The sequence below is a fragment of the Nonomuraea jiangxiensis genome (assembly GCF_900099965.1).
In the GTDB taxonomy this organism is placed as follows: Bacteria; Actinomycetota; Actinomycetes; order Streptosporangiales; family Streptosporangiaceae; genus Nonomuraea; species Nonomuraea jiangxiensis.
In genome coordinates this window covers 54,855-98,097 of the sequence record NZ_FNDJ01000038.1, presented here as the reverse complement: position 1 = coordinate 98,097, position 43,243 = coordinate 54,855, and the positions used below count along the sequence as shown (strand labels likewise).

Annotated in this window: 43 protein-coding genes and 3 tRNA genes (1 of these 46 running past the window's edge); 21 read left to right on the top strand and 25 right to left on the bottom strand. The window is 70.8% G+C overall.

Going from position 1 to position 43,243, the window contains the following annotated elements:
• A partial coding sequence (locus tag BLS95_RS48390) for a CHAT domain-containing protein (protein ID WP_143044218.1) occupies nt 1–1,185 on the top strand: 1,185 nt, incomplete at its 5' end.
• Between the two features lie 113 nt (nt 1,186–1,298).
• On the opposite strand, the gene BLS95_RS48385 is transcribed toward BLS95_RS48390, so the two are convergent.
• The 4 genes from BLS95_RS48385 to BLS95_RS48370 all read right to left on the bottom strand — a co-directional run bounded on the left by BLS95_RS48385 (nt 1,299) and on the right by BLS95_RS48370 (nt 3,624).
• On the bottom strand, nt 1,299–1,619 hold the full coding sequence (locus BLS95_RS48385; protein ID WP_090946377.1) for a hypothetical protein: 321 nt from the start codon (nt 1,617–1,619) through the stop codon (nt 1,299–1,301).
• Nucleotides 1,620–1,694: 75 nt separating this feature from the next.
• Nucleotides 1,695–2,150 carry a hypothetical protein gene (locus BLS95_RS48380; protein ID WP_090946376.1) on the bottom strand — a complete coding sequence of 152 codons (456 nt, stop codon included), beginning with the start codon at nt 2,148–2,150 and terminating at the stop codon, nt 1,695–1,697.
• 114 nt (nt 2,151–2,264) lie between these two features.
• The gene (locus tag BLS95_RS48375; protein WP_090946375.1) at nt 2,265–2,813 is read right to left on the bottom strand and encodes a GNAT family N-acetyltransferase; all 549 of its coding nucleotides are present in this window, start codon (nt 2,811–2,813) and stop codon (nt 2,265–2,267) included.
• 43 nt (nt 2,814–2,856) lie between these two features.
• Complete coding sequence (locus tag BLS95_RS48370) at nt 2,857–3,624, bottom strand: sirohydrochlorin chelatase (RefSeq protein WP_245765733.1); 768 nt, start codon at nt 3,622–3,624, stop codon at nt 2,857–2,859.
• Between the two features lie 198 nt (nt 3,625–3,822).
• Between BLS95_RS48370 and BLS95_RS48365 the strand changes: the two genes are divergently transcribed.
• A complete protein-coding gene (locus BLS95_RS48365; protein ID WP_176993798.1) occupies nt 3,823–5,118 on the top strand; it encodes an MFS transporter in 1,296 nt (431 codons plus the stop codon).
• 13 nt (nt 5,119–5,131) lie between these two features.
• Here the strand turns inward: BLS95_RS48365 and BLS95_RS48360 are convergent, their stop codons facing one another.
• Together BLS95_RS48360 and BLS95_RS48355 are read right to left on the bottom strand one after the other, a co-directional pair.
• Nucleotides 5,132–6,076 (bottom strand): SPFH domain-containing protein, encoded by a 945-nt coding sequence (locus BLS95_RS48360; RefSeq protein WP_090946373.1) that lies wholly within the window; start codon nt 6,074–6,076, stop codon nt 5,132–5,134.
• A 58-nt stretch (nt 6,077–6,134) separates the two neighbouring features.
• The gene (locus BLS95_RS48355; protein WP_176993797.1) at nt 6,135–7,460 is read right to left on the bottom strand and encodes an MFS transporter; all 1,326 of its coding nucleotides are present in this window, start codon (nt 7,458–7,460) and stop codon (nt 6,135–6,137) included.
• Between the two features lie 101 nt (nt 7,461–7,561).
• On the opposite strand from BLS95_RS48355, the gene BLS95_RS48350 reads away from it, so the two are divergent.
• The 6 genes from BLS95_RS48350 to BLS95_RS48325 all read left to right on the top strand — a co-directional run bounded on the left by BLS95_RS48350 (nt 7,562) and on the right by BLS95_RS48325 (nt 10,956).
• Nucleotides 7,562–8,233, top strand: coding sequence for a GntR family transcriptional regulator (locus BLS95_RS48350; RefSeq protein WP_245765732.1), 672 nt, complete (start codon nt 7,562–7,564; stop codon nt 8,231–8,233).
• Nucleotides 8,234–8,242: 9 nt separating this feature from the next.
• Nucleotides 8,243–8,605: a DUF2203 domain-containing protein gene (locus tag BLS95_RS48345; protein ID WP_090946370.1), complete on the top strand. Its 363-nt coding sequence runs from the start codon at nt 8,243–8,245 to the stop codon at nt 8,603–8,605.
• A gap of 77 nt (nt 8,606–8,682) precedes the next feature.
• Complete coding sequence (locus BLS95_RS48340) at nt 8,683–9,435, top strand: SDR family NAD(P)-dependent oxidoreductase (protein WP_090946369.1); 753 nt, start codon at nt 8,683–8,685, stop codon at nt 9,433–9,435.
• 27 nt (nt 9,436–9,462) lie between these two features.
• The gene (locus tag BLS95_RS48335) at nt 9,463–9,810 is read left to right on the top strand and encodes an ArsR/SmtB family transcription factor (protein ID WP_090946368.1); all 348 of its coding nucleotides are present in this window, start codon (nt 9,463–9,465) and stop codon (nt 9,808–9,810) included.
• Complete coding sequence (locus tag BLS95_RS48330; protein WP_090946367.1) at nt 9,803–10,282, top strand: SRPBCC domain-containing protein; 480 nt, start codon at nt 9,803–9,805, stop codon at nt 10,280–10,282. Before BLS95_RS48335 ends, BLS95_RS48330 begins: the two co-directional genes overlap by 8 nt.
• Before the next feature lie 128 nt (nt 10,283–10,410).
• Nucleotides 10,411–10,956: a CGNR zinc finger domain-containing protein gene (locus BLS95_RS48325; protein ID WP_245765731.1), complete on the top strand. Its 546-nt coding sequence runs from the start codon at nt 10,411–10,413 to the stop codon at nt 10,954–10,956.
• A gap of 6 nt (nt 10,957–10,962) precedes the next feature.
• Here the strand turns inward: BLS95_RS48325 and BLS95_RS48320 are convergent, their stop codons facing one another.
• Together BLS95_RS48320 and BLS95_RS48315 are read right to left on the bottom strand one after the other, a co-directional pair.
• Nucleotides 10,963–12,147 carry an MFS transporter gene (locus BLS95_RS48320; protein WP_218136361.1) on the bottom strand — a complete coding sequence of 395 codons (1,185 nt, stop codon included), beginning with the start codon at nt 12,145–12,147 and terminating at the stop codon, nt 10,963–10,965.
• A 191-nt stretch (nt 12,148–12,338) separates the two neighbouring features.
• Nucleotides 12,339–13,106, bottom strand: coding sequence for a VOC family protein (locus BLS95_RS48315; RefSeq protein ID WP_090946364.1), 768 nt, complete (start codon nt 13,104–13,106; stop codon nt 12,339–12,341).
• A gap of 172 nt (nt 13,107–13,278) precedes the next feature.
• Here BLS95_RS48315 and BLS95_RS48310 point away from each other — a divergent pair, with 172 nt between their 5' ends.
• Nucleotides 13,279–13,908 carry an alpha-ketoglutarate-dependent dioxygenase AlkB gene (locus tag BLS95_RS48310; RefSeq protein WP_090946363.1) on the top strand — a complete coding sequence of 210 codons (630 nt, stop codon included), beginning with the start codon at nt 13,279–13,281 and terminating at the stop codon, nt 13,906–13,908.
• A gap of 99 nt (nt 13,909–14,007) precedes the next feature.
• On the opposite strand, the gene BLS95_RS48305 is transcribed toward BLS95_RS48310, so the two are convergent.
• The 3 genes from BLS95_RS48305 to BLS95_RS48295 all read right to left on the bottom strand — a co-directional run bounded on the left by BLS95_RS48305 (nt 14,008) and on the right by BLS95_RS48295 (nt 17,920).
• A complete protein-coding gene (locus tag BLS95_RS48305) occupies nt 14,008–15,063 on the bottom strand; it encodes a WD40/YVTN/BNR-like repeat-containing protein (RefSeq protein WP_090946362.1) in 1,056 nt (351 codons plus the stop codon).
• A 645-nt stretch (nt 15,064–15,708) separates the two neighbouring features.
• Nucleotides 15,709–16,566, bottom strand: coding sequence for a D-alanyl-D-alanine carboxypeptidase family protein (locus BLS95_RS48300; protein ID WP_245765730.1), 858 nt, complete (start codon nt 16,564–16,566; stop codon nt 15,709–15,711).
• A 187-nt stretch (nt 16,567–16,753) separates the two neighbouring features.
• A complete protein-coding gene (locus tag BLS95_RS48295; RefSeq protein ID WP_090946360.1) occupies nt 16,754–17,920 on the bottom strand; it encodes a glycosyltransferase family 4 protein in 1,167 nt (388 codons plus the stop codon).
• 310 nt (nt 17,921–18,230) lie between these two features.
• Between BLS95_RS48295 and BLS95_RS48290 the strand changes: the two genes are divergently transcribed.
• Nucleotides 18,231–18,923, top strand: coding sequence for a DUF6348 family protein (locus BLS95_RS48290; RefSeq protein WP_090946359.1), 693 nt, complete (start codon nt 18,231–18,233; stop codon nt 18,921–18,923).
• 1 nt (nt 18,924) lies between these two features.
• Here the strand turns inward: BLS95_RS48290 and BLS95_RS48285 are convergent, their stop codons facing one another.
• The 3 genes from BLS95_RS48285 to BLS95_RS48275 are packed head-to-tail and all read right to left on the bottom strand — an operon-like array spanning nt 18,925 to nt 22,006.
• Entirely contained in the window at nt 18,925–19,758 is an 834-nt protein-coding gene (locus BLS95_RS48285; protein WP_090946358.1) for a carbohydrate ABC transporter permease, read from the bottom strand.
• Entirely contained in the window at nt 19,755–20,675 is a 921-nt protein-coding gene (locus tag BLS95_RS48280) for a carbohydrate ABC transporter permease (protein WP_090946357.1), read from the bottom strand. Before BLS95_RS48280 ends, BLS95_RS48285 begins: the two co-directional genes overlap by 4 nt.
• The gene (locus BLS95_RS48275) at nt 20,675–22,006 is read right to left on the bottom strand and encodes an extracellular solute-binding protein (RefSeq protein ID WP_090946356.1); all 1,332 of its coding nucleotides are present in this window, start codon (nt 22,004–22,006) and stop codon (nt 20,675–20,677) included. Before BLS95_RS48275 ends, BLS95_RS48280 begins: the two co-directional genes overlap by 1 nt.
• A 291-nt stretch (nt 22,007–22,297) precedes the next feature.
• On the opposite strand from BLS95_RS48275, the gene arfA reads away from it, so the two are divergent.
• Nucleotides 22,298–23,791, top strand: a complete 1,494-nt coding sequence (gene arfA, locus BLS95_RS48270; protein ID WP_090946355.1) for an arabinosylfuranosidase ArfA — start codon at nt 22,298–22,300, stop codon at nt 23,789–23,791.
• Between the two features lie 153 nt (nt 23,792–23,944).
• Here arfA and BLS95_RS48265 read toward each other — a convergent pair whose 3' ends face one another.
• From BLS95_RS48265 to BLS95_RS57325, 4 genes are all read right to left on the bottom strand, one after another.
• Complete coding sequence (locus BLS95_RS48265; protein ID WP_425434798.1) at nt 23,945–24,964, bottom strand: LacI family DNA-binding transcriptional regulator; 1,020 nt, start codon at nt 24,962–24,964, stop codon at nt 23,945–23,947.
• A 64-nt stretch (nt 24,965–25,028) separates the two neighbouring features.
• Nucleotides 25,029–25,985 (bottom strand): arabinan endo-1,5-alpha-L-arabinosidase, encoded by a 957-nt coding sequence (locus tag BLS95_RS48260; protein ID WP_090946354.1) that lies wholly within the window; start codon nt 25,983–25,985, stop codon nt 25,029–25,031.
• A gap of 11 nt (nt 25,986–25,996) precedes the next feature.
• Nucleotides 25,997–26,497 carry an RICIN domain-containing protein gene (locus BLS95_RS59425; RefSeq protein WP_218136360.1) on the bottom strand — a complete coding sequence of 167 codons (501 nt, stop codon included), beginning with the start codon at nt 26,495–26,497 and terminating at the stop codon, nt 25,997–25,999.
• On the bottom strand, nt 26,464–27,039 hold the full coding sequence (locus BLS95_RS57325) for a family 43 glycosylhydrolase (RefSeq protein ID WP_281250132.1): 576 nt from the start codon (nt 27,037–27,039) through the stop codon (nt 26,464–26,466). The genes BLS95_RS59425 and BLS95_RS57325 overlap by 34 nt, the downstream gene beginning before the upstream one ends.
• A 324-nt stretch (nt 27,040–27,363) precedes the next feature.
• Between BLS95_RS57325 and BLS95_RS55080 the strand changes: the two genes are divergently transcribed.
• Nucleotides 27,364–28,128 (top strand): hypothetical protein, encoded by a 765-nt coding sequence (locus BLS95_RS55080; RefSeq protein WP_143044217.1) that lies wholly within the window; start codon nt 27,364–27,366, stop codon nt 28,126–28,128.
• A 229-nt stretch (nt 28,129–28,357) separates the two neighbouring features.
• Here the strand turns inward: BLS95_RS55080 and BLS95_RS48245 are convergent, their stop codons facing one another.
• The 5 genes from BLS95_RS48245 to BLS95_RS48225 all read right to left on the bottom strand — a co-directional run bounded on the left by BLS95_RS48245 (nt 28,358) and on the right by BLS95_RS48225 (nt 30,078).
• Nucleotides 28,358–28,795 carry a pyridoxamine 5'-phosphate oxidase family protein gene (locus tag BLS95_RS48245; RefSeq protein ID WP_090946352.1) on the bottom strand — a complete coding sequence of 146 codons (438 nt, stop codon included), beginning with the start codon at nt 28,793–28,795 and terminating at the stop codon, nt 28,358–28,360.
• 359 nt (nt 28,796–29,154) lie between these two features.
• Nucleotides 29,155–29,229 (bottom strand) — tRNA-Val (locus tag BLS95_RS48240).
• Nucleotide 29,230: 1 nt separating this feature from the next.
• Nucleotides 29,231–29,304, bottom strand: a tRNA-Cys gene (locus BLS95_RS48235).
• Between the two features lie 18 nt (nt 29,305–29,322).
• Nucleotides 29,323–29,394: transfer RNA gene (locus BLS95_RS48230), tRNA-Gly, on the bottom strand.
• A gap of 48 nt (nt 29,395–29,442) precedes the next feature.
• On the bottom strand, nt 29,443–30,078 hold the full coding sequence (locus BLS95_RS48225) for an ACT domain-containing protein (protein WP_218136359.1): 636 nt from the start codon (nt 30,076–30,078) through the stop codon (nt 29,443–29,445).
• An 80-nt stretch (nt 30,079–30,158) separates the two neighbouring features.
• On the opposite strand from BLS95_RS48225, the gene dusB reads away from it, so the two are divergent.
• On the top strand, nt 30,159–31,268 hold the full coding sequence (gene dusB / locus BLS95_RS48220) for a tRNA dihydrouridine synthase DusB (RefSeq protein WP_245765729.1): 1,110 nt from the start codon (nt 30,159–30,161) through the stop codon (nt 31,266–31,268).
• An 87-nt stretch (nt 31,269–31,355) separates the two neighbouring features.
• Here the strand turns inward: dusB and BLS95_RS48215 are convergent, their stop codons facing one another.
• The gene (locus tag BLS95_RS48215) at nt 31,356–32,135 is read right to left on the bottom strand and encodes a phytanoyl-CoA dioxygenase family protein (RefSeq protein ID WP_090946350.1); all 780 of its coding nucleotides are present in this window, start codon (nt 32,133–32,135) and stop codon (nt 31,356–31,358) included.
• Between the two features lie 41 nt (nt 32,136–32,176).
• Between BLS95_RS48215 and BLS95_RS48210 the strand changes: the two genes are divergently transcribed.
• Nucleotides 32,177–33,178 (top strand): helix-turn-helix domain-containing protein, encoded by a 1,002-nt coding sequence (locus BLS95_RS48210; protein ID WP_218136358.1) that lies wholly within the window; start codon nt 32,177–32,179, stop codon nt 33,176–33,178.
• Between the two features lie 7 nt (nt 33,179–33,185).
• Here the strand turns inward: BLS95_RS48210 and BLS95_RS48205 are convergent, their stop codons facing one another.
• Nucleotides 33,186–34,340: an ROK family transcriptional regulator gene (locus BLS95_RS48205; protein ID WP_090946349.1), complete on the bottom strand. Its 1,155-nt coding sequence runs from the start codon at nt 34,338–34,340 to the stop codon at nt 33,186–33,188.
• A gap of 172 nt (nt 34,341–34,512) precedes the next feature.
• Between BLS95_RS48205 and BLS95_RS48200 the strand changes: the two genes are divergently transcribed.
• The 7 genes in view from BLS95_RS48200 to BLS95_RS48170 are tightly spaced (at most 14 nt apart) and all read left to right on the top strand, a layout consistent with a single transcriptional unit that may run on beyond the window.
• Nucleotides 34,513–35,826 (top strand): glycoside hydrolase family 36 protein, encoded by a 1,314-nt coding sequence (locus BLS95_RS48200; RefSeq protein ID WP_090946348.1) that lies wholly within the window; start codon nt 34,513–34,515, stop codon nt 35,824–35,826.
• On the top strand, nt 35,823–36,833 hold the full coding sequence (locus tag BLS95_RS48195) for a carbohydrate ABC transporter permease (protein ID WP_218136357.1): 1,011 nt from the start codon (nt 35,823–35,825) through the stop codon (nt 36,831–36,833). The genes BLS95_RS48200 and BLS95_RS48195 overlap by 4 nt, the downstream gene beginning before the upstream one ends.
• A gap of 9 nt (nt 36,834–36,842) precedes the next feature.
• Entirely contained in the window at nt 36,843–37,652 is an 810-nt protein-coding gene (locus BLS95_RS48190) for a carbohydrate ABC transporter permease (protein WP_090946347.1), read from the top strand.
• A gap of 14 nt (nt 37,653–37,666) precedes the next feature.
• Nucleotides 37,667–38,974, top strand: a complete 1,308-nt coding sequence (locus tag BLS95_RS48185) for an ABC transporter substrate-binding protein (RefSeq protein WP_218136356.1) — start codon at nt 37,667–37,669, stop codon at nt 38,972–38,974.
• A gap of 9 nt (nt 38,975–38,983) precedes the next feature.
• On the top strand, nt 38,984–40,528 hold the full coding sequence (locus BLS95_RS48180) for an alkaline phosphatase D family protein (protein ID WP_090946346.1): 1,545 nt from the start codon (nt 38,984–38,986) through the stop codon (nt 40,526–40,528).
• Between the two features lie 10 nt (nt 40,529–40,538).
• Nucleotides 40,539–42,482, top strand: coding sequence for an NPCBM/NEW2 domain-containing protein (locus tag BLS95_RS48175; RefSeq protein WP_090946345.1), 1,944 nt, complete (start codon nt 40,539–40,541; stop codon nt 42,480–42,482).
• A 12-nt stretch (nt 42,483–42,494) separates the two neighbouring features.
• Nucleotides 42,495–43,243 carry the beginning of a beta-N-acetylhexosaminidase gene (locus BLS95_RS48170; protein ID WP_090946344.1) on the top strand. It continues 865 nt past the right edge of the window, so the window shows 749 of its 1,614 coding nt (coding positions 1–749); the start codon lies at nt 42,495–42,497; its stop codon lies off the right edge, out of view.

Sequence of the window (43,243 nt, the reverse complement as noted above, 5' to 3'; positions counted from 1 at the left end):
CCCGCTCCGGACGCCCTGCTCACCCCCGCACCCGCTCCGGACCCCCCGCTCACCCCCGCACCCGCTCCGGACGTTCTGATCACTCCCGGCACCTCACCCGCCCCGGACGCGCCGGACACCCCCACAGGCACCCCATCCCACCGGGACGAGCTGGACACCCCCACCGGTACCGGTCCCGTCGGGTTGTTGGGCTTTCACGTCGGTGCGGATGCCGTGACCGTGCTCCTCCATCGCACCGGCTGGGCCGAGCCCCGCGCCTTACCCACCTCCGTCGGTCCCGACCTGCTGGCCGAGTTCGCCGCGGCCACCACCGGACGCCGCCCGGGGCTGCTGGACCTGGAGACCCGCCGCCACCGCGTGGGCCTCTGGCGCCGCCTGGCCGACCTGCTGCTGGCGCCGGCCCTCGACGCCCTGGGCGACGACCTCTGCCGGCTCCACCTGCTGCCGCACGCGGGCCTGCACCGCCTCCCGTTGCACGCGCTGGCCCCCGGCGGCCGCCCACTCCTGGAACGCTTCCCCGTCACCTTCGCCCCGTCCGCCGCCACCCTCACCCACCTGACCAGGCGCGCCCCCGTCGAAGCCGGCCGGTCGCTGGTGCTCGGCTTCACCCCGAACCCCGGCGACCGGCCGGCATCCGAGGGCACGGTACGGGACGCCGCCGACCTGCTCGGCGCCCGGCCCCACACCGGCTCCGAAGCCACCGCCGCGCTCCTGCCCGGCTCCTGGGACGTGGTGCACCTGTCCTGCCCGGCCGCGTTCAACCCGGCGGACCCGTACGGCTCGGGCATCCGGCTCGCCGACGGCCTCCTCACCGCCAGGCAGCTCATGAGCATGACCGTGGACGCCGGACTGGTGATCCTGGCCGCCCACGAGCCCGCCTCCCCCCGGGGGAACGGCTCACCGGCGGCCGGCATCGCGGCCCTCGCCCAAGCGCTGCTCCACGCCGGTGCCAGGGCCGTACTGCTCACCCTCTGGCCGACGGTCGCCGAGCTCACCCGCGCCCTGCTACGCGACTTCCACGGCAGGCTCGCCGACGGCATGGGCCCGGCGCGGGCGCTGCGCGGCTCCGTACTGGAGTTACGCGACCTGTACGGCTCCGCCGAGCCGGAGCTGTGGGCCCCGTACGTGCTGGTCGGCCTGCCGGACCGCACGGATGGGAGAGCTCCGCGCCCACCTATGTCTTGACAGTCCCCACCACGACGCCCAGCAGCCGCTCACCGGGCTGGTACCCGCAGCGGCAAGCACGCCGGCCAGGGCCGGGCGGGCGACACCCGGGCACCCGCGTACGGTCGGCTGTCCTAAGGATCGTTGCGGCGCTCAGGCGCTCCGAGCGCCTGGTCCGGCGCCGGGCTCACCCGTGATGCCGGGACGCCCAGCCACTTGGAGTCCGGCACGAGCGTGGTCAGGACCAGGCAGCCGGCGAAGCCCACCGCCAGCCCCACCGCGTAGCCGCCGAACGCGTCTGGCAGGCCCAGCAACGCCGTCACCGCGCCCCCTCCAACGGCCGCCAGCACCGCGGTCAGCTCGGTCAGCCCCGCCGCATCCCGCCCGCGCCGCAGCGTCCCGTACGTGATCCAGCCGAGCACGAGCCCGAAGCAGACGGCGCCGACCACGGCCATGCGGGAACCTCCTCGCCGGAAGGGATCATCGTTCACGATCGCACGATGCCCGAGCCCTGGCTAGGGGCCGGAGCGCTAGAGGTAGGACTTGGCCGCCGTCACCAGCTCGGCCTGCGCGTCGCGCGTGCCGACGTAGAGGGCCGCGTCGGGGGTGCGCTCGCGCACGTCCTGGTCGCGGATCGCGAACACGGCCGGGGGCACCCCCACGTCGCCGTAACGCCCGGTGACGGCCGCGCCGATCGCCCGGCGCACGTCGCCCACCACCTCCCGCGAGGTGTGCCCGAGCCCCGCCGCGGCGAGGTAGCCCAGCATCCCGGCGAAGCGCGGCTCCAGCTCGGCCGCGGGACGCTGCGCGGGCAGCACCGGCCGGTCCAGCCAGAACACCTTGCCCGCCAGGAAACCCGCGTAGCCGGCGCCGTCGTGGCCGAGCTCGCGCGCCGTCTCGGCGAGCAACTCCCCGAACTCGCCCAGCTCCGCCTCGGGCGGCAGGTCCGTGGTGACGAACAGCGGCACGATCAGCGCGTCGAGCATGATGACATCCCTCCGTGAGGAGGCTCATCGTAGGACCCGCCACCGACAATCTTCACGCCCGCCACTCCGGCCCCCCGCTCCTGGCCGATCCCGGCGGCGAACCTTCTGGCGCGGTCAGCGGTCGGTCCACTCGCCTTCGAGGGCTGAGTGGACGATCGAGTCGCGCCACCCGTGCGGCGTGTGTACGTGGTGCCGGATGCGTCCCTCCTCCACCATGCCCGCCGTCAGCATCGCGAGCTGGGCGGGCAGGTTGGCGGGGGAGCGGGCGCCCCAGATCCGGTGCAGCCCGAGGTCCTTGAACCCGAACGCCAGCAGCAGCCGTACGAGATCCGTGCCGATGCCGCGCCCCCAGTGGTCGGGATGCAGGCCGAACCCGATCTCGGCGCTGTGCGGATGCCGCTCGGAGATGTACAGCCGGGCCACTCCGATCACGGCGCGGCTCGCGGCGTCCACCACGGCCAGCACGTAGAGGCGGCGCGGCTCCGCGGCGGCCGCCTCCATGGCCTGGCGGGTGAGGCCGGCCACCTCCGCCAGGCTGCGCGGCTGGAACGGCATGTACTGGGTCGCCACCGAATCCCCGTAGATGGCGTGAAGGGCGGTCACGTCGGCCTCCGCGATCTCACGGAGGCCGAGCCGCTCGCCCTGGCAGGCCACGTGCCGCATGCGCAGAACGTAACGCGACTTCAGGGATCTTCACAAGCCTTTGTCAAGTCGCGAGTTGACTGCCGTAAGCTCTGGCGACAAGTTCGGCGACAGCGCTGTGCGAGCCGAGCGGCAGCGCGTATCCGGCCTCGATCGAGGTGGCGGCCTGCTCGACGATCGACGGCGGGGCCTCGTGGCCGATCAGGCAGGGCGCGACGGCCAGCCGCTGTGCGCCCGCCGCGCGCAGCCGCTGCGCCGCGACGCCGACCCCGGGCTCGCTGTCGAGGGAGGCGGCGACCACCGGCAGCGTGAGCCTGGAGGCCAGGAGCACCGCGGTGGCCTGGACGGCGTGCACGGCGCGCTCGCCGCCCACGGTGCCCAGGATGACGGCGTCGACGGGGCTGGAGACGTTCAGCAGGCGTACCCGGTCTGCCCTGGCCAGCCCGCGCTCCGCCAGCCTGATGTGCAGCGCCTCGGCCAGCAGCGGGTGCGGTCCCAGCGCCTCGGTGGCGACGGCGCCGGAGCCGCTGGCCGCGATGGCCTTGCCGATCTCCGCGAGGACGACCGGATCGTCCCAGGTGAGCAGGGGAACGACCACGGAGTCACGACCGGACGGCAGGGAGTCGGCCAGGTCGGCGAGGCTCGTCAGGCGTACCTCGATCTGCGGGTTGTCGACGCGTACCACGGCCGCGATCTCCTCGGCCACTCCGGTGGTGTCGCCGGGAGTGGCGAGCACGAGGAGTGGGGCGTCCGGCGGCAGGGACGCGGGCACGGGACGGCGGTGGCGACCGCCGCCCGGCCGCGGGGAACGTTCACGTACAGGCAGGCTCACAGGCGCGCAGTTTATGCGTATTCGGAGGTGGTTGTTCGGTGAATCGATGGCGATTGCGTCACAACCGGGCCCCCTGTGATCGAGATGACCTTGTTATCCCGTTATACGTTGACTTATCCGTACAAAACGGAGAACTTGGAGCAACTAGAAACGCGTTCTAGAGCGACAGTTTGCAGGACCGTCCCCCGGAGGATGGGAATGAAGCCGTTCTATGTCCGCGAGCTGAGTGTCTATCCGGTCGGCAGCCGCCGGATCTTCCTGCTGGCCATCGCCGTCCTGGCGAGCCTGGTGGCCAACTTCGAGACCACGCTGGCCACCATCCTGCCCCTCCTCATGGACGACCTCAGCATGTCGCTCACCGTCTACGGCCAGCTCGCCGCGCTGTCGGTGCTGGTGGGCGGGCTCTCGGCCGGGTTCGGCGGCATCCTGTCCGACCGGTGGGGGCGGGTCACCATCCTGGTGCCGACCCTGACCATCACGGCGGCCTGCAACTTCCTGCTCGCCACCGTGGACAGCGTGGCGGAGCTGTTCTGGATCCGGTGCCTGATGCTGTTCATCGAAGGGGCGGGCATCACGATCACCGCCTCGCTGGTACGGGACTTCTCGCCGCGCATGGGGCGGGCGCAGGCGTTCGCCTTCTGGACCTGGGGGCCGGTCGGGGCGTCGTTCCTGGCCTCCTTCATCGCGGGGTTCACGCTGCCGCTGTTCGGCTACGCGTGGCAGTCGCAGGCGATCATCATGGGCGTGGTGTCGCTCGCGATGTGCGCGGTCATCGTCTGGAAGATCGCCGAGCCCTCGGCGGCGCTGCGGGCCCAGGTGCTCCAGGCCGAGCAGGCCGTGACGGCCGTGGGGCGGCCCGCGCACGGCCAGGTGCGGGAGCTGTTCCGGCATCCGCACCTGTGGGCGCACGTCTTCGGCAACACCGCTTGGCAGGTGCTCTACTGGACGTTCGCGATCTTCGGGCAGACCATCCTGTCCGACGGCTTCGGCATGGACGCGGCCGTCGCGAACCAGGTGGTGGCGCTGGGCATCGTGCTCAACGCCCTGGCCGTGGTGGTGGTCGGCCGCCTGTCCGACCGCCTGCAGCTGCGCAAGCCGTTCATCGCCGCAGGGACGGTGCTGACCGCGGTGACGCTGGCCCACTTCATCTCCCTGGTCGGCCCCGAGGTCTCCACCATGCGGGTCACGGTCGTGTACGCGCTGCTCTTCCTGTTCATGGGCGTCGCGTACGTGCCCTGGATGGCGAGCTTCTCCGAGGACGCCGAGGACGTCGAATCCCGGCTGCAGGGCTCCGCGCTGGGCATCTGGGGCATGGTCGTCCGCGTCATGATCGTGGTGCTGCTGCTGGTCTCACCGCCGGTCGTGGAGGCCGGTGGATGGGGGGCCTGGCTGACCGTGGCACTGGCCGGCCAGGTCGTGTTCCTCCTGTCCATGATCGCCTTCAGGGGCCGGTGGCGCACCCGGAAGGCCGAGCCCCCGAAGGTCCCGGCCTAGCGGCGTCACGGGCTCAGCGGGACGGCACGACGACCGACTGCGGATTCCCCGGGGCGTACACGGTGATGCCCTGGGGCAGCGACTTCAGCTTCTCGATCTCGGCACAGGCGGGGCACTTGTCGTAGCCGTCCTGCCTGGCCTGATCGGCCTCCGCCTCCGCCCTGGCCTGGGAGACCTTCGCCTGGGCCTCGGCCACGGCCGCGGCGGCGGCCAGCGACCGGTTGACCGCCTGCTGCACGTCGCCCGGCAACGTCACCTTGACCAGCGTGAACCGCAGCCCGGTGAAGAAGTCCCCGCCCAGCGTCGCGGGCAGGTCGCGGGCCAGCGCGCCGTTGACCGCGTCCTGGACCCTGGCGATGGTGGCGTTGCTGTCCTGCGGCTTGAGGTCGGTGGCCGCCCCGGGGCTCTGCAGCAGCGAGCACGAGGGGACCAGCTCGGCGCAGCGCATGGCGCCGAGCCGGCTGCGCAGGGCGTTGTCGATCACCGGCCGGACCGCCTGGCCGAAGAACGCCGTCCAGCCGTCGTCGCCGTCCCACGCGTAGAGCGAGCGGTCGTCCTGGGCGCGGAAGGTACGGGTGCCGTACATGTCGTCGAACTTCTTCAGCGTCTCGTGGTCGAGGTTGAGCGTGAAGTACAGGGTGCCCTCGATGCCGAGGTTCACCCCGTCGCTGCTCGGCACCGTGACCACGTCCACCCCCAGCGTGGTGGCCCGCTTGGCGTCGGCGGTGATCGTGTAGAAGCGCTGCTGCGCCGGGTAGAGATGGGTGGCGGACCACATGCCGGTCCAGGTCAGGCCCGAGCCCGGATCGATCACCTGGCGCACCTTGTTGTCGTCGAGCGGCCCGCCGTCGCGGATGACGGCCACCTCGCCGCCGCTCGTGCTCTCCATGCCTCCCAGGGCCCCGATGAGCACGGGGATCGCGATCAGGGCGGCGACGACGATGAGGGCGGTTCTCATGCGTACCCCTTTCGCACGGGCGGCGTTGGCAGCCGCCGCCCGCGGCTTTCGCGGCGTCTCAGGCGAACGGCCCCACCGGGCCGGGCTGCTTGCTCGCGGGCGCGGTCTCGGTCAGGTCGAGGTCGCGGGTCTCGGGGGCGATGGCCAGGCCCACGGCCGTGATCGCGAGGGCGATGACCACGTAGACCGATACCGCCACCGTGCTCTGGTAGGTCTGGAAGAGCTGGACCGCGATGATGGGCGCCAGCGCGCCGCCCACGATGCCGGCCACCTGATAGCCCATCGAGGCGCCGCTGTAGCGCAGCCGGGTGCTGAACAGCTCGGCGATGAACGCCGCCTGCGGCCCGTACATCAGGGCGTGCGTGATCAACGCGACCACGGCGGCCAGCGCGATCAGCGGGAACGACTTGGTGTCGAGCAGCGGGAAGAACGCGAACACCCAGACCGCCGCGGCCACCACGCCGGCGAAGTAGACCGGCCGCCGGCCGATCCGGTCCGACAGCGAGCCGAACAGCGGGATCAGCACCAGCTGCAGCGCCGAGCCGATCAGCACCGCGTTCAGCGCCACCGAGCGGTCCAGCTTCAGCTGCCCGGTGATGTAGACGATGATGTACGCGGTGAAGGTGTAGAAGGCCACGTCCACCCCGATGCGCGCGGTGAAGGCGGACAACAGCGCCCGCGGGTGCGTGCGCAGCACCTCCAGCAGCGGCAACCGCGACTTGCCGCCCTGCTGCTCGACCTCGGCGAAGAGCGGCGACTCCGAGACCTTCAGCCGCACCCACAGGCCCACGAACACCAGCGCGCCCGACAGCAGGAACGGCACCCGCCAGCCCCACGACAGGAACGCCTCGTCGGACTGCACGAGCGACAGGATGGTGAGCAGGCCCGTGGCCAGGACGTAGCCCGCGGGCACGCCCACCTGCGGCCAGCTGGCGTTGAAGCCGCGCCGGCGGCCGTCGCCGTGCTCCAGCGACATGATCACCGCGCCGCCCCACTCGCCGCCGAGCCCCAGGCCCTGGACGAACCTGAGCAACGCCAGCAGAATCGGCGCGGCCACGCCCACGCTCGCGTAGCCGGGCAAGACGCCGATGAGGAACGTCGAGATGCCCATGACCAGGAGTGTCACCACGAGCACGGTCTTGCGGCCGGCCCGGTCGCCGAAGTGGCCGAACACGATGCCGCCGAGCGGCCTGGCGACGAAGGCCACGGCATTGGTGGTCAGCGACGCCAGCGTGGCGTTGAACGGGTCCAGAGAGGGGAAGAAGAGCTGGGGGAAGACCAGAGTGGCAGCCGTGGTGTACAAGAAGAAGTCGTACCACTCCAGCGACGTGCCTATCAGGCTGGCGAGGATCACTCGCCGGGTCTGTTGCGTGGAGCCTGACATGTCGATTGCTCCTTGAGTTGAGGGGGTTCCTCTCAACGTAAGGATCGTTGAACAATTCGACAAGAGGTTTGCTCCATGATTCCCTGTTAAATGTGGATAACGTGGCAGCCGATCTCTCCCAGGACCGGCCTCGGCTGGGCCGCAGCAGCACGGCGGAGCGCGTGGCCGACATCCTGCGCGACCGTATCAGCGCGGGGTTCTTCCAGCCCGGTCAGCGGTTGTCGGAGGAGACGATCTCCGAAGGGCTCGGCGTGTCGCGCAACACGCTGCGCGAGGCGTTCCGGCTGCTCGGCCACGAGCGGCTGCTGGACCACAAGCTCAACCGGGGCGTCTTCGTCCGCCTGCCGTCCGCCGAGGACGTGGCCGACCTCTACCGGGTGCGGCGCGTGCTCGAAGGGGCGGCGGTCCGCCGCAAGCCGGACAAGCAGGCCCTGAAGGGGCTCAAGGAGGCCGTGCTCGACGCCGAGCGGGCCGCGGCACAGGACGACTGGCAGGGGGTCGGCACCGCCAACATCCGCTTCCACCAGGCGCTCGTCTCGCTGAACGACAGCCCCAGGATCGACGAGTCCATGCGCCAGCTGCTGGCCGAGCTCCGCCTGGTCTTCCACGTGATGGAAAATCCGCGTGCCTTCCACGAGCCGTTCGTCGACCGCAACCGCACGCTGCTGGGGCTGATCGAGGCCGGGGAGCCGGAGCAGGCCGCCGCCTACCTGGATGACTACCTCGACCACGCCGAACGGCTTCTCATCCACGCGTACGAGCCGAACCGCTAACGTTTGGGCATGGACCGGATCTTCACCCTCGACGAGGCGCGCTCGCTCCTGCCCGGCATCATGGAGGAGGCCCGCGAGGTGATCGCGGCCCGGGCCGACCTCACCGAGATCGCCTTCGACCGGGAGACCAGAGGCGCCTCCGAGCTGGGCGGCATCCCCGAGCTCAAGGCGCACGAGGCCCGCATCCAGGAGATCCTCGGCGCGTGGACCGAGCGGGGGATCGAGGTCAAGGGCCTCGCGCCGGTGCTGATCGACTTCCCCGCCGAGCTCCAGGGGCAGTCCGTACGGTTGTGCTGGATCGAGGGCGAGCCGGCACTCGGCTGGTACCACCGCACGGAGCTGGGCTTCGCCGGCCGCCGCCGCCTGCCCTGATTTCCTCCTGCTCTTGACTTGGCCGACGCATGGCCTATATTCAACCTATCAGTTGATAAACCGAGAGGTTGAATACAATGCTCCTCCAGGACAAGGTGGCCATCGTCTACGGCGCGGGCGGTCCGATCGGCGGCGCGGCGGCGCGGGCCTTCGCCCGCGAGGGCGCCCGGGTCTTCCTGACCGGCCGCACCCCCGCCACCCTCGACAAGGTCGCCGACGAGATCCGCGCGGCCGGCGGCACGGCGGACACCGCGCGGGTGGACGCGCTCGACGAGCAGGCCGTCGACGCCTTCGCCGACTCGGTGGCCGAGCGGGCGGGCGGCATCGACATCTCGTTCAACGCCATCGCGGTCCAGGACGTGCAGAAGCCGCTGGCCGAGATCTCCCCCGAGGAGTTCGTCCAGCCGATCGCGGTGGCCGCGCGCACGCAGTTCCTGACCATCAGGGCGGCGGTCAGGCACATGATCCCGCGTGGGTCCGGGGTGATCCTCATGTTCGGCGGCGGCGGTCCCCAGACCCTGCCCGGCCTCGGCGGCTTCAAGGTCGCGCTCGACGCCATGGAGGGCATCCGGCGGCAGTGGGCGTGCGAGTTCGGCGCGCACGGCATCCGCGTCGTCACCATGATCAGCGGCGGGGTGCCGGAGAGCATGCCGGACAGCTTCGGCCCCAAGGAGGAGATCGCCGCGGGGCTGCGCGAGTCGACCCTGCTGGGCCGGACGGCGACGCTGGCCGACGTGGGGGACGTGGCCGCGTTCGTGGCCTCCGACCGGGCCAGGACCATGACCTCCGCGACCGTCAACATCTCCTGTGGTGCGATCGTGGATCATTGACCGACCACCGAGAGAAAGCCGGCCCGGATGCCCGACGACCAGCTCAGCCTCACCTTCGCCGCACTGGCGGACCCGACGCGGCGGGCCATCCTGGCCCGGCTGGCCGCCGGCGAGGCCACGGTCAACGAACTGGCCGAGCCGTTCGACATGAGCCTCCAGGCAGTGTCCAAGCATCTCAAGGTGCTGGAACGGGCCGGGCTCATCAGCAGGGGCCGCGACGCGCAGTGGCGGCCGTGCCGCCTGGAGACGGCCCCGCTGGAGACCGCGTCGGAATGGATCGACCGCTATCGTGAGCGCTGGACGGACCGGTTCGACCGCCTCGACGAGGAGATCAGGAAGCTCCGGCGCACGCAGGAGGAACACGACCATGGGTGACACCGAATTCATCATCGAACCGGGCAGGCAGGACGTCGTCATGATCCGGACGTTCGACGCGCCCCGGGAGGTGGTGTTCCAGGTGGTGACGGACCCGGAGCTCATCCCGCGCTGGTGGGGGCCGCACGTCCTCGCCACCAGGGTCGATCGCATGGAGGTCAGGCCGGGCGGCCAGTGGCGCTACGCCAACATCGACTCCGACGGCGGGGAACACTTCTTCCGGGGCGTCTACCACGACATCGTCGCGCCGGAGCGGTACGTCCGCACCTGGCAGTTCGAGGGCACGCCCGAGGACGTGGCGCTGGAGACGGTCACCCTGGAGGCGGTGGACGGCGGCACCCGCTACGTGGCCCAGTCCGTGCACCGGTCGGTGGAGGCGCGCGACGCCATCATCAGGGCCGACGGCCCGAGGGGCGGCCGCGAGTCCATGGACCGCCTCGCCGAGCTCCTGGCCTCCCACCCGAACCCCTGATCCCGGCCGCGCGTCCTGCCGGGCCCCGGGCCCCGGGCCCCGGTAGCGGCCCGGCAGCGGTGGCCGGTGGTATGCCGGACTGCGGAAGTCGGCGTCGCGGCTCCCGCGTCCGGGCATACGCTTCTCGCGTGGAGGCTCACTCGACCAAGGCGATGGCGGCCAGGGCGGTCGCCCTGTGCGTGGTGCTGCTGCACGAGCAGCCGTCGATCGAGTCGGTGACGCGTGTCCTGCGCGAGCACGGCGAGGTCGGAAAGATCGAGCTCGGCGCGGCGGACGTGACCGCCATGCGGGCGGCGGCGGCGCGGCTGCGCGAGGTGCTCGGCGCGGCGACCCCCGACGAAGCCGCGGCCCTGCTCAACCAGTTGCTCTCCGGCACGGCCAAGGCACCCAGACTGACCAGCCACGAGGGCACGACGAGCTGGCACCTGCACGTCGACAGCGGGGACGACGCGCCGTGGGGCGAGTGGTTCCTGGTGTCGTCGGCGCTGGCGCTGGCCGTGCTGCTCGCCGACTATCAGCGGGTCCCCGGCGGGTTGTGCGCCTCGGGGAGTTGCGGGCGGCCATACCTGGACTTCGGCGGCGGCAGCCCGCGCCGCTACTGCAGCACGCGCTGCGCCACCCGCGAACGCGTCGCCGCCCACCGCTCACGCACCTCCTCCGGCCTGGCGGGCTGACCACGCTCATCGCCGCCACGGCGCCAGCACCGCCAGCGCCGCGGCCTGCAGTGCCGCGCCGGCCAGCAGGGCCCACCCGGCCGAGTACGCCGCCAGCGGACCGCTCACCGCGGACCCGAGGGCGAACGAGGTGATCTTCAGGCTGGCTCCCGTGGTGAACACCTGGCTGCGAAGGCGGGCGGGCGCTTCGCGGTGGCGTACCGCGAACAGGGCAGTGAGCTGCGGCCCCTCGCCGGCCCCCGCCACGGCGGCCGCGACCACGGCGATCCAGAAGCTCCCCGCGAGGGCCGCCAGCGCCATCCCCACCCCGAGCACCGCCGTCGCCCACCCGAGCACCACGTCCCAGGGCCGGTCCCGCCGTGCCATCAGCGCGTTGGCCGCCAGGCCGCACGCGGCGGTGACGGCCAGGAGCAGCGCGCCGTGGCCGGCCTCGCCGGTGAGCTCGGCGGCGAGGACGGGCGCCGACACGACCAGCATGGCCAGCCCGCAACACGACACCATGGACCCGGCCGTCGCCCGCCGCAACGCCCGATTCCGCACAATCGCCCCGAACCCCTCGGCCAACTCCCCCCGGATGGACGTCCCGCGACCACCGCTGTCGAGCACGGATGCGCCAAGCCGAGGGGTGCCACGCTCGGGGCGTTCGTGTGCGGGCAGGGTCCAGGCGATCGGCAGGGCGGCGGTCAGCAGCGCGACGCACACCAGCGTCGCCGTCATGCCGCCGCTCATGGCCGCGACCACGCCCACCACGGCGGGACCGGCCAGCCCCGCCACGTTGTAGCTCATCGAGTCGAGCGCGTTGGCCCTGGCCAGCCGCTCGGGACCACCGGCGGCCAGGGGCAGTTGCGCGGTCCAGCCCCCGGTGAGCGCGGGACCCAGCAGGCCCGTCGCGACGGCCACCGCGATCACGGCCCCCGCGGGCACCCTCCCCAGCGCGTGGACGACCAGGAGCAGCCCGCCCGCGTAGCCGGCCAGGCACCAGGCGAGGGCCCGCCCCGGCCGCCGGACGCGGTCCAGCAGCACCCCGAGCAGCGGCCCGCCGACGGCGGCCGAGACGGTCAGGCCGGCCAGCAGCCACGACGCCGTCACAGGGGACCCGGTGACGGCCAGCCCGGTCACCAGGAGGGCGGGACCGGACATCTCGTCGCCGGTACGGGCGGCGACGGCGCCCACCATGTAACGGGATAACACCACTGAGACGTTACAGGAGAACGCGGCCCGATGTTAGGGGCCCTCGGCCGGGGGAATGAGGAACTCGCAGGTAGCCCCTGAGCTGGGAAAGCGCTCTGGGCTCGGGATGACGGTCGGTCTGTGCGGACTGCGTGCCGCGCAGGCCGACCGTCTTCCGTTCGCACGGGACGAGCCCGTACGAGAACGTCGCCCTAGGTCGAGCTGGTGAGGACCGCGAACCGGGCGCCGAAGGGGTCGACGAGGACGCCCATGCGGCCGACCTCTTCCACCGCCATCGCCGGAGACTGCACGGTGCCGCCGAGACGTTGCGCCTGGGTCATCGTGGCGTCGCAGTCGGACACCTCGAAGTACGGCAGCCAGTGTGCGCCGTCCCCGGTCTCGGCCTGGCAGATCCCGCCCATGGCCGACGACTCGCCGCCCTCGGCGGGAGAGATGACGGGGTAGGGCATGTCACCCATCGGCATCTCCTCGACACGCCAGCCGAAGACCGCTCCGTAGAAGGAGCGGATGCCGGCGGGGTCGGGGGAGTAGAGCTCGACCCAGCTCAGCGAGCCCGGGTCCGTGACCAGGCCGAGCCCTTGGGTCGCCCCCGGCTGCCACACCGCGAACATGGCCCCTGCCGGATCGGCGAACATGGCCATCCGGCCCTGCCCCACGATGTCGAACGGCGCCGCCAGGACCTTGCCGCCCGCCTGCTCGATCGTCTTGGTGATGGCGTCGGCGTCGGGCGTGTGGAAGTAGATCGTCCAGGGCCGGGCCGGGTTGTTCCCGGTGGCCTTGCCGATGCCGGCGACCGTTCTCCCGCCGACCTGGCAGAAGCGGTAGTCGTTGTTCGCGGGGCCCAGCGAGACGGACTCCCACCCGAACAGCCCGGTGTAGAACGCGGTGGAGGCCGCCACATCAGGGCTGTTGACGTCCAGCCAGCAGGGTGTGCCCGGAAGGTAATCGGTGGTGAGCATGCATGTGCTCCTTCGTGTGACGAAGCGGGGGGTGGCCTCTTCGCCTCGCGGCGCGGTCTGAGAGGCGACGCCACTCGTTTCCGGCGACTGCAAGCCTGGCACGACCCGCGTGCGGAATGCGACCCCCAATGCAGTCGAATATCTGTTTGAACTATGGCATAGACTCGATGCCATGGGACCGATTTTCCAAGCATCTCTGCTCGATCTTGACGAAGAGCTCAGGGTCGGCCCACTCGGTGCCACGGTCCGTAGGACGAAGCTCAGTCGTGGCGCGTGGTTCGACCTGCGCCCCGGCTGGCTGACGGGTGCCGACCAGCTCTACGAGCGGCTGGCGGAGTCGGTCCCCTGGCAGGCGGAGCGCCGGCGGATGTACGACCGGGTGGTCGACGTCCCCCGGCTCCTGAAGTTCTACGACGAGGACGACCCCCTGCCCCATCCGATCCTCGAAGAGGCCAGGCGCGCCCTCAACGCCCACTACGAGGAGGAGCTGGGCGAGCCGTTCCGCACGGCCGGCCTCTGCTTCTACCGCGACGGCCGCGACAGCGTGGCCTGGCACGGCGACACGATCGGCCGGGGCGGCACGGAGGACACCATGGTCGCCATCATCTCCGTCGGCTGCCCGCGCCCCCTCCTCCTGAGACCCCGCGGTGGCGGCCACTCGCTCCGCCACGAGCTGGGCCACGGCGACCTGATCGTGATGGGCGGAAGCTGCCAGCGCACCTGGGAGCACGCCATCCCGAAGACCTCCCGCCCGACGGGCCCCCGCATCAGCATCCAGTTCCGCCCCCGCGGCGTCCGCTGACCGCGCACCCGCCCACGAGGGTGATCGTGCACCGTGCGGGAAGACGGCGGCGCGGCGTCAGCCGGGACCGTCACATGTGCGGCCGGATTACCTGCCGGATCACCTGATGGTCAGCCTGGCGACGCGGCCCTGCTCGCCCGACGCCCAGCACGACCGGTCCGGCGCGCACGACACCGTGTCGAACGAGCCGCCGTCGAACGTCTCCCAGGTCCTCCCGCCCGAGTACGTCACATCGCTCCCGGACGGCCCCACCGCCACGGCCGCGAACGGCAGGTACGGCAGCCAGGTCACCCCCGACCGGTACGCGGGAGGCGGCGTGGCGGCGGCGGCCCAGGAGGCCCCGCCGTTCCTGGTCACCGCCCCGGCGACGGGTGACTGCTGCTCGGGCCGGTAGTCGCCGCCGACCGCGATGCCCCGGTGCCGGTCGCGGAAGGCCAGCGCGAAGACGCCCCGGGCCGGGTCGCCGGCGGGGATCGGCGTGTCGGCCACGGTCCACGTACGCCCGCGATCGCCCGAGTGGAACACCCGGGACCGCTCGGCCCCGCCGGCGGCCAGCCACACGTCCTGCCCGCCCGCCGTGACCAGGCACTGCCCGCTCGCCGCGAACCCGGCCTCGCCCGGCAGGGCCTGCGGCATGCCGGCGGACGGCAGCACCCGCCAGCTCCGCCCGCCGTCCTCCGTCGCCAGGATGCGGAATTTGCCGTCCACGGGGTCGCTCATGGCCAGCCCGTGCCGGGGGTCGAAGAAGGCCATGCAGTCGTAGAACGCCCGCGGCTCGTCGTTCCTGAACGTCTCCGTCCACGTACGCCCGCCGTCGCTGGTCCGGTAGACGCGGGAGTCCGTACCCGCGCCGATGGACAGTGCCACGGCCCGGCGCGAGTCGAACGCCTCGATGTCGCGGAACTCGAGCGCGGTCGTGCCGGGCGGGGACACGTTCTGCCAGGTACGCCCGCCGTCCACGGTCCGTAGCACTGTGCCCGCCGAGCCCGAGGCCCACACGACGTCGCGGCTCACCGGCGACAGGCCGCGCAGGCGCGCCGTCACCCCGGTCGGCTTGAGGTTCCAGCCGAGCGTGTGCGGGGCGGCGTGGGCGGGAAGCGGCGCACCGAGCACGACGGCCGCTGACAGCGCACTCAACGCGATTCGAAGCCTCATGTCGGGCAAACTAACCCAAAGGATCAACACCGTCCATGGCCTCTGGTCCCCGGCCGCATCCACGGCTGTCGAACGGCGCACGTCCGGGTTTCACACCATCAGGCGCCACATTGGCCGGGCTCACCCCCGCCGAGCACCGCACGCCCGGCGTCAGTCCGCCTCCTGCGCCCGGGATGGGGCCGTGCGTCAACTGGCGAGCGATCTCCCACGCCCCCGGACTCCTGCGCCCGGGTGGGGGCTGGGTCCGTTGTCACCATCTGCGCGCCGCTGGCCAGCGGACGCCTGCGCCCGGTGGGGGCTGGTGGTGTGCGGCCGGATGGGGCGAGGTGCCCCGTCCGGCTGGGGTGTGGTGATGCGGCCAAGCGGGGGCCGTGGGGTGGTCCTGCGGGTGGTCGGGTCGCGCGGACCCTGGGGCCGTCTGGACGGGTGGGGTCATGTGGGCGATGGGCCGTGGACCGGGTGGGCGTTGGGCCTGTGGGCGGTGGGGCCGTGCGTGGGGATGTGGGCGTGTGGGGCCTTTGGGAGTGGTGCCGGTGGGGCAATGCAGGCCGTGGGCTATGCGGGCGGTGGGGTCGTGGGGAGGGGCGGGGTCGGGGGGTGGGTGGGTGGTCCCGCTTGGTCGGTTGGGTGGGGTGTGTGGCCGGGTCAGGCGGCGAGGCGGGTTTGACCCCAGGAGAGGAGGGACTCGGCTGTTGAGAAGCGGCGGCTGGAGTCCGACTCGCCCAGCAGCACCCCGATCAGGCGGTGCCCGTCCTGGTCGGCGGCGTAGGCCAGGCAGTAGCCGGCCGCCCGGGTGTAGCCGGTCTTGAGCCCGATCACGCCGGGGTCGCCGAGCAGGTGGTTGGTGCTGTGCCAGTCGTACGAGCGGTGATCACCGTTGGCGTCCAGCGAGTGGTCCTGGGCGCTGGTCGCGGCCTTGATCAGCGGGTTCTTCAGCGCCGCGGTGGCCAGGACGGACTGGTCCTTGGCGGTGGAGTAGCCGTCGCCGTCCGGAGTGGGCAGGCCGTCGGCGTTGACGTACTGGGTGTCGTTCATGCCGAGACTGCGGGCCGTCTGGTTCATCTTGGCCACGAAGCCCTTGACGCCGGGGCCGTACGTGCGGGCCAGGGCGTGGGCGGCGTCGGCGCCGGAGGGCAGCAGCAGGCCGTACAGGAGCTCGCCGACCGGGATGCGGTCGCCGGGCCGCAGGTCGGCGGTGGTGCCGCCGCCGTTCACCGCGTAGTCGACGTCCGCGGCGCGGATCCGGACCAGGTCGGTGGGCTTGGCGGTTTTCAGGACGACATATGCCGTCATGGTCTTGGTGAGGCTGGCGACGGGCATCCGTTCGGTGGCGTTCTTGCTGTACAGAACCTGGCCGGACGAGGCGTCCATCAGGTAGGCGGCGCGTCCATGCACTCTGGGCGCGGCGGCTGTGGAGGCGACCGTGGAGGCGGTGGTCTGGGTGGGCACCTGTGCATAGGCCGGCACGGCGAGCCCTGTGACCAGGGCAACAGCGCCTGCCATGGTGGCGAGACGAGCTTTCCGGTTACGCATGCGCTCAGGCTGCCGCGCGTCTTGCACTACTTTTGACGAAATGCCTGACATTTCATGACAAAAGCCGCGAAAACCCCGATTTCTACGGCGAATACGACAACGTAGATCTTTTGGTGTTATAGCCAGAAATTACGAAATTTGGCCGCCGAAGGCGGGTTCAGAAGCCGTCGATCACGCGCTCCCCCCTCGACAGCATCTCGAACAGCTTCTCCCACCGCGGCATCACCTGGTCCGCCCCGTACGACAGCGCCGTCTTGGCCGCCGCCGTCCCCAGGCTGAGCCGCAGGTCGCGGTCGGCGATGACCCGCTTCAGCGTGGCGGCCAGCGCGTCGACGTCCCGGGGCGGTACGAGCACCCCGTCCACGCCGTCCGTCAGCACGTCCCCCGGCCCCGTCGGGCAGTCGAAGGCGACCACGGGCAGCGCGTGCGTCATGGCCTCGATCATCACCATGGGCAGGCCCTCGAAGCGGGAGCTCAGCGCGTACACGGAGGCGTCGGCCAGCTCCTTGTCCAGCCGCTCGGTACGCCCGGGCAACGTCACGTGCCCGCCCAGCCCGTACTGCTCGACGAGCCCGGCGAGCTCGGTCCCGCGCGGACCGGTGCCGAAGATGCGCAGCCGCCAGTCCGGATGCTCAGGCACCACCTGCGCGAACGCCTGGATGAGCAGGTCGAACCCCTTCTGCGGCACCAGCCGCCCGGCCGCCACCACGACGGGATTGACCTGCTGGGAACGTTCCCGCTCGACCCGGTGAACGGCGTTCGGGAGCTGCACGATCGGGGTGCCGGGCAGCAGCCGCTGGTATTCGAGCCGGTTCGTCCGCGTCAGCACCGTGATCGCGTCGAGCCGCCCGTAGTGGCGGGCGATCTCGTTGCGGATGCTCTCGGGATAGGCCGTCAGGTTCATGTGCTCCTGGGCGACCCTGACGACCGAGCCGGGGGTACGGCGGGCGGAGATCAGGTTCAGCGCGGGCCGGGTGGTGACCAGGATGCCGTCACGCAGTCCGGAGACGTAGTCCAGCGCGGCCCGCTCGACCCGCTCGGTGAAGTGGCCGGCCGCGAACTCCCCGCGCGGCACCACGTTCCCGCGGATCCGGCGCCAGGCCCGGCGCCCGGCCGAGTCCGGCTGCCGGCCTCCGCGCTGGTCCACCAGCGTGGTGACGGTGACCCTCGGGTCAGGTGCGAACTGCGGCGTCTCGCGCCGCCGTACCAGGCTGACCAGCTCCACGCGGTGCCCCGCCGCCGCCATCGCGTTCGCCTGGCTCACGACCGTGCGGACGGTGCCGCCGCCGCCATAAGCGTCCAGCATGAGGTAACGGATTCTCACGTGACGTCCCCCCGTACGGGCGACAGGAGGGATGCTTCGGGCAGCCGGTCGGTTTGCGGATCCGCGGGCGGTCTGATCTCGGGGACCGGAGGGGGAGGCGGCTCCTCCCGAACCCGTCCGATCGGGAATCCGGTGAACCTGACCAGCGCATTGTTCGTTTCGCGCTGCCAGTTCATGCGGACGGAGACTACCGGCCCTTCCTGGTGATTCCCTGGCAATGGGCAACGGCGAGGGCCGCGCGCCCGTGACGGTCGATGATCAAAAGCGCTAGCCTGACCCGTGGCCTGCCGACGACAGCCGAAGGGTTGCGATGGACGAGACGCGCTTGGCGGACGACGTGGTGCTGGGCCTGGTCGCGGAGCGGCTGAGCGCGGTCATGGGCCGGCCGTGGGAGGTCCGCGACGGCATGGCGAAGGGCCCCGGCACGCTCGCGGTCATGCTCGGCGAGGACCACACCGGCAGCGCCGCCCACCTCGACCTCCACTTCGTGCTCAACGTCGACCTCCCCGAGGAGACCACGATCAGTGACTGCGTCTCCGGCTACGGCGGCACCGTCGAGGAGGCCGTCGGCCGGGCCGTCGAGATGTGGCTCGGCACCACCGGCAGCGCGCTGCTGGAACTCCTCGCCCAGGACGGCACCCACGCCGGCCACTTCCCGCCCGACGATCCCGCCGGTTTCCCCGGCTGGCACGCCGTCCACGGCGGCATCATCGGATGGGGCACCGGCGACGACCACGACGTCGTGCAGCGCTGGGCCGTGGACCACGTGCTGCTCCCGCACCTGGCCCCGGCGCTGAAGGGCACGTTCGAGCGGGAGCGCCTGATCGGCGTCAAGGCGTTCTTCGGTGGCGGCGAGGGCGGCGAGACGGCCGAGATCCGGGTCGACGGCGCCTACCACGAGCCGGGCTCCCGGGTCCTGGCCGAGCTGCCCTGGCCCCGGCCCGCCTCCGGCCTGTCCTACGCTCGCACGTTCATGCTGCTGATCCACGACGAGGCCGGCTGACTCACTGCCCGGCGAGGCCGGTGTGCGCCACGCCGCGGATGATCTGCCGCTGGAACATCACGAACACCACGAGCAGCGGCAGCCCGGCGAGCACGACCGAGGCCATGATCTGCGCGTACCGCAACCCGAACGTGCCCTGCACGACGTTCGCCAGCCCCACCGGCAACGTCATCGTGTTCGGGTCGGTGGACACCAGGAACGGCCAGAGGAAGTTGTTCCAGGTGGTGATGAACGTGAAGATCGACACGGCCGCCAGCACCGGCCGCGACAGCGGCAGCACGATCGTGAAGAACACCCGCCACCGCCCGGCCCCGTCCACGAACGCCGCCTGCTCCAGCTCAGGCGGCACGTCCTGGAAGAACTTGAAGAGGATGTACACGATCAGCGGCGCGGCCACCTGCGGCAGGATGATCGCCCACCAGGTGTCCACCAGCCCGAGCGCGACCATCTCCGCGAACAGCGGCGCGATCAGCACGTGCGGCGGCACCATGATCCCGGCCAGGATCAGCGCGAGCAGCGCCCGCTGCCCCCGGAACCGCGTGCGCGCGAACCCGTAGGCCGCCATCGCCGAGAACAGCACGGTCAGGAAGGTCACGATCACGGCGGTCACCGTCGAGTTGATCGCCCACTTGACGATCCCCCCGGTCTCCAGCACCAGCGCGTAGGAGTCGAAGGTGATCTCGCTGCCGAACCACTGGAGGGGAATGACGGTCGTCTCGCTCTCGGGCTTGAGCGAGGTGGCCACCGCCCAGGCGATGGGCGCCAGCCAGATGGCCGCCAGCACCAGCGCGACCACCAGCATGACGAGCTGGCCGAGGCTGAACCGCTTGGTCATGACAGGCCCTCCGCCCGCTTGCGGAACAGCCGGAGCTGCACCAGGGAGACGATGACGATCAGGACGAACAGGATGTACGAGATAGCCGACGCATAGCCGATGCGGTAACCGGTGAAGCCGACGTCGTAGGCGTACTCGATGATCGGCCGGGTGGCGTCCTGGGGGCCGCCGCTGGTCATCAGGTAGATCTGGTCGAAGACCTTCAGCGAGGCCACCAGTTGCAGCACCACGATGAGCGCGGTGGTCCTGCGGAGCAGCGGCAGCGTGATCGAGCGCAGCTTGCTCCAGGAGGAGGCGCCGTCGATGGCGGCGGCCTCGTACAGGTGCTGGGGGATCGACTGCAGCGCGGCCAGGTACAGCAGGAAGTTGAAGCCCACCGTCCACCAGACCGTCGTCAGCACCATTGACCACATGGCCACCGAGGGGTCGCCCAGCCAGAGTACGTCGGTGCCCAGCGTGCCGTTGAGCAGGCCGTAGCCGGGCGGGTAGATCATCTGCAGCCACAGGATCGCCACCACGGCGGACGGCAGCAGGAACGGCCCGAAGAACGACAGCCGCCACAACCACTGCATGAACCGCAGATGGTGCACCAGCAGCGCGAACGCGAGCCCGAGCAGCACCAGCGGGACCGTGCTCAGCACGGTGAACACCAGCGTGTTCCAGAGCGAGCGCCACATCCGGGGGTCGCCGAACGCCTCGGCGTAGTTGGCGAACCCGACGAGGTGGTCGTTGGTGCCGGCGATGTTGACGCTCGACAGGCTCATCCGGAAGCCGAGCAGGGTCGGCCAGACCAGGAAGGCCACGTAGATCACCAGGAAGGGCGCGACGAACAGCAGCCCGTGCTGCGTCCAGCGGCGCCGGACCTTGGCCTCGGTGGCGGGGGCGGCGGTCGGGCGGGGCGCGACGGTGGTCGTCATCAGCCCTCCTGGTCGGGGAAGGGGATCGGGGCGGACAGCAGCCGGCCGAGCGCGGCCTTGGCCGTGGCCAGCCCCTCCTCCGGGGTGCGCGTCCCGCCGATGACCGGCGCGAACGCGTCGCCGAACTCGATCCACAACCGCGAGGCCGAGCCGGCGAACCACACCTGGGGATCGAGCGCGACGTCGGTGATGACCGAGCGGTACTCCGACTGCGGCTGCAGCGCCAGGTATTCGGGCAGCTCCAGGGCGGGCAGGTACGCGGGCACGTGCCCGGCCACCGCCCAGTCGGCGCTGTTCTTGATGAGGTAGGCGATGAACCGGTAGGTGGCCCGCTCGATCTCCGGATCGCGGTCGCGCTGGTGCGGCAGCACGAACGAGTGGCAGTCGGCCTGCGCGGCCCCGGTGCCGAAGACGCTGGGGAAGCGGGTCATGTTGAACGGCGTCCCGCGCTCCTTGAGCCCGGTGATCTCCCAGTCGCCGTTCCACAGGAAGGCCACCTGGCCGTTGGTGAAGCGGGCCACCGAGGCGCCGTAGTCCGAGCGGGTGTCGCAGAGCCCTTCGCGCCCCAGCATGCTCATGAACCGCAGCGCCTCCAGCGCCTTGGCGTCGTCGATGGTGATCCGGGTGGCGTCGTCCGACACCAGTGTGCCGCCGCTCTGCGAATAGAGTGACCACCACACGCGCCAGGGGCCGACCGTGCCCAGGCCGAGGGCGTCGTAGGTGAGCGGCGCCTCGCCGCCCATCGCGTCCTTGGCCTTGCGCAGCGCGGCCACCAGCTCGTCGGGGCCGTTGGTGGGCAGCAGCTTGCCGTCCGGGCCGAGCAGTCCCGCCCGGCCGCAGATCTCCGTGTTGTAGTACTGCACCATCGGGTGGGCGTCGAACGGGATCGCGTAGAGCACGCCGTCCAGGTGTGCGCGCTCCCAGATCGGCGGGCTGAAGTCGGCGGCGCGCAGGCCGCTCTCCTCCAGCAGCCGTACGTTGATGGGGTCCAGGATGCGTCCCGCGCCGATCCCGGCCAGCCGCGCCAGATGGAAGGCGGCCAGGTCGGGCGAGCGGCCGCCCGCTCCCGCCATGGCGATCTTGGTGTAGTACGGCTCACCCCACTGGAGCACGTTCTCCTCGACGAAGAGGTCCGGGCTGTCCTTGGCGAACCCCTCGACCATCTGTTTCATGACGATGCCGTCGCTGGCGCCCAGGAAGTGCCAGTACCGGATGCGCGTCCGGGAGGAGCCCAAACCGACGGGGATGGCGCACCCGGTGGCGGCGGCGCCGACGAGGGTGAGGCCGCCGCCGAGGAGCCGCCGGCGGGAGAGATCGGGGGGAGCTTGCACAGTGGCCCCTTCCTGCCGGGCTGTCGCTCGGCCGGGTCGTCACTGAGGGCGGGGGAGTCGGGGCAGCCGGGAACAGGGCCTCCGGCGGAGGCGAAAGGGGCGGGCCGTCCGGGTCGCGGTGGCCGCGCTGACCCCGGCGTTCTCCGGGGTTACCCGAGTGTTAGCGGTAACACCCGGCGTGTCAAGGCCCTGTGGGCAACCGCCTTCAGGGTGTTCCGGCCCCTTGACCCGGTCGGCTGATAACGCTAACAATCTTGATCACGTAATGCCCGAGAACCAGGAGCTCCCTCCGTGCATCAGGCCAGAATCACCCTCGATCCCGCGTTCAAGGTGGCACCGGTGCACCGGCGCACCTTCGGCACGTTCGTCGAACACCTCGGCCGCTGCGTCTACACGGGCATCTACGAGCCGGACCACCCGACGGCCGACGACGACGGCTTCCGTGGCGACGTACTCGACCTGACCAGGGAGCTGGGGGTGACCACCGTCCGCTACCCGGGCGGCAACTTCGTCTCCGGTTACCGGTGGGAGGACGGCATCGGCCCGCGTGACCGGCGGCCCCGCCGGCTCGACCTGGCCTGGCACAGCACCGAGACGAACGAGGTGGGGGTGGACGAGTTCGTCCGCTGGTGCCGCAAGGCGGGTGTGGAGCCCATGATGGCGCTCAACCTCGGCACCCGCGGCATCGCCGAGGCCCTCGACCTGCTCGAATACAGCAACCACCCGTCCGGAACCGCGCTGTCCGACCTGCGCGCCGCCAACGGCGCCAAGGAGCCGCACGGGATCAGGATGTGGTGCCTGGGCAACGAGATGGACGGCCCCTGGCAGACCGGCCACAAGACCGCCCGCGAGTACGGCCGGCTCGCCGCCGAGACCGCCCGCGCCATGCGGACCATGGACCCGACGCTGGAGCTGGTGGCCTGCGGCAGCTCCGGCTCCAGCATGCCGACCTTCGGCGCGTGGGAGGCCACGGTGCTGGAGGAGACGTACGACGTGGTCGACTACATCTCCTGCCACGCCTACTACGAGGAGAAGGACGGCGACCTCGGCAGCTTCCTGGCCTGCTCGACCGACATGGAGTACTTCATCTCCTCGGTCACCGCCACCGCCGACCACGTCGGCGCCCGGCTGAAGTCGCGCAAACGGATCGACCTCTCCTTCGACGAGTGGAACGTCTGGTACCTCTCCCGCTTCCAGGCCGCCCCGAAGCCGGAGGGCTGGCCAGTCGCGCCCCCGCTGCTGGAGGACCACTACCACCTGGCCGACGCGGTGGCCTTCGGCGGCCTGCTGATCACGCTGCTGCGCAACAGCGACCGGGTGACCGCCGCCTCGCTGGCCCAACTGGTGAACGTGATCGCGCCCATCATGACCGAGCCCGGCGGGCGGGCCTGGCGGCAGACGACCTTCCATCCGTTCGCGCAGGCATCCCGGTACGCGGCGGGCCACGTGCTGCGGGTGGAGCCGGACGCGCCCACGTACGAGACGGCAGAGTTCGGCGAGGTGCCGCTGCTGCACGCGGTGGCCACGCACGGGGAGGAGGGGACCACGCTGTTCGCCGTCAACCGCTCGGCCGACCGGCCGCTCTCGCTGGAGATCGACGCCCGGGGGCTCGGCGGCGGCACCCGGATCGTCGAGGCGACCACCCTGACGGACCCCGACGTGTACGCGCGCAACACGGCCGACGACCCCGACCGGATCAAGCCCCGGCCCAACGCCGACGTCGAGCACGACCCGGCGCGCGTCCTGCTGCCGCCGGTCTCCTGGAACGTGATCAGACTCGCCTGATCCCCGGGACCCGATGCGCTCAGGCCCCGATGCTCTCAGGCCCGGGCGCTCTCAGGCCCCGGGCGCCTGAGCGGCGCAATCAGGGCGTGAGGCGCTCAGGGATGGGGCGTTCAGGGTGGGGGCTCAGGGATGGGACGTTCAGGGGTGGGGGGCTCAGGCGTGGGGCGTCGCCGGGCCGGTGCTCTCGCGGACGATCAGCTCCGGCTCGACCAGCCGCCGCGACTCCGGCTCGGCGCCCGCCATCCGGTCCAGCAGCAGGTGGAAGGCGTACCTGCCGACCTCCCCGAAGTCCTGCCGCACGGTCGTCAGCGGCGGCCAGAAGTAGGCGGACTCGGGGATGTCGTCGAACCCCGCCACGCTCACGTCCTCCGGCACCCGCCGCCCCGCCTCGCGCAGCGCCCGCAGCACGCCTAACGCCATCTGGTCGTTGGCCACGAACACCGCCGTGACCTCCGCGTCCTGGGCCAGACGGCGGCCGAGCTGGTAGCCGGAGCGCGAGCTCCAGTCGCCGCGCAGCACCTCGGGCACCGGCCGGTCCGCGGACTCCAGCACGCCGCGCCAGCCCTCGATGCGCCCGTTGGCGTCGAGCCAGTCGGCCGGCCCCGCCACGTGCCACACGGTCCCGTGGCCGAGCCCGAGCAGGTGCTCGGTCACCCGGGCGGCGCCGACCCGCTGGTCCACCTTGGCCACCGGCACCGGGATGTCGTCGCCGGCGTCGACCGCCACCACCGGCATCTCGGGCGGCAGGTGCCGCAGCCCGTCGGCGGCGGACTCGTGCGGCGCCACGATGATCACGCCGTCGACCGCCTGGGCGCGCAGCCGCTGCACGCCCTCCTCCATCGAGGTGCGGTTGAGCGAGCTGAGGCTCGCGATGCTGACGTTGTAGCCGGCGTGCCGGGCGGCCTGCTCGATGCAGTAGAGAGTGGAGGCCGGGCCGTAGAGGGTGGTGTCGATGCTGACCACGCCGAGCACGCCGGAGCGGCCGGTGACCAGCTGGCGGGCGGCCTGGTTGGGCCGGTAGTCGAGCTCCTTGACGGCCGCCATGACCCGGGCCCGGGTCTCGGCACGCACCATGTCGGGGGCGTTGAGCACGCGCGAAACCGTCATGGCCGAGACTCCGGCGAGCACGGCGACGTCCATGAGCACCGCAGGCCGCCCGTTCCTGGCTTTCACCGTGGCCCACCCCCTTGGCGGTAACGCTAACAGGCTGCGGGGACGAGCGCGCGGATCAACTGTCTCAGTAGAGGTACGGCCAGCCCGCGGAGTCAAACCCGAGGTTGTTGATGCCCAGCCGCGAGCGGCCATCGTCACCGTAGTAGTGGTAGAAGAGCCGGTCTCCGTCCGCCTCGGACAGCACCGCCTGGTGCCCCGGACCGTGGAGGCTCCCGTGCCCGGCGAGGATCTCCGTGCCGCCGCCGGAGGTCATCGCGGTGCCGTCGCGGTCCCGGTACGGCCCGGTGACGCTGGTCGAGCGGCCCACCATGACCCGGTACGTGCTCGCCGCCCCCCGGCAGCAGGCGTCCCAGGAGACGTACAGGTAGTAGTAGGAGCCGCGCTTGACGATGACCGGCGCCTCGATCGCGGTGGTGCCGCCGCCGCGGCGGGCCAGGTCGTAGATCGCGGTGCCGGAGCGCAGGCCCGTACCCGGGTTGAGCGAGATGAGCTTGAGCCCGGTCCAGAACGAGCCGAAGCTCAGCCACCACCGGCCCTGGTCGTCCACGACCAGGTTGGGGTCGATCGCGTTGTACGAGCTCGACGAGTTCGTACTGATCACCAGTCCCTGGTTCGTCCACGACCCCTGCGCACCGGTCGTGCTGGTCGCGAGGAAGATCGCGGAGGTGTTCGAGCCGAAGGTGGAGGCGGAGTAGTACAGGTAGTACCGCCCGTTGCGGTAGGACAGGTCCGGCGCCCACAGGTTGGCGGCGCCGCCGGTGTACGTACGCGTCCAGGGCGCCCCGGAGGGGAAGACCACGCCGGCGTTGCTCCAGGACGTGCGGTTGGCGGAGGTCTTGAGCGCGATGTTGTCGCCGGTGTGGGCGAGCAGATAGCCGCCGTTCGGCCGGGTCACGACGGTGGGATCGTGCACGAAGATGCTCCCCGAGACGGGCAGCGGGTTCGGGTACGCGGCCGCGGCCGCCGTGACGAGGAGCACCGTCAAGGCGGCCAGGACGCCGCCGAGAGCTCGTTTCCACATGCTGGCCTCCTTCAGACCGGTCGGATGAACCACTGCTGGCAGGTGCTATTGAGCCAGCTCTGGCGTACGTCGGCGGTACCGCAGTCGGCCACGTCGGCGACCTTGCCGGTGGCCACGTTCACGAGCCTGCTGGTGTCGTCGGCCTGTTCCTCCACCCGCCAGCGCTGGCCGGCGCCGCCGCTGCAGGTCCACTGCCTGATGTTCGTCCCGTCCGCGGTGGCCCCGCCCGCCACCTCCAGGCACTTGCCGCTGTTGCGGTTGTTGTCGCAGCCGCCGCCGGCGTGGTAGATGATCCAGCTCTCGGCGCCGTTCGGGGAGGTGAAGAAGCCGTTGTGGCCGGGGCCGTACACGTTGCCCGAGCGCTGGAACACCGGCGTCGGCCGCTTCACCCACGACGATGCGCTGAGCGGGTTTCCGCCGTTGTAGGTGAGTTGCTCGAGCTTGTAGTCGGGCCCCCAGCAGGCGCTAGCCGAATAGATCACGAACGTCCGCCCGTCCCGCTGCAGCGCCACCGGCCGCCCTGCGTCTCCCAGCTCAGGGTAGGGCTGGAGATGCGGCTGAAGATGCTCCCGCTGATCGTGTACGGGTTGCTCATCGGCGCGATCACCAGGCTCTGCGCACTGCCCGCGACGAACCCGCTGCCGAGCAGGTAAAGGGTCCCGTTCGGGGTCATCGGGCTGGCGTCGATCAGCCGGCCGCCCGGGGTGAGGTTCGACCCGGTGAGCATGCTCCGGTACGTGTAGGGCCCGAGCGGGTCGTCACCCGGACTCTCCAGCACGTGGGTGCGCTGGCTGTCGCAGCAGGCGGCGTCCACCCGCCCGCCGGAGTAGTAGATGTACCAGCGGCCGTTGAAGGGATGCAGCTCCGGCGCCCAGAAGTTGGCGCCCCGAGCGGTGGTGGTGTCCTGCCAGACCTGGACGCTCGGAGCCGTGGGCAACCCGCCGAGCGTCGGGGATTTCCGCATGACCAGGGTGTTCGTGAAGCTCGTGGTGATCAGGTAGTAGTTGCCGTCCTGGTACCGCAGCCAGGGGTCGGCGCCCTTCTGCGACTTGATGGGGTTGGTGTAGCAGGGTGGCTGCCGAGGCGGGTCCCGTTCCCGGGGCAGTGAGCGGGAGCGCCAGGGCGGCCGGGGTTCTTCGGAACATCGTCGGACTCCTTGATAGCGCTAACATCGCACGGCGATCTCCCCCGTCACGGGTTTTCGTGGAGTGCCGCGATTGTTAGCGCTAACGTTTCCGCTGTCAATCAACCCTGAAACTTTCAGCCCCACTGCCGCCGCGCCAGGCGATCATCCCTGAGGAGCTATAAAATTGAAGCCACGCCTCATGCGATTGACGGTCTGAAAAAGGGCAGGCGCCTTGAGATGCGGGGGGCTGAGGTGGCATTTGATGCAAGAGCCAACAAGGGGACTTTCCGCCGGACGCTGCTTGACGTTCTGGCAGTAGCATCCGGGCTGATCGCACTCTTTCAGTTTTTCATTTCCGACAACGTCTCATCACAGTGGTTCAAGCCTGCGAGGGACTGGGTCGCGGAACGGTCGAACCTGTCGGAAGAGCTGGACGCCCTTGGAAGCGGATGGAATCGGCTCGTAACCGATGTCACTTCGCCCTCGAACCTGTTCGACACGCTGTCGCCATGGGAGCTTGTCGGCCTTATCGCTATTGCGGCTATAAGCGCCGGTATCCTCGGAAACCTCGTAGCGATGATCGTCCTTGATGGTCATACTGTGTTCAAGGGTGGACCGCTGAAGGTGAACATCGAGGTCATCAAGATTGTCGGAGCTTTCCTTGTCCTCGCATTTCCGTTATGGATTCTCTGGATAGGGAATGTGCCGCTATGGGTATGGCCGATACAGCGGTTATGGCCGTTGGCGGATTCATCGGAGACTGACCAGGCACCGGAGAAACATCCCCGCCGCGAGATCATCAACGCCATCTTGTACGTGGTGCGGCCCGCTCATCACGGTCGCCGTGATGGCAGCCAGTTGGCAGGACCGAGTCGGCGCCAAGACCGCCCTGCTGTCGGCGTACCTGACCATCCCGTTCCTGCACGTCTTCACCGACCAAGGCTTCGCGGGACGGTTGGTGGACTGGGCATGCGACACTCTGCGCACCACCTGGAGATTGTCTGCAAGCCCGGCTGACCAGCGCGGTGTGGCGTCATCTCCCGCCGTTGGGTGGTGGAGAGGACGCTGGCCCGGCGGACCGCCTGCCGCCGATTGGCTCGTGACTACGGACGCGACCCCGCCGTATCCGAAGCGATCATCCGCTGGGCGGCCATCGCCGGCATGGCCCGGCGCCTCACCCGAGGAGGACTCGCTCGACGACAACCGTGCTACATCTGCGACTGACGCAACGATCTTCTAGCACTCACTAAAGGGTTGTGTGGTAGCTCAGATCCTTGGCTATCAGGGACGAGGGCGTCAGCCTCAGCCACGCCGTGCCGCGTTGTCCGGGATCATCGTAGAGAAAGCGCACGAAGCGGCGGTCCCAACGGGACTCGTCATCGCCCAGGTAGCGGGCCAGCTTGCGCCTCCCGCGTGGCACATCGAAGGGAACGAGTGCGGCTCGCCCGCGAACGATGACCTGCTGGACAAGACCTGTACCAAGATCGCATTTGTCCACCACAAGAGCGACGCCAGGGTCGCTGCGGACTCGCTGGAAGAGCTTCGCCCATGGCCCCGTCAAGATCCAGAAAGCCCCTTCCTCCCACAGGTACCACACTGGACGCACGGTCGGTCCGCTGGTGGCGATGCGGGCCGTGAGGGGCTGGGCGAGAAAGGCATCGAGATCGAAGGGGGAACGCGTCATTGGGGCATCATCCCTGTTTCCCGCACTCAGCAGGAATACAACATTCGACCTAGGGCCACCGGACGTCGGTTTTGGGACAGCCGGTCCTCGAGTCTGCGCCCGGTGATCCGCCCCATATGCCCTATCTGCAACGCCGGCTTGGACACCGGTCAGCGCAGCCAAGTTCACCAAGCCCCGCATCACGAGGTCGTCCTGCCTGCCGGCGCTGACGCTCGTCGTCACGCCGCCACGCAAACATGAACGGTCTTCTCAAACACGCCCTCAGCACCGGTGCTGACGACCATGATCAACCTGGGGCAGCAAGAAGCCCCAGGCTCCCGGCGTGTGCCGTGAGCTGGGGCTTCAAACGCTGTCGAGCCTGGTGGACGATACTGGGATTGAACCAGTGACCTCTTCCGTGTCAGGGAAGCGCTCTCCCGCTGAGCTAATCGTCCTTGGAGGTGGCGACGGGATTTGAACCCGTGTGGACGGCTTTGCAGGCCGCTGCCTCGCCTCTCGGCCACGCCACCCGGGCCCAGATCACTTCGAGCGGAAGACGGGATTCGAACCCGCGACCCTCACCTTGGCAAGGTGATGCTCTACCACTGAGCCACTTCCGCGTTGCCCCACAACTCTAGCGCTTTTCCCGAGCGGATGCTCCCGGCACGCTATTTGCGGAGCTGGCGGGCCACGCTGCGCTCGGTGGCGGGGAGGCTGAGGAAGATCTCCAGGATCCGGGCGAGGCGGTGGACCTCGATGCGGTGGAAGGCGGGGCCTTCCGAGCGGGCCAGCACCAGGCCCAGGGCCAGCGGCGGTAGCGGGGCGTGGATGATGTGCAGGCCGTCGTCGAGGGTCATGGCCGTCGGGCGCTGCGGAAGGCTCTCCGGGACGGTCAGGTGCTGCGGGGCGCGCCAGCTCGCGTAGAGGACGCCCTGCTCGCTGGTGGTGGCGGCCCAGTCGGCGCTGAAGAGCACGGGGAGCGAGTCGATGAGGGTCGTCAGGGCCCTGTCGCCGGCCGTGGTGATGTATTTGAGGATCTCCAGCTCGGGGTAGGTGCCGGGGGCCTCGCGGGTGGTCCAGATGCCTTCGACGGTGACGCCCTCGACGCACTGCAGGCTCTTGAGCAGGTCCTCCCGTGGCAAGCTTTCCGGGCAGAAGACCGTGATGTCGTCGAGGGCCATGCCCGCGCCCCGGTCGAGGACCGTCACCTGCGTGATGTCGGCCCCCGCCGTGCCGAGGACCTTGGTGACCTGTGCCAGCGAACCAGGCCGGTCCGGCAGCGCCACGCGCACTCGAAGTAGCATCCATCTCCTCCCCAGCAGCTGCCGCTTCCAGCCTATCGCCGAGTACCGGTCGCGGCCTGACCTGCGCTACAACTGTGGGAGTGAAGATTGGGCCGATTGGGGTGTGGCCGCCGGTGGTGCTCGCGCCGATGGCGGGGATCACGAACGCGCCGTTCCGCGTGTTGTGCCGGGAGCAGGGCGCCGGGCTGTTCGTGTGCGAGATGATCACGACGCGCGGCCTGGTCGAGCGCAATCCGAAGACGCTGCGGATGATCAGGTTCGCGGAGTCGGAGTCGCCGCGGAGCATCCAGCTGTACGGCGTGGATCCCGACATAGTGGGCCGGGCGGTCAGGATGATCGCCGAGGAGGACCTGGCCGACCACGTCGATCTCAACTTCGGGTGCCCGGTTCCCAAGGTGACCAGGCGCGGGGGCGGGTCCGCGCTGCCGTACAAGCGGAATCTGCTGCGGCGGATCCTGCGGCAGGCGGTCGCGAACGCGGGGTCGCTGCCCGTCACGATCAAGATGCGCAAGGGCATCGACGACGACCATCTGACCTATCTGGACGCCGGGCGGATCGCGGCCGAGGAGGGGATCGCGGCCGTGGCGCTGCACGCCCGTACGGCGAAGCAGCATTACGGCGGCGTGGCCGACTGGGAGGCCGTGGCCAGGCTCAAGGAGGCCGTTCCCGAGATCCCCGTGCTCGGCAACGGCGACATCTGGTGCGCCGACGACGCCCTTCGCATGGTGCGGCAGACCGGCTGTGACGGCGTGGTCGTCGGCCGCGGGTGTCTCGGGCGGCCGTGGTTGTTCCGGGACCTGGAAAACGCGTTCAACGGCAGCCCCGAGCGGGCCCGGCCGACGCTCGGTGAGGTGGCCGAGGCGATGGCCAGGCACGCCGCGGGGCTGACCGAGTGCTTCGACGTCGAGCGATACGCCATCGCCGACTTCCGCAAGCACGTCGGGTGGTATCTGAAGGGGTTCACGGTCGGGAGCGAGCTGCGGCGGGAGCTGGCCACGGCCGAGTCGCTCGACGGGCTGCGGGAGGGGCTGGCCAAGCTGGAGCACGACCAGCCCTGGCCGCCCAACACGGACACGCCCCGGGGCAAGTCGGGGGAGAGGTCCAAGGTGCACCTCCCTGACGGGTGGCTGGACGACGCCTGGGACTGCGTGGTGCCCAAGGACGCCGAGTCCGACGTGTCCGGCGGCTGATCATCCGACGTGACCGGGCGCTGAGGGGCATCCCGGCCGGTGCGGTCCGTCAGTGGGGGTCGTCTGTGGGGTCGTCAGTGCGGGCCGTCAGTGTGGGCCCGTGAGCTCGGTGCCGCAGGGGCCGCCGCCCACGGCGGGCTCCAGGCGCACCGGCTCGCCCGACATCGTCAGGGTCGGGTAGAACTCTGCGATGCGCTCCGCCGAGCGGCCCACGTAATGGCAGATGAAGCTGCGGCGGAAGCGGTCGGCCGTGCTGTTCGGCTCCGAGCCGTGGACCAGGCTGCCGTTGAAGAACAGCACGTCCCCGGGGTCCATGTCCACGGGCACTCGTTCGAGGCCGGGTGGCGGCGGCACGTACTCCGTGGTGAACGAGACGTCCTGGTCGGCCTCCTCCGGGCAGAACAGGTCCATCAGGTGGGTGCCCGGCACGACCTCCAGGCCGCCGTTGGCCCGGTCCACCCGGTCGAGCGCCACCCACGCGGCCACGCACGTGCCCGGCTCCACCCGGAGGTAGAAGTTGTCCTGGTGCAGCGCCTGCCCCCTGGCGCCCGGCGGCTTGAAGTAGAACATGCTCTGGGCTGCTATCGGCTCCTCGCCGAGAAGGTCCAGGAGTATCGCGCCGATGCGGGCGTCGAGCAGATAACGCAAGGCGAGGTCGTTCACCTGGTGCGGGTGCATGATCCGGGGATAGTCGCGCAGGATGTCGTACGGCCGGCCCGGCTCCTGCGGCTGCGGCGCGAAGTGGCCCGGGATCGGCCCCCGGGCGTGCAGCGCCATGAACTCGTCGCGCAGCTCGGCCACCTCCTCCTGGGCGAGGAGGGCGGGCACCAGCAGGAACCCCTGATCGTGGAAGTCGTTGAGCCTCATGCATTCCACGCTAGGTACGCGGATCGGGGAAGGGTATGCCTGTGACCGCTGAGGACCTGTCCGTTCCTGCTGCCGAGCTGACGATCGTGGGCCACTACGACAAGGCCCCCGGCTACGCCACCCGGCGCCCGGGCGGCTCGCCGAGCTGGCTGCTGCTGTGGACGGAGGCGGGCGCCGGATACGTGGCGCAGGGCGAGGCTTCCTTCGAGGTGAGGGCGGGGGATCTGGCGGTGCTGGGGTCGGGGGTGGCGCAGCACTATCGGGTGTTGCCGGGGGCGCGGCGGTGGCGCTTCTGGTGGGTGCACTTCCAGCCGCGCCCGGCCTGGCTGGCGTGGCTGGCGCCGCATGCCCGTTCCCACGGCTGCCATCTGGTGGCGGGGGTGCCCGCGACCGTGCACGAGCGCATCGACCTGGCCTTCGAGCGGGCCCTCCAGGACGCGCACTGGGTCCCGGGCGCCGCGCCGACCGAGGTGAGAGGCGCGGGCGAAGGGCGGGCGGCGACGACCGCCGAGGTGAGAGGGGTGGAAGGAGGGCGGGTGGTGAAGTACGCCGAGGTGAGAGGGGCATGGGAAGGGCGGGTGGCGGGGGCTGCTGAGGTGCGGGTGCCGGCCGTGGTCGTGGAGGGGCCCGCGCGGGAGCTGGTGCTGGGCGCCGTGGAGGAGGTGCTGGTGCTGGCCACCGCCTCCGTACGGCCCGAAGGGCGCTCCGACGAGGGCGACGAGCGGATCCGGCGGGTGCTCGCGATCATCGCCGCCGAGCCCGGCGCCGCGCACTCGGTCGCCTCGCTCGCCGCCGCGGTCGCGCTCTCGCCCTCCCGCTTCGCCCACCTGTTCGCCGCGGAGACCGGCCGGCCGCCCATGCAGGCAGTACGCCAGGCACGCGTACGCCACGCGGCCGGCCTCCTGGAGGTGACCGACCTGGACATCGGCCAGGTGGCGGCGGCCTCCGGGTTCGTCAGCCCGTTCCACTTCAGCCGGGCCTTCAGACGGGAGTACGGCCTGCCGCCCCGCGACTACCGGGCCCGGCTCCGCGCCCACTCCTGAGCGGCGGTCAGCGGGTGAGCGGGAGGGGGCCGTTGTCGGTGGTGAAGAGCTGGTCGTCCAGGTGGTTCACGGCGTAGTCGATCGCCCCGACGACCACACACTCGTCGCCCAGCGTGGACGCGCGCATCTCCGGCATGCGCATGCACCTGGCCTCCAGCCGCTCCCGCAGCGGCTCCAGCAGCACGTCGGCCGAGCGGGAGAAGCCGCCTCCGAGCACCACCATCTGCGGGTCCAGGATGAGGACCATGGCGGCCGTGCCCACCGCGAGGTCCTCGACGTACCGCTCGACGGCCTCGATCGCGACCGGGTCGCCGTTCCTGGCGGCCGCGAGCGTGTAGCCCGCCGCGTCCTCCGGCGGGGTGCCCGCGGGCACGGACGCGCACGTGTGCAGGTGCTCGGGGGCGTTGAACCAGCGGGCCTCCGGCAGCATGACGATCTCCCCCGAGGCCGCGCCGAAGCCCCTGTGCACCTTGCCGCCGATGATCAGACCGGCCCCCATCCGCCTGCCGACGTGCAGGAACACCACGTCCCTGGCGCCCCTGGCCACACCGCGCCGGGCCTCGGCCATGGCGGCCAGGCGGCTGTCGTTCTCGATCAGCACCTGCCAGGGGAACATCCGGCGCAGCTCGCCCGCCAGGTCGAGATCCCGCCAGGCCGGTACGGCGGCCGAGTAGATGACCCGCCCGGCCACGTCGATCACGCCGATGGTGCCCACGGAGATCATCCACACGTCGGCCACCGTCGTACGGCTGAGCGCGAGACACCCCGCGACGGCCCGCTCGATCGCCGCCAGGCGCTCCTCGAGCGGGGCGTCGGGCCGCACCGGCTGCCGGGTCTCGGCGAGGATCTCCCCGTCGAGGTCGGAGAGGGCGGCGCGGATGTTGTGCCCCCCTATGTCCACGCCCACCAAGTGGCCGCTGTCGGCGCGGAAGCGGTAGCGGCGGGCGGGCCGGCCCATCGTGCCCTGGCTCGGCGGCACCTCCTCCACCCAGCCCAGCCGCATGAGCTCGTCGGTGACCTCCTTCATGGACGGCCGTGACAGGCCGGCGCGCTCGGCGAGCGCCGACAGGGTGAGCGGTCCCGCCTTGCGTAGCGCCCGGATGGCGGTCAGCGAGTTGAGCTGCCGCAGCCTGGACAGGTCGCCGCCGCGAACGTCCGCCATCGCCGTCCTTAAGTAGGTTTCCTCTGTAACAGGGAATTATGCCAGCGCTCGACCGCTGTACGCGCAACCTACATCTGCCACTAGTTCGGTAAAAATCCGCTCATTGACCCCTGGGACGGCTCGGTGCTACTAATGAAGCGCTCCTTCGTAAGTCAAGAGGAATGAGGACCTGATGTCGTTCGCTGACATCGGCGAGGTCACGTGCGATCCTGCCGTGGCCAGGGTGTTCGAGCACGGCTGGCAGTCATGGAGTCCCACGGGGGCCTACCGACTGACCGACACCCCGCCCAGGCCCGCCGACGAGACGATCCAGATCCTCGCCTACCGGCCCGAGACCCCGGTCCCCGACGGCACCTTCCAGGGCGAGGGCCTGCTGGCGGTCGAGCCGGGCGACGGCACCGTCGAGCTGTGGTCGGCGCCGAGCCCGCTCCAGGTGCCCTCGATCAGGGCGCGCCAGGACGGCGGGCGCCTGGTGGTCTCCGCCGACGGCCCGGTACGGCACCACCGCACGGAGGGCGGCCTCGCCCGCGCCCTGCGCGACTGGGCGGACACCATGGCGGCGCAGGCCGGGGCACCCGGGACGTTCCCCGCCGTCGCGCCCATGTGGTGCACCTGGTACGGATACTGGGACAAGGTCACCGACGCCGACGTCATCGAGAACCTGGAGCTCTCGGAACGGCTCGGCCTGGGCGCCGACATGTTCCTGATCGACGACGGCTACGAGGCCGGGATCGGCGACTGGCTGGAGATCCGGCCCGGGTTCGGGTCGCTGGCGCGGGCCGTGGACGCCGTGACGGACGCGGGCCGGCGGGCGGGCATCTGGACCGCGCCGTTCCTCGTCGGCCATGGCAGCCGGATCTTCCGCGAGCACCCCGACTGGCTGGTCAAGGGCGCCTACGCGGGCCGCATGTGGGACCAGGACCTGGCGGTGCTCGACGTCACCCACCCGGAGGCGGCCGAGCATCTGGTGCACGTGTTCGCCGAGTTCGCCGCGCTCGGCATCACCCACTTCAAGCTCGACTTCGTCTACGCCGGGGCGCTCGCCGGCGGGCGGCACGAGGACCTCGACCCGATCGCGGCGTACCGGCGGGGGCTGGAGCTGATCCGCCGGGGCGCCGGCGCGGCGGCCACGCTGCACGGGTGCGGGGCGCCGATGCTGCCGAGCCTCGGGCTGGTGGACATCATGCGGGTCAGCCCCGACATCGCGCCGACCGTGCAGCCCAAGTCCGGCGACATCAGCCAGCCGTCGCAGCTCGGCGCCCGGCTCACTGGCGCGGCCCGGGAGTTTCTGCACGCGCGCTGGTGGGTGAACGACCCCGACTGCATCATCCTGCGGCCCGAGGTGGAGGCCCGGGAGGAATGGGCCGCGCACATCGGCGCCACCGGCGGGTTACGCGGGTCCAGCGACCCGATCGCGGCCCTCGACGCCTGGGGGCTGGAGACGACCAGGCGCCTCATGGTGCCGACGACGACGGTCCCGTCGTGACGAGCCGCACCGCCAGGGCCGCCATGGGCGCCGCGGCCGCGGGGGAGAGCCGGTCGGCGGCCGGTCGCCGCGGGGCCCGGGGAAGCGGGGCCCAGGGAAGCGGGGCACGGCGGAGTGGAGGACGGAGAAGCGGGGCACGGGGGAGCGGCTGGCACGCCTACCTGTTCGTCGCGCCCAGCCTCTTCGGCGTGCTGGCCTTCCTGCTGCTCCCCATGGTCATCGTCCTCGTGCTCAGCCTCTTCGACTGGGAACTGCTGTCCGACCCCCAGTTCGTCGGCCTGGACAACTACCGCCGCCTGGCCGGCGACGGCCAGACCTGGCACTCGCTCTGGGTCACCGTGGCGTACGTGCTGCTCTGCATCCCCCTGCAGACCGTGCTCGCCCTGGCCCTCGCCCTGGGACTCAACCGGCGCGTCAAGGGCGTCAGAATCTACCGCTCGCTGTTCGTCGTCCCGTGGATGGCCACTCCCATCGCCCTCGGGCTGATCTGGAACTGGATCTTCGACCCCCGCGACGGCGCCCTCAACAGCGCCCTGGCCCTGATCGGCATCACCGGGCCCGACTGGCTGTCCGACCCGGCGTGGGCGCTGCCCGCCGTCGCGCTGGTCAGCGTCTGGCAGCAGACCGGCTACAACATGCTGTTCTTCCTGGCCGGCCTGCAGGGCATCCCGCGCGAGCTGCACGACGCGGCCGCCACCGACGGCGCCACCACGGCCCAGCGGTTCTGGCGGGTGACGTTGCCGCTGCTCAACCCCACGATGTTCTTCGTCACGGTGACGAACCTGATCGGCGCGTTCCAGGTGTTCGACACGGTCTACGCGATGACCGACGGCGGCCCCGGCCGGAGCACCGAGGTGATCAACTTCCGGATCTACCAGACCGCGTTCAAGGAGTTCGACTTCGGCTACGCGGCCACGCTCTCGACGGTGCTCTTCTTGATCATCTTCGTGGTGACGATGGCGCAGGTCAGGTTCTTCGGCAAGCGCACCACCTACGACCTGAGCTGAGGAAATCCGATGGCCAAGCGAATCCTGGTCCACACCGCGCTCGCGATCGGTGCGTTCGTCTCCGTCTTCCCCTATCTGCTGGTGGTGCTGACCGCGTTCAAGACGCAGGCGCAGCTCAGCTCCACCCACCCCTGGCTGCCCGGGACGCCGCCGACCGCCGACAACCTCGCCGAGGTCTTCGCCGGGGACTTCCCGCGCTTCCTGCTCAACACCGCCGTGATGACGGCGGTGCTCACGGCGGGCCAGCTGGTGTTCACCACCTTCGCCGCCTACGCCTTCGCGCGGCTGCGCTTCAGGGGCAGGGACGTGCTGTTCTGGCTGTTCGTGGCCACGATGATGGTGCCGAGCGCCGTCACGATGATCCCGCTGTTCCTGATCATGCGGGAGCTGGACCTGGTCAACACCTGGTACGGCCTGCTGGTCCCGTACGTGCTCGGAACCCCGTACGGGATCTTCCTGATGCGGCAGTTCTTCAAGAGCCTGCCCGCCGGGCTGGAGGAGGCCGCGCGGATCGACGGGGCCGGGGCGCTGACGATCCTCATGCGCGTCATGCTCCCGCTGTGCCGCCCGGCGCTCGGCACCCTCGCGATCATCACGGTGATCTCGTCGTGGAACAGCTTCCTGTGGCCGCTGATCATCACGAGCGGCGACGACACCAAGGTCATCACGGTCGCGCTGGCCACGCTCAAGATCGGCATCGGCGTCGACTACAACCTCATGATGGCCGGCAGCCTGATCGCGCTGGTGCCGATGGTGGCCGTCTTCATCTTCTTCCAGAGGCACATCGTCAGGTCGGTGGTTCTCACCGGCCTCAAATAAGAAGAGGTCAGCGAATGATGCACAACCCCCCGATTCGCTGGGCCGGGGCGCTGCTCGGCGTCGCCATGCTCACACTCACCGCGTGCGGGTCAGGATCGGCCGGCGGTGGGTCCGGCGACGTCACGTTGACGTACCGGCTGTGGGACGAACAGCAGAAGGCCGGTTATGAGCAGGTCATGGCGGCCTTCGAGAAGGCCAACCCGGGCATCGACGTGACCATCGAGGTGCTGCCGTACGACCAGTACTGGACCAAGCTCACCGCCGACGCGGTGGCGGGCACGGCGCCGGACGTGTTCTGGATGACGCCCACCCAGTTTCCCGAGTACGTCACCAAGGGGGTGCTGGCCCCGGTCCAGCTCGACGCCTCCCAGTATCACCAGACCGTCGTCGGCTCCTTCACCTACAAGGACAAGTTGTACGGCGTCCCGAAGGACTGGGGCATCGTCGGCCTGCTCTACAACAAGGACCTGTTCAAGAAGGCCGGCGTGGAGATGCCGGACAAGCTCACCTGGAACGCCGACGGCACCGGCACCCTGCTCGACACGGCGCGCAAGCTCACCGTGGACGAGGCCGGCAAGCACCCCGGCGAGGCGGGATTCGACCCCGCCAAGGTCACGACGTACGGCTTCCTGTCCTGGAACCACTATCAGACCCAGTGGATGAACTGGGTCGCCTCCAACGGCGGCAAGCTCGTCGACCAGCCCTTCGGCAAATACGTCTTCAACGACCCCGCCTCGGTGCAGGCGCTGCGGTTCGGCGTGGACCTGGTCGGCAAATACCACGTCTCGCCGCCCGCCACCCAGACGAACCCGCCCACCGGCAAGGCCACCGACATGTTCACGGCGGGCAAGGTCGCGATGTTCCCCGCCAACAACGCGCTGCTGCCGTTCGTCGCGCCCGAGTCCACGTTCGAGGTGGGCGTGGCGCCCATGCCCGAGGGGCCGGCCGGCCGCGCGGTCAACCTGAACGGCCTGGCCGAGGCCGTCTACGCCAAGAGCGACCACCCCGAAGAGGCCATGAAGCTGGCGCAGTATCTCGGCACCGAGGCGCCGCAGAAGCTGATGGCCGACGGCGGCTACGTCCTCCCCGCTCGTAACGGCCTCACTCAGGGCTACGTCGACTACTGGAAGTCGAAGAACGTCGACGTGACGCCCTTCGTCGAGGAGGCGGAGGGCACCACCTTCCCGTTGCCGATCGCCACCGGTTTCACCGGCTTCGAGACCAAGCTCAATCAGATCTTCAACGAGATGTACCTCGGCAACCTCTCCCCGCAACAAGCCGCTGACCAAGCGGTTTCCGAAGGCAACGCCTCCCTCCAGTAAAGGACCCTCATGATCACCCGGCGATCCCTGTTCGCCGGGGGCGTCAGCATGGGCGTCGCCGCCGCGTTGGGTGCCACACCCGCGCGCGCGGCCGCTCGGCGCGCCCCCATATCCGACCCGTTCCAGCTGGGCGTCGCCTCGGGCGAGCCCACGTCCGACGGCGTGGTCCTGTGGACCAGGCTCGCGATGGATCCCGTCGCCGCGGACGGCCTCGGCGGCATGCCCGGCCGCCAGGTGCCGGTCCAGTGGCAGCTGGCCAAGGACGAGAACTTCCGGCACGTCGTACGGCACGGCACCGAGCAAGCCGCCCCCGAGGCGGCCCACAGCGTGCACGTCGAGGTCGAAGGGCTCGACCCCGGCGCCGAGTACTTCTACCGGTTCAAGGCCGACGGCGAGCTCAGCCCGGTCGGCCGCACCCTGACCAGCCCGGCCCCCGGCACCCGCGGCCGCGCCCTGAACCTGTCGTTCACCTCGTGCGCCGACTACCAGGCCGGCTGGTTCACGCCCTACCGCAGGATGGCCGAGGACCAGCCGGACCTCATCGCCTTCCTCGGCGACTACATCTACGAGTACGGCGACTACAAGTACCCCGTCCGCGACCAGGCCGGCGGCGAGTGCTTCGACCTGGCCGGATACCGCCTGCGCCACGCCCAGCACAAGGCCGACCCCGAGTCGCAGCTGGCCCACGCCATCGCCCCCTGGGTCGTGGTGTGGGACGACCACGACATCGAGAACGCCTGGGCCGGGGACGTCCCCGAGCAGCCGGACCCGCCCTTCCTCAAGCGCCGCGCCGACGCCTTCCAGGCGTACTACGAGAACATGCCGCTGCGCCGCGCCCAGCGGCCACGCGGCACCTCGCTCAAGCTCTACCGCAGCATCCGCTGGGGCGCGGTCGCCAACCTGCACCTGCTCGACACCCGCCAGTACCGCGACCTGTACGCGTGCACCGGCGCCAGCGGCACGGTCGGCCCCGACTGCATGGAGCGGTTCGAGCCCAACCGGACCATCCTCGGCCAGGAGCAGGAGGCCTGGCTGGACGGCGAGCTGAAGCACTCCCGCGCCACCTGGGACCTGCTGGGCCAGCAGGTCTTCCTGATGGAGATGGACTGGACGAACGGCGCGGGCAAGGGCTACTCGAACGAGGGCTGGGACGGCTATGTCGCCTCCCGCAACCGCCTGACCGCCGCCATCGACGACTACCAGCGCAACGCCGTCGTGCTCACCGGCGACGTGCACTCCCACTGGGCCGGCGAGGTCAAGCGCGACCACCAGGACCCCGAGTCCAGGTCCGTGGCCGTCGAGCTGGTCACCACCTCCGTGACGAGCGCCGGCAACGGCCTGGACGAATACCCCAACACGCAGATCCTGCTCGACGAGAACCCGCACGTGAAGTTCTTCAACGGCCGCCGCGGCTACGTGCGCACCCGGCTCACCCAGGACGAGATGAAGGTCGACTTCCGCTCGTTGTCCCGCATCACCGAGCCCTACGCCCCCGCCTACACCTCCGGCTCCTTCGTCATCGAGCCCGGCCACCCCGCACTCAACCCCGCCTGACAGGATCCTCATGCGCATCCTCACGGCCGCCGCCGCGGCGGCCCTGCTCGTCATGCCCTTCGTCCCCTTAGCGAGCGCCGCGCAGGCGGAAACCACCGGCCCGCCCATGGGCTGGAACAGCCGCACGCTGGGCTGCTCGGTCTCCGAGTCGTCGGTACGGCAGGCCGCCGACGCGCTCGCGCGCCTCGCCCCGCTCGGCTACCGGTACGTCATCATCGACGACTGCTGGCTGGCCCCCCAGCGTACGAACGGCGCGCTGGCCCCCGACCCCGCCCGCTTCCCCGCCGGCATCGGCGCCCTGGCCGACTACGTGCACGGCAAGGGCCTGAAGCTGGGCCTCAGCCTGTCGGCCGGCACCAAGGCGTGCACGGGCGGCGGGCCCGGCTCGTACAAGAGCGAGGCCGCCGACGCCCGCCAGGTCAGGGACTGGGGCGTCGACTACGTCAAGTACGACTGGTGCAGCATGCCCACGGCCGACTTCCCCGGCCAGAACGTCCAGCAGATCGCCCAGGCCCTCTACCCGCCGATGCGCCAGGCCCTCGGCTCGGGCGTCGTGTTCGCCATGAACAACGAGGACGGCAGCACCGTGCCGTGGCTGTGGGGCAAGGACGGCGGCGCCACCACCTGGCGGACCAACGTCTACAACCGCCCCATCGCCGACAACTACCCGAACATGACCGACATCTGGGAGACCAACCAGCTCAGGGCCGAGTACGCGGGCCCCGGCAGCTGGGCCGATCCCGACCTCATCCAGGCCGGGCGCGGCGGGATGACCGAGACCGAATACCGCGCCCAGTTCACGCTCTGGGCGATCGGCGCGTCCCCGCTGATCCTTCAGGCCGACCCGGCCCAGGCGCCCGCGTCGGTCGTGGCCAACCCCAAGGTGATCGCCGTCAACCAGGACCGGCTGGGCGTGCACGGCACGTTCGTCAGGACCGACGGCTGGTACCACGTGCTGGCCAAGCCGCTGGCGAACGGCGACCGGGCCGTGGTGCTGTTCAACGAGAGCGACCGCGCGGCGACCATCTCCACCGACCTCGGGGACGGCCGTCACCGGGTCGAGGACCTGTGGACCGGCACCGTCACCTCGACCGAGGGCGAGCTGGCGGCCCAGGTGCCCGCCCACGCCGCGCTGCTCTACCGGGTGGGCGAGAGCCGCGGCCAGACGCCGCCGCCGCTGGTGACGTTCGAGGCCGACCCGCCCCGCTTCCTCGGCGAGGACCGGACCTCGGTGCTGGAGCCCGGCGTGACCGGCGAGATCGTCACCCGGGTCACGAACACCGGGGCCACCGCGCGGCTGCGCGACGTCGAGGTCACGGCCGGGGCGCCCGCCGGATGGCGGATCGAGGCGCGTACCCCTGCCAGGACCGGCCGGCTGGACGGCGGCGAGACCTTCACCGTGAAGTGGGCCGTCACCCCACCCGCCGACACCCCGCCGGGCACCTATCAGCTCACCTTCACCCGGGACGGGCAGAGCGCCGTGGCCGTGGTGACCGTCGCCCGCGCGCCCGGCGCCGGGACGACGTACCTGAGCGACCTCGCCTGGACCAGGGCCACGAGCTACTTCGGCCCCGTCGAGAAGGACATGAGCAACGGCGACCGGGCCGCCGGCGACGGCCGCCCGATCACCATCGGCGGCGTCACCTATCCCAAGGGCCTGGGCGCGCACGCGCCCGCCGACATCGAGTTCTACACCGCCGGGCGCTGCTCGTCCGTCACCTTCCAGGCCGGGATCGACGACGAGGTCGGGGCGGGCGGCTCCGCCGACTTCGAGGTCTGGGCCGACGGCGGCCGGGTCGCGCACTCCGGCCTGGTCACCGGTGCCATGCCGGCCCGCGAGGTGACCGCCTCCATCGAGGGCGCCCGGTTCGTCCGGCTTGTCGCCACCAACGGCGGCGACAACGCCACCTCCGACCACGCCGACTTCGCCGACGCCACCATCACCTGCCAGTAAGGAGATCGCCCGTTGAAGATCGTTCCCAGGCCCGTCAAGCAGGAGTCCAGGCCGGGCTCGTTCGTCCTCGACAGCCGGACCTCGCTCGTCGCTGATCCGGCACTCGCCGAGGTGGCCTCCTGGCTGCGCGGTGAGCTCGCCCCCGTCACCGGCGGCGAGCTGCTGCCGGGCGGAACGGGCCCGGGAACGATCACGATCGCGCTCGGCGAGCTCGGGCCGGAGGCGTACCGGCTGACCGTCGGCGACGGCGGGGTGGAGATCGTCGCGGGCGGGCCGGCCGGCGCGTTCTACGGGGCGCAGACGCTGAGGCAGCTGCTGCCCGCCGCCGCGTTCCGGAAGGCCGCCGCGGGGACCGCCGCCTTCGAGGTGCCCGGCGCGTACGTCGAGGACGAGCCGCGCTTCCCCTGGCGCGGCTGCCTGCTCGACGTCGCCCGGCACTTCATGACCAAGCGCGACGTGCTGCGCTTCGTCGACCTGCTGGCCCTGCACAAGCTGAACGTGCTGCACCTGCACCTCACCGACGACCAGGGCTGGCGGTTGGAGATCCGGCGCCATCCCAGGCTCACCGAGGTCGGCGCCTGGCGCAAGGAGAGCCAGATCGGCTGGAACGGCGCCATGGACGGCCGCCCGCACGGCGGCTTCTACACGCAGGACGACATCAGGGAGATCGTCGCGTACGCCGCGCGGCGCCACATCACGGTCGTCCCCGAGATCGACCTGCCGGGGCACACCCAGGCCGCCATCGCCGCCTACCCGGAGCT

Coding starts and splice junctions, on each gene's coding strand:
- BLS95_RS48315 (WP_090946364.1), bottom strand. CDS start 13,106: ATGCTCACCACCGATTACCTTCCGGGCACACCCTGCTGGCTGGACGTC.
- BLS95_RS48355 (WP_176993797.1), bottom strand. CDS start 7,460: ATGTCAGGCTCCACGCAACAGACCCGGCGAGTGATCCTCGCCAGCCTG.
- BLS95_RS48305 (WP_090946362.1), bottom strand. CDS start 15,063: ATGAGGCTTCGAATCGCGTTGAGTGCGCTGTCAGCGGCCGTCGTGCTC.
- BLS95_RS48340 (WP_090946369.1), top strand. CDS start 8,683: ATGCTCCTCCAGGACAAGGTGGCCATCGTCTACGGCGCGGGCGGTCCG.
- BLS95_RS48300 (WP_245765730.1), bottom strand. CDS start 16,566: ATGGCAGGCGCTGTTGCCCTGGTCACAGGGCTCGCCGTGCCGGCCTAT.
- BLS95_RS48205 (WP_090946349.1), bottom strand. CDS start 34,340: ATGGCGGACGTTCGCGGCGGCGACCTGTCCAGGCTGCGGCAGCTCAAC.
- BLS95_RS48280 (WP_090946357.1), bottom strand. CDS start 20,675: ATGACGACCACCGTCGCGCCCCGCCCGACCGCCGCCCCCGCCACCGAG.
- BLS95_RS48365 (WP_176993798.1), top strand. CDS start 3,823: ATGAAGCCGTTCTATGTCCGCGAGCTGAGTGTCTATCCGGTCGGCAGC.
- BLS95_RS48190 (WP_090946347.1), top strand. CDS start 36,843: ATGGCCAAGCGAATCCTGGTCCACACCGCGCTCGCGATCGGTGCGTTC.
- BLS95_RS48360 (WP_090946373.1), bottom strand. CDS start 6,076: ATGAGAACCGCCCTCATCGTCGTCGCCGCCCTGATCGCGATCCCCGTG.
- BLS95_RS48290 (WP_090946359.1), top strand. CDS start 18,231: ATGGACGAGACGCGCTTGGCGGACGACGTGGTGCTGGGCCTGGTCGCG.
- BLS95_RS48285 (WP_090946358.1), bottom strand. CDS start 19,758: ATGACCAAGCGGTTCAGCCTCGGCCAGCTCGTCATGCTGGTGGTCGCG.
- BLS95_RS48335 (WP_090946368.1), top strand. CDS start 9,463: ATGCCCGACGACCAGCTCAGCCTCACCTTCGCCGCACTGGCGGACCCG.
- BLS95_RS48385 (WP_090946377.1), bottom strand. CDS start 1,619: ATGGCCGTGGTCGGCGCCGTCTGCTTCGGGCTCGTGCTCGGCTGGATC.
- BLS95_RS48180 (WP_090946346.1), top strand. CDS start 38,984: ATGATCACCCGGCGATCCCTGTTCGCCGGGGGCGTCAGCATGGGCGTC.
- BLS95_RS48200 (WP_090946348.1), top strand. CDS start 34,513: ATGTCGTTCGCTGACATCGGCGAGGTCACGTGCGATCCTGCCGTGGCC.
- BLS95_RS48245 (WP_090946352.1), bottom strand. CDS start 28,795: ATGACGCGTTCCCCCTTCGATCTCGATGCCTTTCTCGCCCAGCCCCTC.
- BLS95_RS48375 (WP_090946375.1), bottom strand. CDS start 2,813: ATGCGGCACGTGGCCTGCCAGGGCGAGCGGCTCGGCCTCCGTGAGATC.
- BLS95_RS48185 (WP_218136356.1), top strand. CDS start 37,667: ATGATGCACAACCCCCCGATTCGCTGGGCCGGGGCGCTGCTCGGCGTC.
- BLS95_RS48345 (WP_090946370.1), top strand. CDS start 8,243: ATGGACCGGATCTTCACCCTCGACGAGGCGCGCTCGCTCCTGCCCGGC.
- BLS95_RS48330 (WP_090946367.1), top strand. CDS start 9,803: ATGGGTGACACCGAATTCATCATCGAACCGGGCAGGCAGGACGTCGTC.
- BLS95_RS48380 (WP_090946376.1), bottom strand. CDS start 2,150: ATGCTCGACGCGCTGATCGTGCCGCTGTTCGTCACCACGGACCTGCCG.
- BLS95_RS48310 (WP_090946363.1), top strand. CDS start 13,279: ATGGGACCGATTTTCCAAGCATCTCTGCTCGATCTTGACGAAGAGCTC.
- BLS95_RS48225 (WP_218136359.1), bottom strand. CDS start 30,078: ATGCTACTTCGAGTGCGCGTGGCGCTGCCGGACCGGCCTGGTTCGCTG.
- BLS95_RS48175 (WP_090946345.1), top strand. CDS start 40,539: ATGCGCATCCTCACGGCCGCCGCCGCGGCGGCCCTGCTCGTCATGCCC.
- BLS95_RS48215 (WP_090946350.1), bottom strand. CDS start 32,135: ATGAGGCTCAACGACTTCCACGATCAGGGGTTCCTGCTGGTGCCCGCC.
- BLS95_RS48260 (WP_090946354.1), bottom strand. CDS start 25,985: ATGTGGAAACGAGCTCTCGGCGGCGTCCTGGCCGCCTTGACGGTGCTC.